The following is a 56,653-nucleotide window of genomic DNA, read 5'->3' on the forward strand; positions in this document are numbered from 1 at the left end:
CGCGGATCGAGACCATTGAGCGCCGACGACGAACCGGCGCTGCCGGTGTTCGCGGTGTTGTTGCTCAGGCCCGTACCCAGATCGAGCGGGTTGTCGAAGCCGTTGACGCCGGTCAGCGCGACCGCTTGCGAGTCGCTACCGTTGTTGTTGCTCGACAGCGTGTCGTCGCTGGACGCGCCGGTATGAGCGCCGGGCGGCGCGAACGACGGCAGCGGGTTGCCCTGCAGCAGACGCACCGGGCCGGCCTCAACCGCCTTCGACAGCACCGGCATCAGCTTCGCTGCGAGCGTGCCGCGCCACGTCGGCATCAGCCACAGCGCAAGCGCCAGTACGACGGCGATACCGCCCACCACGCTAAACAAATGATGACTCAGACGGGTCCCGCGACGTAAAACAGCGCGTACAGCTTGTGCGGCTCGTTCGTCGGGACGCCACGTTAACCAGGCGTTCATTCAGATCTCCCATGTTGCATGACTCCGCGCACCCCACCGATGAACCGGCTTCGGACACCTGTCCGCAGAATCAAGACGCCGCGCGCTCTGGTTAAGGCGGCTGCGACGTCGGGAAACAGCACAACGGCAAAAAATACCGTTCGGGGAGCCCAAATTCCGAAAACGGTCCGGCAGCATGCTGTAAAGCATGCACACGGCGGCTCCCACACGAAAAAACCAGCGGCGAATTGCGCTGGCGGAGACAACTAAACCGTCAATGCCGTGCAAGGGGCGGCAAAAGCGACGCGTTGCGTCTGAAGACCGGGGGACGGTGGTAAAAACTATCAAGCCTTGCAACCAATGCAGCGGATTCTAGAGCACCGTTTTATAGATCGTCAACACTATAAAAATCCAAAGTTATAACCAATTGTAATGATGAACGGCGTTCAGTCGGTCAAGAACCGCGCAGTAAGCGCCTTTCGGGCCATATGACTTTCTTCGCTTCAGCGTGCGCCAAGTAACGCATGTAAAATCGACAATCGAAAGGACGCCGCGTTCCAGCGTATTTGTTGCATTTTGTTGCTGTTTGCTTACGTCGCCGTCAGCCTCCGCCAGCCTTAGGGTTCCGCATACGGCGATGGACGTCTCCTGATCACGGCCGTGTCACCGCGCCACGGCCTTCGCACCGGACCCAATGAAATATAAAGACCTGCGCGACTTCGCCGGACGTCTCGAATCGTTAGGCGAACTGCGCCGCATCGCGCAACCCGTCTCCCCTGTTCTTGAAATGACCGAGCTGTGCGACCGCGTGTTGCGCGCCGGCGGCCCGGCGTTGCTGTTCGAATCGAAAGCGACGCACGCGTTTCCCGTGCTCGGCAACCTGTTCGGCACGCCGCGCCGCGTCGCGCTGGGCATGGGTATCGATACGGCGGACCAGAACGGCGCCGACGGCGAACGCGCGGCGCTGGAGTCGCTGCGCGACGTCGGACGGCTACTGTCCGCGCTGAAGGAGCCGGAGCCGCCGAAGGGTCTCAAGGACGCCGGCAAGCTGCTGTCGCTCGCGAAGGCGGTCTGGGACATGGCGCCGAAGACGGTCAGCGCGCCGCCGTGCCAGGAGATCGTCTGGGAAGGCAACGACGTCGATCTCGCGAAGCTGCCGATCCAGACCTGCTGGCCCGGCGACGCGGGCCCGCTCATTACCTGGGGGCTCACCGTCACGCGCGGGCCCAACAAGACACGGCAGAACCTCGGCATCTACCGGCAGCAGGTGATCGGCCGCAACAAGGTCATCATGCGCTGGCTCGCGCATCGCGGCGGCGCGCTCGATTTCCGCGAATTCGCGTTGCGCAACCCGGGGCAGCCGTACCCGGTCGCGGTCGTGCTCGGTGCGGATCCGGCGACGGCGCTCGGCGCCGTGACGCCGGTGCCCGACACGTTGTCCGAATATCAGTTTGCGGGACTTCTGCGCGGCGGGCGCACCGAGCTGGCGAAATGCCTGACGCCGGGCGTCGATACGCTGCAGGTGCCGGCGCGCGCGGAAATCGTGCTCGAGGGCTTTATCTATCCGCAGCAGGGCGAACCGGCGGCAGCGCCGGCCGGTGCGCCGCCGCGTCCGTCGAAAGGCGCGTCTGCCGCCTACGAACATGCGCTCGAGGGTCCGTATGGCGACCATACCGGCTACTACAACGAGCAGGAGTGGTTTCCGGTGTTTACGATCGAGCGGATCACGATGCGCCGCGATGCGATCTACCACTCGACCTATACCGGCAAACCGCCGGACGAGCCGGCCGTGCTCGGCGTCGCGCTCAACGAAGTGTTCGTGCCGCTCCTGCAGAAGCAGTTCAGCGAGATCACCGACTTCTATCTGCCGCCCGAAGGATGCAGCTACCGGATGGCCATCGTGCAGATGAAGAAGAGCTACCCGGGCCACGCGAAGCGGGTCATGTTCGGCGTCTGGAGTTTTTTGCGGCAGTTCATGTATACGAAGTTCATCGTCGTCGTCGACGAGGACGTGAATATCCGCGACTGGAAGGAAGTGATCTGGGCGATCACCACCCGCATCGATCCGTCGCGCGACACGGTGCTGGTGGACCGGACGCCGATCGATTACCTCGATTTCGCGTCGCCCGTGGCGGGGCTCGGTTCGAAGATGGGGCTCGACGCGACCAACAAGTGGCCCGGCGAAACCGATCGCGAATGGGGCCGCCCGATCACGATGGACAGCGCTGTCAAAGCGCGCGTCGATGAGCTGTGGAAGACGCTCGGTCTATAAGGTCTTGCCAGGCTTAAAAACATAACCTTCGCGTGATTGATCGCAGCATGCGCGCGCACGCATCGTTTCATCGATAAGAACTCAGACTCAGGGAAGTTGCGCGGATGCATTCGCTGTCGTTGTTGTCGGATGGATTTTTTCTGTCGCTGTCGTTGTGCCTCGATATCGGTCTCGTCAATGTCGCGATCATTTCGCTGACGCTGTCGCACGGATTCAAGCCCGGGTTCTGGCTTGGCCTCGGTTCGTGTTTCGGCGATCTCGTCTATGCGGCGCTCGCGATGGCGGGCATGGCCGCGTTGCTGCAATTCGACGCGGTGCGTTGGGTCGTCTGGATCGGCGGCGCGGCGCTTCTGCTTTATCTGACGTGGAAGATGGCGCGCGAAGCACTGTTCCCGGCGTCGGCGCCGCCTGTTGAAGGCAAGGAAGACGAGGGCCAGGCCGATGCAGCCGCACCGCATCTGAACCCCTGGCGCGGTTTTGCGCGCGGCGTGCTGCTCGCGGTGTCGTCGCCGAGCGCGATTCTGTGGTTCGCCGCGGTCGGCGGCGCGCTGATCGCAAAAGCCGGCGCGACTTCCGCGCGCACCGCGCCGGTGTTCCTCGGCGGCTTTTTTGCGGGCGGCCTCGTGTGGACGCTATTTATCTGCTCGCTTGCAAGCCACGGTCGCAAACGCGCGGGCACCGGATTGCTGCGCGTGTGCCATGTGTTGTCGGCACTGCTTTTTGCGTACTTTTCGTACAGCGTGATCGTGAACGGCTATCACGATCTGATCGTGCCGACAAAGCACGCGGCGAGTCAAACGAGCTACGCGAATCAGCGAGCCTAAGCGGATCAGGAGAGAAATTCCGCGAGGCGCGCCAGGTCGACGTTGCCGCCGCTAATCACCACACCCACGCGCTTGCCCTCCGCCGGCACGATGCCGTTCAGCACGGCCGCCGCTCCGAGACACCCGGTCGGCTCAACAACGATCTTCATGCGCTGCGCGAAGAAGCGCATCGTGTCGATCAGTTGCGGGTCGCTGACTGTGACGATCTGCGAAACGTGGCGCTGGATGATCGGGAAGTTGTAGTGGCCGACATGCGTCGGCGCCGCGCCGTCCGCGATCGTATGCGGCACGTCGATCGTGACAATCTCGCCGCGCGCGAGCGACTGCTGCGCGTCGTTGCCGGCCTCCGGTTCGACGCCGATCACGCGACACTCGGGGCTCAGCGCGGCCGCCGCCAATGCACTGCCGCCGATCAACCCGCCACCGCCCAGACACACGAACAGCAGATCGAGCGGGCCTGTCTCTTCGATCAGTTCCTTCGCCGCCGTGCCCTGCCCGGCGATCACATGCGGATGATCGTAAGGCGGGATCAGCGTCATGCCGCGCTCCTTCGCGAGCCGCGCGCCGATCTCTTCGCGGTTCTCCTTGTAGCGATCGTAGGTGATCACTTCGCCGCCGTAGCCTTTGGTCGCCGCGACTTTCGCGGCGGGCGCGTCGTGCGGCATGATGATCGTCGCGCGAATGCCGGCAAGCCGCGCGGACAGCGCGATGGCCTGCGCGTGATTGCCCGATGAAAACGTCAGCACGCCGGCTTTGCGCTGCTCGCTGTCGAAGTGCGAGATCGCGTTGAATGCGCCGCGAAACTTGAACGCGCCCATGCGCTGGAAGTTCTCGCACTTGAAGAAGATCGACGCGCCAGTGCGCTCGTTGGCCGTCGTCGACGTGAGAACCGGGGTGCGGTGGGCGAAGCCTTCGATGCGCTGGGCGGCATCGACGACGTCGTCATAGGTGGGAGCGGGCAGCGATGACATCGACAGGGAACTCCGGAACGGGGAAAGCCCGTATTTTCCCAGCTTCCGCGCACAAATAACAAACGGCGCAAGCGAGTGATGAAACTCGCATTGCGCCGTTCACGTGTTGCTGCCGCTTGCTGCCTGCCAGAAACCGTTAGAAAAAATTCGCAGTTTCCATGGCGAGAGCAGTGAGGCCGCTCGCGCTTCACTTCCGCTTTACTTCATTTGCCGGCTTCGATCAATGCCGGTAGTAACCGTGCCCGTAATAGCCGTGGCGATAGTACGGGCCGCCGCGGTAATAGCCGCGATACCCGTAGCCGTAGTAACCGCCGCCAACTACGACCGGCGGAGCATAGACGACCGGCGGCGGCGCATACACCACCGGAGGCGGCGGCGGATAGTAGGCGGGTGCAGCGTAGACCGGATATGCGGGTGCTACCGGCACACCGATGCCGATACCGACGGACACATGCGCTTGTGCTGCGGTGGTCAAGCCCACGCCGAGTGCAGCGGCGACGACAAACGGGACGATCTTCTTCATTTGTTTTCTCCAGAGCGGCACATCATGCCCGTGTGCCGCATAACGACATCCTTGATACCTAATCTAACGAAAAAGGCCCCAGGTCGCCGTGTGCATTTGTTGCAAATTGCAATTACTGCCGGCGCGGTGTTTCATGTAGCGCGCCATACATAGCTTTGAAGTTGGCGCCGGCCTTCGAAAATCAAGGGGTTGCGTGCGTCGTTTGGCGAGTGCGGCCGTCTTTACCGAACTGCAAACAAAGCGGCATCGCGTGCCGGTAATCTTTGATTACAAATTCGCTGCGGGCCGCACGATTGACGCGGCGTCGCGCGCATATGAACGCGTCGACGCCGGAAAAGAAAATGCCCGGCCGTAGCCGGGCATGGGTGTGATCCAGATACTGCGATACGCTGCGTGCGCGCGATCAGCCGACCTTCACATAGGTGAATTCGCGGCTGACGTTTGGCGGCACGTAGGCGCCACTGATCTTCACGCGAGGCGTTAGACGCTTTCTCTGATCCCACCAGCGGCGCCGCTGCGAATGGGTCAAGAACCGCAAGTGCTTTCGGTAAGAAAAGATGCTCATCGCGACCTCCGGAATCTGACTGCAAACCAGGGAACAGCTAACGGGACTGCCATTTCTTGCTACGTGGCCGTGAAGCAGGTTTCGCGCCTGCATCTTTCGCGCCACCATTACTCTGTACAAACGTCTTTTTAACCGGCCCGGTACGGGCTTTCGGTACGTCAGCGAACACAGCGCGCCGCACCTCGTTGATTCCGCCAGACCAATCCATCGTTGTCACGGTCGCGGCACTGCTCTACTGTTGCAATTCATCAGCTTTAATGCGCACTTTCTGCGGAATGAGCCCATTTAAAGCGGCATTTGAACCACTTTACCTGTTTGACGCTAAACCGGCAGATTCCGCGGGAAATGCCTGATAGATCAAAAGAAGCCACATAGCGGGTGTTGCGCGCCGTCCGCTTCTGTGGAGGCGCCGACGTTTGGTAACGCGATCGGCCGCTCGTGGCGGAAAAGCAACTACGATGATGAATGCGCGCTACGCCGTTCGCGGCCGGTCGGAAAATGACAGGTTGCCGAACCATGCGGCGCGCGCAGTATGCGATGCACGGGAAGGTGCCCGGGGCATATACCGGGCGGGGCGCCGCACAGTGCAGGCGTTCAGTAAGCCGTGATAATGTGACGACCGGCGCGCGGCGCAATCCGCCGCACCCGAGGCCGGGACCAACCGACGAGAACGCACAATGATCAACGTCTACCTGTTCTACGCGTATCGGCCAGACGGCCGTTTCGACATGGATTACTACTGCGGCACGCACATGCCGCTCGCCGCGACGCTGTTCGGCGCGGCGCTCAAGGGCTGGTCGGTCGACGTTGGCGTCACCGGCGGACAGCCCGGATCGCCGCCGCCGTACTTTGCGGTCGGGCATTTTCTGTTCGACACGGCCGAAGCGTTCTATGAGGCGTTTATGCCGGTAGCCGACCAGCTGCTGGGCGATGTGCCGAATTACTACGATGGCGGTCCTCCGCAGGTGATGATCAGCGAGGTCAAGGTTTCGAAGTGACCGCGCAGTGATAGCCGGACGGGGCGCACGGCGCGGCATGTCGTGCGCGGCTCGCTGTCGGCTACTTTTTGCCGCGGTATCGTGCTGAAGTTTTGGCTGGCGTTTTTGGGCGGCCACGTTCGGGTGCTGCGCGCGGGGTGTCGTTTGTCGTGGCTGGCGTTTGTTGCGGCGTTTGTCGCCACGCGTGCCACCGCGCTGGCCGCCGCGTTTGCCGCTTTCTGCTGTAGCTCGCGGCTGTTGTTCAAGCGCATCGGGGGCGCGAACGGCAGCCTCATGTGATCATGTGACGCAACCGCACGCCGGGCTCCGCATTCGGAACCGGCGCCGAGTCCGCGCTGTGCCGGACGCATTCTGAAGGAAAGGACAACAAGATGTTCGGCGATATCGCCCGTTTTCTGCTCAATACGATCTTCACGCTGTTCGGGGCCGCACTGCTGCTACGCGCCTGGCTGCTATTCGTCAAAATGCAGCCGTACAACCCGGTGTCGAGCGCCGTGTTTCAGGTAACCAACTGGCTCGTATTGCCGCTGCGCAAGATCTTGCCGAACGCGCGTCTCATCGACTGGGCAAGCATTGTCGCCACGCTGATCACGGCGATTGTCTACGTCGTGCTGATGGTGGTGATCGTCGGCGTGGATCCGATTGCGTTGATGCCGTCGCTGCTGATCGTCGCGGTGCTGACCGTCGTCAAATGGGCGCTTAACCTGCTGATCTGGCTGACCATCCTGATGGCGCTGCTGTCGTGGCTGAACCCGCGCTCGCCGGCGATGCCGATTCTCTTTCAGCTGACCGCGCCGTTTCTCGATCCGCTGCGCAAGATCATCCCGCGCCTGGGTGGCATCGATCTGTCGCCGATCCTGCTGTTCGTGATCGTGCAGGTGCTGCTGATGGTGGTGACGCGGGCCGCGGTGTCGTTGACGTTGTTTGGGATCTGATTGCGGGTGGGGTGACGTTCGCCTGGATTGGGTTGACCACGCCACCACCGCTTTCGCTCTCTACCTGTAACGCGCGGCGGCCACCCGGCTGCCGCACAGTTTGCCTAAATCGCTCGAATCCGCGTAAAATGGCGCGCTCCGCGGGCGTCGTATAATGGCTATTACCCTAGCTTCCCAAGCTAGAGACGTGGGTTCGATTCCCATCGCCCGCTCCACTGCCGCGTTCGTGGCGTGGCACATCGCGCCGGTCGCGCAAGTTAGCTGTGCAGTCTCGCCAGCAATCAGAACAGCGGGCCGATCGCGGTCCCGGCGTTGGTCTGCCACAGCGCTCGCAGCGGCAAACCGACGGCGCGCTCGACGCACATTCCAATACAGATTCACGATTAAAGGTGCGCGCTACCCGCCTCGCACCCACTGACGATGATCCACGACCCGAACGAAACCGACTTGCCGCACGACTCTTCTTCCTCGTCCGCGAGTCCGTCCGCAGATCCGTCCTCTAATGACAGCCGTGTCGGCGAGACTGCGCAAGACGCAACACAGGCGTCCCACAGCGCGGGAGCGGCGAACGACGAACAGCAGCAAGCGGCATCTCCAGATGCCCTGCACATGCGCCGCATCCGCAGCTTCGTCACGCGTGCGGGCCGCGTGTCGACGGGCCAGCGCCGCGCGCTCGACGAGCTCGGTCCGCGCTTCCTGCTGCCCTACGCGGAGCAGCAGCCCGACTGGAACGCCGTATTTGGCCGTGAGGCGCCGCGCGTGCTCGAGATCGGCTTCGGCATGGGTGCCACGACAGCCGAGATCGCGGCGCGCCGTCCGGACGACGATTTTCTCGGCGTCGAAGTCCATGAACCCGGTGTAGGCGCACTGCTAAAGCTGATCGACGAACAGAATCTGTCAAACATCCGCATCGTTCAGCACGACGCGGTCGAAGTGCTCGAGCAGATGATCGCGCCTGCGAGTCTCGATGGCGTGCACATTTTCTTTCCCGACCCATGGCACAAGGCGCGTCATCACAAGCGCCGGTTGATCCAGCCGAAGTTCGTCGCGCTGCTTGTGTCGCGCCTGAAGCCGGGCGCGTATCTGCACTGCGCAACCGACTGGCAGAATTACGCCGAACAGATGCTCGAGGTACTCGGCGCGGAACCGGCACTCGAAAACACGGCGGAAAACTACGCGCCGCGCCCTGACTATCGCCCGGTCACGAAGTTCGAGCGGCGCGGCCTGCGCCTCGGGCACGGCGTATGGGATCTGATCTTCAAGCGCCGTGCGACCGCTAGCTAAGCGACGGCAAGGCTGAATCAGTCGGCCCAGCTCAGCCCGCCGCTATACCCGACCACCAGCACCAGCAGGCCGAAGCCGATCCGGTACCACGCGAACGCAGTGAAGTCGTGCGTCGCGACATAGCGCAGCAACCAGCGTACGCAGGCGAATGCGCTGATAAACGCGGCGACGAAGCCGACCGCGAACATCCCCAGCGCGTCCGCCGACAGCGCATGCCAATCCTTGTAGACCTCGTAGAAGGTCGCGCCGAACATGATTGGAATCGCGAGGAAAAACGAGAATTCGGTCGCGACGCGCCGGTCGAGCCCGAACAGCATGCCGCCGATAATCGTCGAACCGGAGCGTGACATGCCCGGAATCAGCGCGAAGCATTGCGCGAGGCCGACTTTCAGCGCGTCGACCGGGCGCAGGTCGTCGATCGAATGAATGCGGGCCTGCACGCCGTTGCCGTTGCGCTGGCGCGATTCGACCCAAAGAATGATGATGCCGCCGATCGCCAGCGCGAGCGCAACCGGCACCGGCGCGAACAGCACCGCCTTGATCGCCTTCTCGAATAACAGCCCGAGCGCGATCGCGGGAATCGTCGCGATGATCACGTTGAATGCGAAGCGCCGTGCATCGGCCCGCACCGGCAGGCCCACCACGACATTGACAATGCGCTGCCGGAATTCCCAGCACACGGCGAGAATCGCGCCGAGCTGAATGACGACGTCGAAGGTTTTCGCCTGCGGCGCGTTGAATTTGAGCAGATGCCCGGCAATGATCAGATGTCCGGTGCTCGACACCGGCAAAAACTCCGTCAAGCCTTCGACGACGCCGAGAATCAGCGCCTTGCAGGTGAGAATCCAGTCCATCGGCGACCCTTGTTGCTGTTAATTTCCATTGAGCGCATCGGGTCGCCTGCGCATGGCAGATGCGGCCCTTCCGGCCGCGCGAGCGTCACCTTTCGACGACCTGCACGCGTATGCCGTTTGTAAGGACCGTGATTGTACCGGGTTCGTACGAGACACCGGCAAATTGCAGCTGCTCGGGCTTGAACGTGTACACCGGATAGTTGGCGAGCAGCTGGGTTGCAAGCAGCCCGGCCGCCGCGCTGATCTGCTGCGCGTAGGCCTGGGCATCGCCGCTCACGCTGACGTTGTCGACGCTCGGCTGCCTCAGCACGACCGAACGGCTCGTGGCGTCGTACTCGAGCGCGCTCGACAGCGTGAACACACCGCTCACCGGTTGCGCGAGAAACGGGCTCGTGAAACGTGCATCGAGCCGCACCGACACGCGATTGGTATCGGGCAGCAGGCCGACCACCGGGTTGCCCAGCGCGACGTCGAACACCTGCGAAACGGTCCGTTGATACGGAAACTTGCGCTGCACCGCGTCCTGCACCTGCTGTTGCGAGAATGTGTAGTGGTCCGGAATGAACGGAAAAATCGATGCCGCGCACGCGGACAGCGACAGCACGGCGGCCCCGGTCGCGACAGACGCGCACAGGAAGCGGCGCCTGGCCGGCGCAGCGGGTTGGGTCATTCTTGTTCTCCTCGCGGGGTCGCGGTAGGTGTCCTGGTCTTGGCAAGCGTGGTGGATGGCCGCGTATCGTTCTCGAGCCGCGCGAGCCAGACAAGCGCTTCGGTGCGCGACGCGCCGCACATTTCGGCCTGCGGCTGCAACCCCGAACAGCAGGCCGGCCGCTCGGGCTTGCCGAAAATCGCGCACCGTAGATCGTCGCCGAGTTGCACGCAACGCACACCGGCCGGCTTGCCATTTGGCATGCCCGGTATCGGGCTCGAAATGGACGGCGCGATACAGCACGCGCCGCAACCGGGGCGGCACGCGTGATCGGTCACATCGGCTGCTTCTAACAAGACATCGAGCGTCACTGCACTGTTCCTGATACTTCAATCAAATCTGCATGGGCACGCGCCACTCAACAATCGACGCGCGCGCCGGACCCCGCATTGTGCCATTGCGCCGCATGCGACCTAAGCCTCGGCGTGCAGGATTTCGATCCGGTCGTGCAGCGGGCGATCAATCGCATCCGGCCGCTCGAGATGATGCAGTCCGTGATGGACGCGGCGCGCGCCGACGGCTTTCATTCGATTAGCGTCGACCTGATTGACGGCTTCCTTTGCAACGACAGGCTGCGGCAAGGCCGTCGTGAGCGTGGCGGGACGGACGCCCAGCTTGCCCGCCGTGACGTTTTCAGCGATAATCAGCGTCTTCACTGCGCGCGGTTTCGTCTATTCGAAACGTTCTTTGCGCCGCACGGCCTGCCCAGGTGGTGAAACAGGTAGACGCAGGGGACTCAAAATCCCCCGCCGCAAGGCGTGCCGGTTCGAGTCCGGCCCTGGGCACCAGTTCTCCAAGTCCCTCCCGAATCTCTCCCCCAAGTTTCTCCCGATTCCCCCGGCCGATCGGGATATACGCGAACAGAACACTTCGCGCATCTCCTTTCGCGTCAGCGTAAAAACTTTGCGTAAGCGCGAAGCGAACTAAGCCCGCGACCGAGCCCGCACACCGTGCGCACGGGCTTCACAAATCAAACCGCAACCGACGCCCTCCGCCCCTTGAGCCTATAACCCACCCACATCACAAGAAGCCACACCGGCACAAGCATCACCGACACGTTCAAACCCGGCGTCATCGCAAGAATGACCATCACCATCGCCATGAACGCGAGGCAAATCCAGTTGCTGACCGGAAACCACAGTGACCGGAACACAAGCGTCTGCCCTTCTTCGAGCATCGCCTTGCGCGTTTTCAGATGCGTGAGACTGATCAACGCCCAGTTCAGCACGAGCGCGGCCACCACAAGCGCCATCAACACATCGAGCGCCTTCGCCGGAATCAGATAGTTGACGATCACGCATGAAAACGCGGCGGCCGCCGAGACGCCGATCGCCATATACGGCACACCGCGCGCATCGACCTTGAGCAGCGCGCGCGGCGCATTGCCCTGCTCCGCGAGACCGTAGAGCATGCGGCTATTCGCATACACGCAGCTGTTGTAAACCGAAAGCGCCGCGGTCAGCACAACGACGTTAAGCGCATTCGCAGTCAGGCTCGATCCAATCTGTGAAAAGATCATCACGAACGGACTGCCGCCCGCGGCGACCTGACTCCAGGGGTACAGCGAAAGCAGTACCGCAAGCGAGCAGATATAGAAAATCAGAATGCGATGGATCACCTGGTTGACGGCCTTCGGGATGCTCCTTTGCGGTTCCGCCGCTTCCGCCGCCGTGATGCCGATCAGTTCGAGTCCGCCGAACGAAAACATGATCACCGCGAGCGTCATGAAGAGCCCGTGAAAACCGTGCGGAAAAAATCCGCCGTCGCGCCACAAGTTCGTCACCGATGCCTGCGGCCCACCCTCGCCGCTCAGCAGCAGATAGCCGCCGAACACGATCATGCCGATCACCGCGGCCACCTTGACGATCGCGAACCAGAATTCGGTTTCGCCATAAGCCTTCACGTTCGCGAGATTGATCGCATTGATCGCGACAAAGCACACGAGCGCCGATAGCCATGCCGGCACTTCGGGCCACCAGAAATGCACGTAATGGCCGACCGCCGTCAGTTCCGCCATGCTCACGAGCACATACAGCACCCAGTAGTTCCAGCCCGACAGAAAGCCCGGAAAATCGCCCCAATACTTATATGCAAAATGGCTGAATGAGCCGGCCACCGGTTCCTGCGCGACCATCTCGCCGAGTTGGCGCATGATCAGAAACGCAATGAATCCGCCGATTGCGTAGCCGAGAATCATCGACGGTCCGGCTGCCTGCAGCACGCTCGACGAACCGAGAAAGAGCCCAGTGCCGATGGCGCCGCCCAGCGCGATCAGCTGGATGTGCCGGTTTTTCAAGCCGCGCTGGAGGCCGTCGTGATGAGGTGAACTATGCAAGATGCCTCGCTCCATTGTGTGGAATCAGATTTCCGCCGAACTTGTGGTTCGCCCGGAAAAAAGGCGCCATTGTAACGTTCGTGTGGGTTCCTACATGTTAGGGCGCGTATCAGAACCAGACACGAACTAGACCCGAACCAGACCGCGGCCGGACCGGAGCCCGGATCGCGACGCGTTCATCGCCGGCCGCGTGACCGACCGCACCGTCTTCGATGCATTAGCGGTTGCTACGCATACGCCGGTTAGGTATGTTGCCGTAATCCCGGTCCGGAAAAGGATGCAACATGTCGACGAAACGTCTGCTTTGTGCCGTCTTACTGTGCTTGTCGACGGCCGCCGCGATCGTGCAAAGCGCCCACGCGCAAACGGCGGCATCGGCTGAGCGGTCAACCGACGGGCCCGTGCGCAATATCGTGCTGGTGCACGGCGCGTTCGTCGACGGCTCGAGCTGGAACGGCGTCATCGCGCGCCTGCAGAAGAAGGGTTATCACGTCAGCTCCGTGCAAAACCCGCTGACGTCGCTGGCCGACGATGTCGCCGCGACGCAACGCGTGCTCGCGCAACAGGACGGACCGACCTTGCTCGTCGGTCATTCATGGGGCGGCGAAGTGATCACCGAAGCAGGCGCGGACGACCCGAAAGTGGTCGGCCTCGTCTACGTCTCGGCGATTGCGCCCGACGTCGGCGAATCGCCGATGGACATCCTGAAGCGCGGCCCGAAAATGCCCGCCGGCGACAGCATGATTCGCGACGAAAACGGCTTTCTGTGGCTCGATCGGGACGAGTATCGCGCGAGCATCGCGGCAGACGTGCCGCAAAACCTGACGCGTGTCCTGGCCGCCGCGCAGCAGCCGATCGCGTCGGCCGCGTTCGACGAAAAAGTCGATAAGGCAGCGTGGAAAACACGGCCTTCGTGGTACATCGTGACGACCAGGGACCGCGCGGTATCGCCCGATGTCCAGCGGTCGATGGCGAAACGTATCGGTGCGACGATCGTCGAGATTCCGTCGAGCCATCTCGTCACGGTCGCGCACGCCGGCGCGACCGCGGATGTAATCGACAAGGCCGCGCGCGCGATCAGCAAGCAGTAGTCGCGGCGCGATCGCGCTCCGACCGCGCGGTTGCCGGATCGGATCATGCGAGCCGCTGAAATGCCGCGGGCAAGCGCGCCCGCGCGCCATGCATGGTTAAAATGCACGCTTTCGCCGCGCAACGTGCGCGCCGGTGCGGCTCCGCACACCGTCCATCACCGGGTCATGGATCTCGAAAGCATTCTTTTCTCGCAGGGCTTCGGCTCGCGCCGGCAATGTCGCGCGCTGATCGCGGACGGCCGCTTCGCAGTCGAAGACGCCGTACTCACCGACCCCGACACGGACGTCGATGTCGACGGTCTCATGTTCAACGTCGACGGCATCGCGTGGCCCTATCGCGAGTTCGCTTACCTCGTGTTGAACAAGCCAGCCGGCTACGAGTGTTCACGCGAGCCGCAACATCATCTGAGCGTGTTCAGTCTGTTGCCTCCGCAGTTCGCCACGCGCGGCGTGCAAAGCGTCGGCCGCCTCGATCAGGACACCACCGGCTTGCTGCTGCTATCGGACGACGGCAAGTTCGTCCACGCCTTCACCTCGCCGAAACGAAAAGTGCCGAAGGTTTACGTCGTCACGACACGCCATCCGCTCGACGATCTACAACTCGACGCGTTGCGCGGCGGCGTGCTGTTACACGGCGAGACCCGACCGATCGCGGCGGTGGCGGCACACGCGCGCGACACGCACGCGCTCGAGCTGACAGTGCTCGAAGGCAAATACCATCAGGTCAAGCGCATGGTGGCGGCGGCGGGCAATCGCGTCGAAGCGTTGCATCGCGAGCGCGTCGGCGGCTTTGCATTACCTGCGGGTTTGCCCGAGGGTCAGTGGCAATGGCTCGACGACAACGAACTCGCATCGCTGCGCGGTAGCTGAACCGGCGCATGCCGCCGGCCGCCGTGCGGATCGTGCGTGCGCGGCTACGTTGGACTCCGTACGAAATCACCGCGAAATACTGCAATGGCGCTGCGACGCAGCATGCTCTTGCACGCCCCGCCTTCTATACTTAGTTCCACAAAGAGAATAGAAAGATGAGGGAGGGGTGCCATGATCCACCACGGCAATTTAGCGATTTCCTACGTGATGATTGGTTTCGTATGTCTCGCCACGCTAACGTTGATTGGCGTTGTCGTCGCGATGCACGTCCGGCACAAATACGACCCGAACCTCGTCGGCGCATTAGTCGGCGGCTTCTTGTGTTTTCTGCTTCTCGAGGCGCTGCCGGCGCTAATCTGAAATCACTTTGACGAGCGCGATGCATGGCATCCCATCGCACCGCGCGTCGCGGGCGTCACCTTGCGTGACGCCTCGCTCTATTCCCTTCTGTTCCTCACTGACGTCCGTCGATCATCAACGTCCACTCTGTCGCGAACGTTGCTCGCGCATCGAGCGCAAAAAATCGTCGACGTCCGGATAACGCAAGCGCACCTTCAGCTCGCGCTTGAGCCGCGCGTTCGACAGACGCCGCGATTCGCGCATGAACGACAACATCATCGGCTCGAGCTGCTGTTCCGCTTCGGCGCGCGACACGCGCGGCGCGCGAGGCAGCCCGTACGAATCCGCAACGCGGTCGAAGTATTCGCCCATCTTCAAGGTGCTGTCGTCGGACGCGTGAATCACGCGCGACGGCCGGCCATGCGTCGTCATGCGCAGCAGGATCGTGGCGAGATCGTCGGCGTGGATGTGATTCGTGTAGACATCGTCGGCGTCGACGAGCGCGGGCGTGTGCTTTTCGAGCCGCGCGAGCGGCAAGCGGTTCGCCGCGTAAATGCCCGGAATGCGCGCGATGCATGCGCTGATCGCGCCGCGCACCGCTGCCCGCCTCAATTGCCGCTCCGCCGATACGCGCCGCTTCGCGCGCGCGTTCTCCGGCGCCACCGCGCGCGTCTCGTCGATCAGCGCGCCGCCGCAGTCGCCGTAAACCCCGCTCGTGCTCGCGTAGACGATGCGCGGCGTCACGCGCAGGCGGCGAGCCGGCAATGGCCTGTCGGGTACAATATGCGTTTGTGCTGTCATGCGTGGCGCCCAGGCGGCGCGCAGGAACCGCTGCCTGCCGATCGGCGTGTGCGGCGTATGCGAGGCCAGATGTGCGCGCGCGCCACGAACACGCCGTGCAGCAAGCGTAGCGAGCAACGCGCGTGTGCGGGTGTCGACGTCGCCGGTTTTCGGAGGCGGCGCGAGATGCAACACGGTCGGCGCAAGTCCGGCAATGCGCGCGAGGCTGCGACGCACGTCGAGGTCGCCGACAAGCGGTATCGCGCCGGCCGCGCGCAGTTCGGCGCAACGCCCGGCATGGCTCGTCAGCGCGAAGACGCGCGTCGAGTGCTGCAAGTGCTGCAGTTGCCGCAATTGCTGTACGCAGCGCGTTCCGACATCGCCGCATCCGACGATCAGCACGCGCGGTCTGCGCAAGGTTCGTGTCGCATTCATCGTGCACGCATTGTAGCGGTCAATGGCTGCTTGCATCGGAGCATGAGGCGAGCCTGCCGATGCGCGCGGCGCAAACGCGGGTCTGCCGCGCGTCGCGCGAGTGTATGAGGCGCTGCCGGCCTGTGGCGGCCGCCAGGACTTACCGACTTTTCGAGTTCGATTGATCTATGGCTTTTAATGTAACGATCCGGCAAAGCGGCCGGCAGTTTCAGGTGGAACCGGATGAACCGGTACTGACCGCCGCGCTGCGCCAGGGCATCGGCCTGCCGTACGGCTGCAAGAACGGCGCGTGTGGCTCATGCAAGGGTGCGGTTCTCTCCGGTCAGGTCGAACAGCGCCCGCATTCTTCGTCAGCGCTGTCCAACGATGAAAAAACCCGCGGCATGGCGCTCTTCTGCTGCGCGACGGCCACCTCGGATCTCGAGATCGACGTGCGCGAAATCAGCGGCGTCGGTGACATGCAGGTCAAGAAGCTGCCGTGCCGCATCAACTCGATCGAGCGCAAGGCCGACGACGTCGTCGTGCTGAAACTGCAGTTGCCCGCCAACGAGCGGCTGCAATATCTGGCCGGCCAGTACCTCGAATTCATTCTGAAAGACGGCAAGCGCCGCAGCTATTCGATGGCCACGCCGCCGCACAGCGAAGGACCGGTCGAGCTGCATATCCGGCATATGCCGGGCGGCACGTTCACCGATCACGTCTTCAGCGCGATGAAGGAACGCGACATCCTGCGCTTCGAAGCGCCGCTCGGCACCTTCTTCCTGCGCGAGGATTCGGACAAGCCGATCGTCCTGCTCGCGTCGGGAACGGGCTTCGCGCCGATCAAGGCCATCATCGAGCATGCGGTGTTCAAGAATCTGCAGCGGCCGATGACGCTCTACTGGGGTGCGCGCCGCAAGAAAGACATCTACATGCTCGAGCTCGCCGAGCAATGGGCGAAGGACATTCCGAATTTCAAGTTCGTGCCGGTGCTGTCCGAGCCGGACGCAGGCGACGCGTGGACCGGCCGCACCGGCTTCGTTCATCGTGCGGTCATCGAAGATCTGCCAGACTTGTCCGGCTATCAGGTGTACGCCTGCGGCGCACCGGTGATGGTCGAATCGGCGCAGCGCGATTTCACGCAGCACCACAGCCTGCCCGAAGAGGAGTTCTACGCGGATTCGTTCACGAGCGCGGCCGATCTCGCTCACCCGGTCTGACCGGCTGTCTTGCAGAATGAAGGCCGGCGCAGCACCATTCCAGAAATTTGTGCACAAATTTCTGGTTTACAGCGCCGCCGGCCTTGTCGTATTCTTGCGCGCATGAACCGCATCCAGTCCGAACTCCGACGTCGCCGCTCACCGCTCCCTTAGGGGCGCGTGGCTTCGTTATGAATTCGCGTCGGTGCTTCACACATCACACGCGATTCGGATCATGAAAGCCACGGCCTGCCGTGGCTTTTTTGTTTGTTCGGTGGCTTTTTGTCTGGTCGGTAGCTTTCTGTTTGCGCCTCGTTTTCCTTACCGTCTCTTCCGTTCTTCTTTTCCTGCTGCCTGGAGCCTGTCGCCATGAATTTCAATGAGTACCCGATCGAGTCGCTGATGTACATCACGAACCGGCCCGAAATCGTCTTTACGCATGGCAAGGGTTCTTGGCTCTACGACAACACGGGCAAGCGCTACCTCGATTTCATTCAGGGCTGGGCCGTCAATAGCCTCGGGCACTGCAACGACGGCATGATCGAAGCGCTCGACAAGCAGGCGCGCCTCCTGATCAACCCGTCGCCCGCGTTCCACAACGAACCGATGGCGCAGCTCGCGGGCCTGCTCACGCAGCACAGCTGCTTCGACAAGGTGTTCTTCGCCAACAGCGGCGCCGAAGCGAACGAAGGCGCGATCAAGCTCGCGCGCAAGTGGGGCAAGAAACACAAGAACGGCGCGTACGAGATCATCACGTTCGACCACAGCTTTCACGGCCGCACGCTCGCGACGATGTCCGCCAGCGGCAAGGCCGGCTGGGACACGATCTACGCGCCGCAGGTGCCGGGCTTTCCGAAAGCCGATCTGAACGATATCGCCTCGGTCGAGAAGCTCATCAACGAGAAGACCGTCGGCGTGATGCTCGAGCCGATCCAGGGCGAAGGCGGCGTGATTCCGGCCACGCGCGAGTTCATGCAGCAACTGCGCGCGCTGACGAAAAAGCACAACATCCTGCTGATCGTCGATGAAGTGCAAAGCGGCTGCGGCCGCGCGGGCACCCTCTTCGCCTATGAACTGTCGGGCATCGAGCCCGATGTGATGACGCTCGGCAAGGGCATCGGCGGCGGCGTACCGCTCGCCGCGCTGCTCACGAAAAGCGAATTCGAAGTGTTCGAAGCCGGCGATCAGGGCGGCACGTACAACGGCAATCCGCTGATGACCGCGGTCGGCTATTCGGTCATCTCGCAGCTGACCGCGCCGGGCTTCCTCGAAGGCGTGCGCGCGCGCGGCGAATATCTGCGCGCGCAACTGCTCGATCTTTCGAAGGAACGCGGCTTCGAGGGCGAACGCGGCGATGGCTTGCTGCGCGCACTGCTGCTCGGCAAGGACATCGGCACGCAGATCGTCGAGAAGGCGCGCGTGATGCAGCCGGACGGTCTGCTGCTGAACGCGGCGCGGCCGAACCTGCTGCGCTTCATGCCGGCGCTGAACATCACGAACGACGAAATCGACCAGATGATGAAGATGCTGCGCACCGTACTCGATTCGCTTTGATCACCTGAAGACTGAGTGTGCCTATGAACACAACTGCGAACACAACTGCGCCGATGAGCCCGAACGGAATCTCGATCCGCTGTTTCGCCGAAAGCGACACTGATCAGGTGATCGCATTGTGGCGCGACGCGTTCCCCGAATACCGCGATCCGACTCGACCGCAGCGCAACCCGCAGCTGTCGATCGCGAACAAGCTCACGACGCAGCCGGAGCTGTTCTTCGTCGCGTTAGATGGCGAGCGCGTGGTCGGCACGGTGATGGCCGGCTACGACGGGCATCGCGGGTGGATGTACTCGCTCGCGGTCGAAACGGCACAGCGTCGGCGCGGCATCGGCACACAACTCGTGCGGCACGCGGAAGCGGCGCTCGCAGCGCGCGGCTGCCCGAAGGTGAATCTGCAGGTGTTGAGCGCGAAGGGCGAGATCCGCGCGTTCTACGAGCGGCTCGGATACAAGATGGATGAAGTGGTCAGTCTCGGCAAGCGGCTCGGCGAGCTCGCCGATAGTGTCACGGTGGGCGGCGTCAATTCGCCGCTACCGGCCTGACATCGCAAGCCAAAGCAAAGCTCCAGGCGCAAATTCGCCGGCGCAAAAACAAAAGGTCCGCGTGCATCGCCTGCACGCGGACCTTTTCTCATCGGCGCCCGGTGTTTAACACCGGGCAAGCAATGTCACTGCCTCATTCACCCAGGTAAGCCGCACGCACCTTGGGATCGTCAAGCATCTGCTTCGCGTCGCCGGACATCGTGACCGTGCCCGAGTCCATCACATAGCCGCGATTCGCAGCCTGCAGCGCCAGGCGCGCATTCTGTTCGACGAGCAGCACGGTCAGGCCTTCCTTCGAGATCTCACGCACCACCTCGAAGATCTTCTCGACCATGATCGGCGACAGACCCATCGACGGCTCATCGAGCAACAGCAGCTTCGGCTTGCTGATGATCGCACGCGCCATCGCGAGCATCTGCTGCTCGCCGCCCGACAGCGTGCCGGCCAGCTGCGTCGCGCGCTCCTTCAGACGCGGGAAGAAGCCGAACATGCGGTCGACGTCCTTCTTGATGCCGTCGTTGTCGTTGCGCAGATACGCGCCCATCTGCATGTTCTCGAGAATCGACATGCGCGCGAAGATGCCGCGGCCTTCCGGCACCATCGCGAGGCCGCGCTTGAGCAACTCGTGCGCCGGCAGGCCCTTGATCGACTGGCCCATGTACTCGATATCGCCGGCCGAATACGGCTTGAGGCCGGTGATCGCTTTCATCGTCGTGGTCTTGCCTGCGCCGTTCGCGCCGATCAGCGTGACGAGCTCGCCCTGCGCGACTTCCATGTCGACACCCTTGACCGCCTGGATGCCGCCGTAGTTGACCTGCAGGCCCTTGATTTTCAGCATTGCCGTAGCCATCAGTGGACCCCCGCGCCGAGATATGCCTCGATCACCTTCGGGTCCTTCTGCACGTCTTGCGGCAGACCCTCGGCGATCACCTTGCCGTAGTCGAGCACTGTCATGCGGTTGCACAGGCCCATCACCAGTTTCACGTCGTGCTCGATCAGCAGGATCGTCTTGCCGTCGCCGCGGATCTTGTCGAGCAGCTTCGTCAGTTCGACCTTCTCGGTCGCGTTCATGCCGGCGGCCGGCTCGTCGAGCGCGAGCAGCTTCGGATCGGTCGCGAGCGCACGGGCAATTTCCAGACGGCGCTGGTGACCGTACGACAGATTGCGCGACGTGTAGTCGGCGTACTGCAGCACGCCGACGTATTCGAGCAGCTCGAGCGCGCGTTCCTTGATCTCGCGCTCTTCCTTGCGCTCGGCCGGCGTCTGGAACACTGCGCCGAACAGGCCGTGCTTCGTGCGTACGTGACGGCCGACCATCACGTTCTCGAGCGCGGTCATGCCGCCGAACAGACGGATATTCTGGAACGTGCGCGCAATGCCTGCCTTCGCCACCTGGTACACCGCGGTCGGCGTGTAGTTCGTGCCGTCGAGCTTGAACTCGCCGGAGTCCGGCGTGTAGAGGCCCGTGATCACGTTGAAGAACGTGGTCTTGCCGGCGCCGTTCGGACCGATCAGGCCGTAGATCGAACCTTCCTCGATCTGCAGGCCGACGTCGGACAGCGCCTGCAGGCCGCCGAAGCGTTTGTTCACGCCCTTCACGGACAGTCGAATGTTTTTATCGCTCATATCGTTCTCCTGCCCTTAGGCGCGCACCGGCTTCTTGCCGTTGCGCTTCGCCAGTTTCGCCAGCTTGTCTTCATGCTTCGGCGAGGGCCACAGGCCTTCCGAGCGGTACAGCATGATCAGCACCATCGCGAGGCCGTACAACAGCTGACGGATCACTTCGGTATCGACGATTTCATGGCCGAACAGGAAGTGCTGCAGCGGACCCATCGTCGTACGCAGGAATTCCGGGAACACAGCGAGCAGCACCGCGCCGAGAATCACGCCCGGAATATGGCCCATGCCGCCCAGCACCACGCAGGCGAGCACGACGACCGATTCCCAGAAGGTGAACGACTCGGGCGACACGAAGCCCTGGAAGCCCGCGAACATCGCACCCGACAGGCCGCCGAACGATGCGCCCATCGCGAACGCGAGCAACTTCACGTTACGGGTGTTGATGCCCATCGCCTTGGCGGCGATTTCGTCTTCGCGAATCGCGGCCCACGCACGGCCGATACGCGAGTGCTGCAGACGCGTACAGGTCCAGATCACCAGCAGTGAGCACAGCACGAAGAGGTAGTAATACATGTACACCGACGGGAGCGTGAACCCGAAGAGCGTATGCGTTTGTGACAGATTGAAGCCGGCGACGTGCACCGGGTCGATGCCCGTGATCCCCTTCGGCCCGTTCGTGATGTTGACCGGACGGTCGAGGTTGTTCATGAAGATCCGCACGATTTCACCGAAGCCCAAGGTGACGATCGCGAGGTAGTCGCCGCGCAGCCGCAGCGTCGGCGAACCGAGCAGCACGCCGAACAGCGCCGCGAGCGCCATCGCGAGCGGCACGATGATCCAGATCGGCGCATGCAGGCCGTTCGGGGCCAGCGCGGCGATCCACGCGAATTGCGACGTGAGGTGCGGCGAAGTCAGCAATGCCGCGGTGTAGGCGCCGATCGCGTAGAACGCGATGTAGCCCAAGTCCAGCAGGCCGGCAAAGCCGACCACCACGTTAAGGCCGAGCGCGAGCATCACGTACAGCATTGCGAAGTCGAGCACGCGCACCCAGTAGTTGCCGCCGGCGGCGCCGATGACGAACGGCGCGGCGATCACGAAGACCGCCGTAACGATGCCGACCACCAGCGTCTTCGTAATGTTCTTCTCGGGGATCAGCGTCGTGGACGGCTCGATCGGTTGAATTGAGGTCATGGTTATCTACTCCTGTTGGCCCATATCGCCCGAGGTCAGGCACGATCCGCGACACGTTCGCCGAGCAGGCCCGACGGACGGAACACCAGCACGACGATCAGCACGATGAACGCGAACACGTCCTGGTAGTTACTGCCGAAGACGCCGCCGGTCAGGTTGCCGATGTAGCCGGCGCCCAGCTGTTCGATCAGGCCGAGCAGCACACCGCCGACCATCGCGCCGCCGAGGTTGCCGATCCCGCCCAGCACCGCCGCGGTAAACGCCTTCAGGCCAGGAATGAAGCCCATATAGAAGTGCACGTTGCCGTATTCGGAGGCGATCATCACACCGGCCAGCGCGGCAAGCGCGGAGCCGATCATGAAGGTCGCGGAAATCACGAAGTTCGGATTCACGCCCATCAGCGACGCGTTCGCCGGGTTCTCGGCGATCGCGCGCATCGCGCGGCCGAGCTTGGTCTTGTGCACGAGCAGCAGCAGGCCCGCCATCACGAGGAAGGCCACGACGATGATGACGATTTCGGTCATCGAGATCACGGCGCCGGGATTCGTATCGGTCGCCTTGATCACGTTGATCGGGTCGGTCGGCAACAGCTGCGGAAACGCGAGCGGATTGCGGCCCCAGATGATCATCGCGATCGTCTGCAGCAGGATCGACACGCCAATCGCAGTGATCAGCGGTGCGAGGCGCGGCGCGCGGCGCAGCGGCCGGTAAGCGACGCGCTCGATCGTGTAGCCGACCACCGCGCACACGCAGGCGGCGATGATCAGCGCAATACAGAGTGTCGGCACGCCGCCGAGACCCGGAAAGTGATTCTGTAACACGCCGATCGCCGACAAAGCGACCATTGCGCCGATCATCAATACGTCGCCGTGCGCGAAGTTGATGATGCCCAGAATGCCGTACACCATCGTATAGCCCAGTGCGATGATGGCGTAAACGCTACCAAGCACCAGTCCATTGATGATCTGCTGGATGAAAATATCCATTTAATGCTCCTTGGCCCGTGCGACTGGATTCGCGCTCCATGACCCGGCCGGGTTGGCGGTCATGCCAGACGGAATCGCAAACGGCACTACGGTACTGATATAAAAGACCGGTAAGGGTTATTCGTATCGAACCTGCGCGCGGCTGGGTCTCAACCACGCCCACGTTCGATGCGGATGCAAAAACGGCACCGATGGATGGTTCGGTGCCGCCACGCTTTATTCCCGTCATTACATCTTCACAACGTCCAGAACGGTCTTCTTGCCGTCCTTGAAGTCGTAAAGCGTAATGGCGCCTTCTTTCAAATCACCCTTGTCGTCGAATGCGATGTGGCCGATTACCCCGTTGTAATCGGTGGACGGCATCGCAGCCAGCACCTTGGGCGCGTCGATCGAATTGGCGCGCTTCATTGCGTCGACGATCACGTACACGGTGTCGTACGTGAACGGTGCGTAAATCTGCACCGGCGTGTGAAAGCGCGCGTCGTACTTCTTCTCGAAGTCCGCGCCACGCTCCATTTTCGAAAGCGCCAGTCCTGCTTCCGAACAGACGAGGTTCTGCACGGCTTGACCCGCGAGTTCCTCTACCTTGTCGGTGCACACGCCGTCGCCGCCAAGGATTTTTGCCCTGATGCCGAGCGCCGCCGCCTGTTTGGTGAACGGTCCGCCCGTTGCGTCCATGCCGCCGTACATGATCACGTCCGGCTGAACGCTTTTGATTTTCGTGAGAATGGCCCGGAAGTCGGTCGCCCGGTCATTCGTCGCCTCCCGCGCGACGATCGTCGCGCCGCTCGCCTGCGCAGTCTTCGCAAATTCGTCGGCAAGGCCCTTGCCGTAGGCAGTTGCATCGTCGACCACAGCAATCCGCTTCGCGTTGAGCGCCTTCGTCGCGTAGTTCGCGAGCGCCGGACCCTGCTGCGCATCGGTTGCAACCACGCGGTAGGTGGTCTTGAACCCCTGCTGCGTGTACGCCGGATTCGTCGACGACGGCGAAATCTGCACGATGCCCGCATCGCTATAGATCTTCGACGCGGGAATCGATACGCCCGAATTCAGATGCCCGACCACCGCGACCACATGATCGTCGACGAGCCGCTGCGCGACCTGCGCGCCGGTCTTCGGATCGCCGGCATCGTCCTGCGCATCGAGTTCGAGCTGGATCTTGCGACCGTCAATCGTGAGGCCTTGCGCGTTGATTTCCTCAACCGCGAGTCGCGCCCCGTTTTCGTTGTCCTTGCCAAGATGCGCGATGGGGCCTGTCAGCGGTGCTGCATGGCCGATTTTCACGATAGTCGCCGAATTTGTGTCGCCGCTTGCTCCGCTTGCCCCGCTCGCGCCCGCCGGCCCCGCCGACGCGGCCGCGGCCGTCGCCGCTGCCGATGCGGCCGTGCTCGCTTCACCGTCGTTCTTCTTGCTGCACCCGGTCGACATCACGACCGCGGCCGCGATAGACACGGCGAAAGCAAACTTGAAATGCATCAAATAGGTCTCCTGCGCCTTGCTAAATCCGATGTTCAGAAGCGCCTGAAGCCTTAAGAACGCGCGCATTGTAACTCCAATTATGGGATGGGCAATATTGTTGAATGCGCAGGGTTTTCCTGCATTGCAACCGCTTTTTGAGATCCGTATTGCGCATCTGGCGCAACCCGGTTGCAATCTATTTTCATGCCACAGTTGCACCATTTGAGACAACACCGCGTTTTGCTTGCAAGCCTTATGTTTAAAGGAGAAACGTGCTTTGCGGAAGCGCGCGATTCACGCGCTGCGCACTGTAATCGGGACATATCACTTGCACTATTTCGGTGCAGTTTTAACCGCCCCCAATCCTTCATCGAATGCTTAAAAAGGGGAACGATTGCGCTTCTGTGACCAAATTACGCCGCCAAATTGGCAAAAACTGTGCGCGCAGACACACCTGAAATGGCTTCGAGGTGTGATATGGAACTTATTTATTGCGCCAATGAATTGAAAAGCGGAGTTATCGGCGCCGTTGAAAAAAAAGCGCGCCGTCGATGCCGTCGAGGCGCGCTTTTTTTGGCGCGATCGGATCGGTCGTCCAATCGCTTGGTTACGGTCAGGCTGGCAAACCGAGCCCGCGCGGCAGCGGGAACGCGATGTTCTCCTCGATGCCGTCGAGCGCACGCACGTTGCGCACGCCCATCTCGCGCAGACGGCTGATCACGGCCTGCGCCAGCGCTTCCGGCGCCGAGGCGCCCGCCGTGACGCCGATCCGCTTCTTGTCGATCACCCAGTTCGGATCGATCTGGTCAGGCGAATCGACCATATACGCGGGCACGCCAAGCTTCTCCGCGAGTTCGCGCAAGCGGTTCGAATTCGAGCTGTTCGGGCTGCCGACGACGATCACGACGTCGCACTGCGGCGCCATGAATTTAACGGCGTCCTGACGGTTTTGCGTCGCATAGCAGATGTCCTGCTTCTTCGGCTCGCGAATTTGCGGGTATTTGGCCTTCAGCGCCGCGATGATTTCAGCGGCGTCGTCGACCGACAGCGTGGTCTGCGTGACGAAGGCGATCCGGTCGGGGTCGGCCAGTTCCAGCGCCTGTACGTCTTCGATATCTTCGACGAGGTACATGCCCTGCTCGGTCTGACCCATCGTGCCCTCGACTTCCGGGTGGCCCTTGTGGCCGATCATCACGATGTCAAAGCCTTCCGCGCGCATCTTCGCGACTTCGATGTGCACCTTCGTGACAAGCGGACAGGTCGCGTCGTAAACGCGCAACCCGCGCGACTCGGCCTCGACGCGCACCGCCTTCGACACGCCGTGCGCGCTGAAGATGACCGTGCTGCCCGACGGCACTTCGTCGAGCTGTTCGATGAAGATCGCCCCCTTTTTGCGCAGATCCTCGACGACATACGCGTTATGGACGATTTCATGGCGCACGTAGATAGGCGAGCCATACAGTTTGATCGCGCGCTCGACGATCTCGATGGCGCGATCGACGCCGGCACAGAACCCGCGCGGCTGCGCCAGCAGGATTTCCGTTTCGGCGAGAGTCGTATCCATGATGGTCATGTTTACAGGATTCCGATGATTTTCACTTCAAACGCCAGCGCCTGGCCGGCGAGCGGGTGATTGAAATCGAAAAGGGCCGAAGTTTCGCCGACCTCTTTCAGCACGCCCGCGTAGCGGCCGCCACCGGGCGCATTGAATTCGACGAGATCGCCGGGAGAAAAATCCTCACCGATCATGCTGTTTTCGCGCAATGTGGCCAGCGACACGCGCTGGATCAGTTCCGGGTTGCGCGGACCGAAGGCCTGTTCCGGCGTTAGCCGAAAGGTCGAATGGTGTCCGACCTTCAATCCCAGCAGAATATCTTCCAGCGACGGCGCCAGTTGGCCGGCCCCCAAAAGCAGCGTGGCCGGCTTGTCGGCGAAGGTGTTGACGATCTCGGCGCCATCGGCAAGAGAAAGCCGGTAATGAAGCGTGACGTGTGAACCCGGTTTCACTTCGGAGATGTCGATGATGCTCATGCAGTACTCGTTCGGTCGGAAGGCGCCGGGCGCCGCAGCGCGGGGTGGCCCGCCGCGGCGCGGCCCTCAGCAGTGCGCGTGCGCCGCGTTGCATCCGGCGCGCCCTGTGGCTGCGCGCGCAGCGCGGCGCCGGGGTGTCCCGCGCGAGCGTGCCCCGTGGGGCGTCCCGCGCAAAGGTTCTATTGTAAGCCACATATCCCTGACCGGTTCGCACCGCTCGCCTGCGGCGCGAAGCCGCGCGGTACTTTGCTGTGGAGGTTGCTGAGATGAACGACAGTATCTGCATTGCACGCGAACATGCGGCGCCATGCTTTTCGCCCGTATTAACGGTCCCGGTCGCGGTGTTCCGGGACTCCGCGTCGCCCGACGCCGCCTTGCCGGACTCCGCGTCGACGGACCTTGCGTTGATCGAACCCGCGCGCGTCGCCACCGCCGCACGGCCTGCCGCCCGCCGCAAAGACAAGCTGTCGAAAGAGGACTTGCCGCGCGAGCGGCTGCTCAAGCAGGGGCCCCACGTGCTATCCAATGCGGACCTGATCGCGGTGATGCTGTGCACCGGGCAGACCGGCCACAACGTGTTCGAGATGGCGCGCACGCTGGTCGACCGCTTCGGCTCGATGCGGTCGATCCTCACCGCGACAGAAAAAGACTTCGACGGCTTGCACGGCATTGGCCGCGCGAAAATCGCGCAGTTGCTCGCCGTGATCGAAATGGTCCGGCGCGCGCTCAACGAGGAACTGGAAACCCGGTCGCTGCTCGACTCGCCGCAGGCCGTGAACGACTACTTGCGCCTGACGATCGGCGGCCTGCCGCACGAAGTGTTCTACTGCCTCTATCTGGACGCGCGGCACCGGTTGATCCGGTCGGAAGAAGTCACGCGCGGTTCGCTGACGCAAATGGCGGTGTATCCGCGCGAAATCGTCCGGCGTGCATTGCAGCTGAACGCGGCCGGACTGATCGTCGCGCACAATCATCCGTCGGGCGCGGCCAAGCCCAGCGCCGCCGACCGTCAACTCACGCGCATGCTGCGCGATGCGCTCGCGCTCGTCGATGTGCGCCTGCTCGACCATGTCGTGGTCGGCGCGAAAGACGTATACTCGTTCGCCCTGAATGGCCTGCTTTGACCATCGCAGCGACCGCGCTTCACGCCATTTCACGCCGTTGCTTCGCGCCATTCCCGGCTGGCAAAAAGTTTGATTTTGCGGGTTTTTTTCTGCTAGAATCGCGGTTTGCCTCTTTCCAACCTGTAACCCTGTTCGAAGCAGCCTTCCAAGCTCTTCCGGAATGGACGGGAATCGACGGCAGAATCGCATGGCGGCGCGCGGAAGAATTTCTTCGCAGCGCAGTCAGCGCGAACAGTCGCCCCGGCGCCTCTTTCCAGAAGCTTAACCGGCGTTCGGGCTCAGAATTTAAAGCGTATTAGGAGTGCTCTCATGGCACGCGTATGCCAAGTAACTGGGAAAGCGCCGATGAGCGGCAACAACGTTTCCCACGCGAACAACAAGACCAAGCGTCGTTTTCTTCCGAACCTGCAAAGCCGCCGTTTCTGGGTTGAAAGCGAGAATCGTTGGGTGCGCCTGCGCGTTTCGACCGCCGGCCTGCGCCTGATCGACAAGAACGGTATCGACGTTGTGCTCGCCGACCTGCGCGCACGCGGCGAAGCCTAAGGAGTAAATCATGGCGAAAGGCGCACGCGACAAGATCAAGCTGGAATCCACCGCCGGCACCGGTCACTTCTATACGACCACCAAGAACAAGCGCAACATGCCCGAAAAGATGGAGATCAAGAAGTTCGATCCCGTCGTACGTAAGCATGTCGCGTACAAGGAAACCAAGATCAAGTAAGTCTGGTTCCTTCAACAAAAATGCCCCGCCGTGTGCGGGGCATTTTTGTTTCTGCGGCTTGGATTCACACCTCACGGCCCTTGCCTTGGCTTCTCGCCCCGGGTTCTTGCCAATTCTTGCTGGTTTTCCCCATCGGCCGTTCGGCCAGCTTTCCCTCGGGGTCAGTGACGCGTATGCTCTTTGATTTCCTACCGGCAAGCGGCATGCCAATCGCCGCGCCAGCGAAAACATGATGGAGATGCAGCAGATGAATTTCGATGTAGCGATTGTCGGCAGCGGTCTGGCCGGATTGAGCGTCGCGCTGAACCTCGCGCAGTCGCGGCGCGTGGCAGTCATCGCCAAGCGGTCGCTGACCGACGGCGCGAGCGATTGGGCGCAGGGCGGCATTGCCGCGGTGCTCGATTCCGCCGACAGCGTCGAAAACCATGTGCGCGACACGCTGGTGGCAGGCGGCGGGCTATGCGACGAAGCAGCTACGCGCTTTATCGTAGAGCATGGCCGCGAAGCAATCGAATGGCTGATCGCGCAAGGCGTGCCGTTCACCAAGGACGACGCGGCCGAGCTCGGCTTCCACCTGACGCGCGAAGGCGGCCACAGTCATCGGCGCATCATTCACGCGGCGGACGCGACCGGTCACGCGGTCGTTGCGACGCTCACCGAACGGGTCCGCACGCATCCGAACATCACGCTGCTCGAAGACCACTACGCGATCGACCTGATCACGTCCGACCGACTCGGCTTACCGGGCCGCCGCTGCCACGGCCTCTACGCGCTCGATCTCAACACCGGCCGCACCGTCACGATCGAGGCGCCGCATACGGTGCTCGCCACAGGCGGCGCGGGAAAGGTCTACCTGTACACGACCAACCCCGACACCGCGACCGGCGACGGCATCGCGATGGCATGGCGCGCCGGCTGCCGCGTCTCGAACATGGAGTTCATCCAGTTCCATCCGACGTGCCTGTTCCACCCGTACGCGAAGTCATTTCTGATTACCGAAGCCGTGCGCGGCGAGGGCGGCCTGCTGAAGCTGCCGGATGGCACGCGCTTCATGCCGGCGCACGACGAGCGTGCCGAACTGGCGCCGCGCGATATCGTCGCGCGAGCGATCGACTTCGAGATCAAGAAACGCGGTATCGATTGCGTGTATCTCGACATCAGCCATCAACCGGCGGCGTTCCTGCATGAGCATTTCCCGACCATCCTCGCGCGCTGCCTCGAGTTCGGCATCGACATCACGAAGCAGCCCATTCCGGTGGTGCCGGCCGCGCACTACACCTGCGGCGGCGTGGTGACGGATCTCGCGGGCCGTACCGATGTCGCCGGTCTCTATGCGGTCGGCGAAACGTCTTGCACCGGCCTGCACGGCGCAAACCGGCTCGCCAGCAACTCGCTGCTCGAGTGTCTCGTGATCGGCCGTTCGGCCGCGGAGGCGATCGAACAGGATGGTTTTCGCGCCGCCGTCCACGCGCCCTTGCCGGACTGGGACGAAAGCCGCGTATCCGATCCGGACGAAGAAGTTGTGGTCGCGCACAACTGGGACGAATTGCGACGGCTGATGTGGAACTACGTCGGCATTGTGCGTACCGACAAGCGTCTTGCGCGCGCCAAGCACCGTATCTCGCTGCTGCGCGACGAGATTCACGAGTTTTACGCGAACTTCAAGGTGAGTCGCGATCTGCTCGAGTTGCGCAATCTCGTCGACGTCGCGTCTCTGATCGTTGAAGGCGCGCGGTCGCGGCGTGAAAGCCGCGGCCTGCATTTCAGCCGCGACTGGCCGGACGCGTTGCCCAAAGCGCTGCCGTCTGTGCTCACGCCGAAACGCGTATCGAAGCGGACGCTGTAACGCGTCCATCAAAGTGAAAGGCCGTCGCGCACTGCACGTACGCGACGGCCTTTTTTTCGTTGCAGCGCTAGTACCTAGATAATCCGCATCGAGTAGTCGGTCGCCCGCACGTCCTTTGTCAGCGAGCCCACCGAAATGCGATCGACGCCGGTTTCGGCGATCGTACGAATCGTCTCGAGGTTCACGCCCCCCGACACTTCGAGCACCGCACGACCGGCGGTGATGCGCACCGCCTCGTGCATCGCTTCATAGGTGAAGTTGTCGAGCAGCACCGAACGCGCGCCGTGCGCGAGCGCCGTTTCGAGTTGCTCGAGCGTTTCCACTTCGATCTGAACCGACACCTTCGCGTCCAGCGCCAGCGCGGCATTCATCGCGGCGCCCACACCGCCTGCCGCCGCGATATGGTTTTCCTTGATCAGAATCCCGTCGTACAGCGCAAGCCGTTGATTCGCACCGCCTCCGACGCGTACCGCGTACTTCTCTGCAAGCCGCAACCCCGGCAGCGTCTTGCGCGTATCAAGCACCTTCGCGTGCGTATGGGCGATCGTGTCGGCGAAACGCCGCGTCGCCGTCGCGACGCCCGACAGCAGTTGCAGGAAGTTCAGCGCATTGCGCTCGGCCGTCAGCAGCGAACGCGCCGGGCCGCGCAGCGCGCATACCGTCGTGTCCGCCGTCATCCGGTCGCCCTCGCGATAGCGCCAGCGCACATCGATACGCGGATCGACGCGACGCATCACTTCGCCGAACCACATCACGCCGCACAGCACCGCCTCTTCGCGCACGATAATCCGCGCGTCGCGCATTTCGTCGGCGGGCACGAGATAGCCCGTGAGGTCGCCGCTGCCGACGTCTTCCGCAAGCGCGTCCGTGACGTTGCGCGCCAACGCCGCGTCGAGCGCATCGCCGTATTGCGCGCGAATCTCCGCGAAGAGCGGCGACACGACATCGCCGAGATAGTTAGGCTGCTCGCTGGCACCCATCAGGCCGCTCCCACGTTCGAATACAGCGCGCCGTCGCGCGCGAGATCACCGCTTGCCTGCACACGCTTCTTGTGACGCGCGGCGAAGTCCAGCATGCGGTCGATCGGCAGCTTCGCGCGCTCGCCGATGGCCGGATCGACGAAGATCTCGTTGTGGCCGCGCTCGAGCACGTCGGCAAGATTCGCGAGACCGTTCATCGCCATCCACGGGCAATGCGCGCAGCTCTTGCAGGTCGCGCTATTGCCGGCCGTCGGCGCTTCGATAAATGTTTTGCCCGGCGCCGCGAGCCGCATCTTGTGCAGAATGCCGAGATCCGTCGCAACAATAAAATGCGTCGCATCGAGCCGTTGCGCCGCGTCGATCAGTTGCGTCGTCGAGCCGACCACATCCGCCAGTGCGACCACGCTTTCCGGCGATTCCGGATGAACGAGCACCTTCGCATGCGGATACTCTGCGCGCAGCACCTCGAGTTCGATGCCTTTGAATTCGTCGTGAACGAGGCACGAGCCCTGCCACAGCAACATGTCCGCGCCGGTCTTCTTCTGGATGTAGCCGCCGAGATGCCGGTCCGGCGCCCAGATGATTTTTTCGCCGCGCGCATGCAGGTCGGCCACGATCTCGAGCCCGATCGACGACGTGACCATCCAGTCCGCGCGCGCTTTCACCGCGGCACTGGTGTTCGCATAAACGACCACCGTGCGGTCCGGATGCGCATCGCAAAACGCTGAGAATTCGTCTGCGGGACAGCCGAGATCGAGCGAACAGGTCGCGTCGAGATCGGGCATCAGAATGCGCTTACCGGGGCTCAGAATCTTCGCTGTTTCGCCCATAAACCGAACGCCGGCTACCACGAGCGTTTGCGCGTCGTTGTCGCGGCCGAAGCGCGCCATTTCGAGCGAATCCGCAACGCAGCCGCCGGTTTCATCGGCAAGTTCCTGTAGTTCCGCGTCGACATAGTAGTGCGCAACGAGCACCGCCTTTTCGCGCTTGAGCAGCCCGCGAATGCGCTCTTTCAGCGCACGTCTCTCTTCAGGCGACGGCGCCTGCGGCACCTTGGCCCACGCTTCGCCGACGCCGCACGTCAAGCCCTGCGCGAGCGGTCGATCGTATTCGACGGTCCTGATTACCTCATTCATCATTTCCTCAGTCCTGACTGGTGCACGTGAAATGCGGCCATCGACGTCATTCTTATGTATTTCGAGGCCCAGAATGCGAAAAACCCCGCCAACGCGGGGTTCTTCTGTGACGTGATCAGAGTTTAATGGATTTCGCCCTGTCAGGCGTAGCGCCGCAAGCGCAGTGCGAATTCCTGCAGCGCCTTGATGCCGCTCTGTTCAGCGCGATGACACCAGTCCTGCAATTGCGCGAGCAGCTGTTCGCGCGATGCGTTCGAACGCTCCCACATCGCGGCCAGTTCGTTGCGCAGTTCGATATAGGTGCGCAGCTTCTGGCTGTTCGCGAAGATCTGCGGCAACTGACGCTTCTGCGGCTCGTCGAGCCCTGCCTCTTCCTTGTGGAACCAGTTGCGCGCGCCGCGCATCAGCTGGTACTTCTCGCGCGCGCCGACTTCCTTCAGGTGCGCAAGCTCCTGACGATACGCGCGCTTGAGCGCCTTGCCGTAACTCGCCATCACTTCATAGCGGTTTGCGAGCACGGCCTGCAGCGTGTCCTGATCGAGCACGAGCTTGCCGGAGCCCAAACGCGGCGTCGGCGCGACCTTCTTGACCGTGGCGAGCCGGCATGCCGACAGGATGCGGATGTACATCCAGCCGATATCGATCTCGAACCACTTGTTCGACAGCTTCGCCGAGGTTGCGTACGTGTGGTGATTGTTATGCAGCTCTTCGCCGCCGATCAAAATGCCCCACGGGAAGATGTTCGTGCTGGCGTCCGCCGAGTTGAAGTTGCGATAGCCCCAGAAGTGCGCCAGACCGTTGACGACACCGGCCGCCCAGAACGGAATCCAGACCATCTGCACGGCCCACACCGTGAGACCGACCGCGCCGAACAGCGCGACGTTGAGCACCATCATCAGGCTCACGCCGAGAATCGGGTACTTCGTGTAGACGTTGCGCTCCATCCAGTCGTTCGGCGTGCCGTGGCTGAACTTGCGCATCGTCTCTTCGTTCTTCGCTTCCGCGCGATAGAGCTCGGCGCCTTCGAGCAGCACCTTCCAGATGCCGCGCGTTTGCGGGCTGTGCGGATCTTCTTCGGTCTCGCACTTCGCGTGATGCTTGCGGTGGATCGCGGCCCACTGGCCCGTCAGCATGCCCGTGGTCATCCACAGCCAGAACCGGAAGAAATGACTGACCGCGGGGTGGAGATCGAGCGCGCGATGCGCCTGGCAGCGGTGCAGATAAACCGTCACGCCGATGATCGTGACGTGCGTGACCGCGAGGGTATAGAGCACCAGCTGCCACCACGAAAAGCGCAGCAGCCCATGAGCGAGGAAATCAAGCAGCGAGTTGAACAAGGCTATTTACCTGTGAGACAGATGACACGGCGGAACGGCACCGGAAGAAGCATACAACGACGCGTGTCAAGAAAGTGAAAGCATGCGGCCAAATTGGACGACATTCTACTTGAAGGGTTCCAAGTCGTTGTAAAAAATAAGAAAATTGTTGTGCCGCATCAATCGGGATCATCACCATGCACGCGCGCAGACGCCCCGGCGCTGGCGTTGCACTTCGCATCGAGAGAAGCCCGGCAGGATCGCCGCGCGTCAAAGCGTCACGCATCGATCGATACGTCAGTTGGCGCCTCGGGCGACCATTCGGGCGACCCATTTCAAGCAGCCGTTCCCGGCTCGTTCGCCGCGGGCGCGGCCACGGTAACTGTCTGCGCATCCGCGGTGCCTGATCCGACGATCCGTATGTCGCGTTGCGCATACGGAATTGCAATGCCGTTCGCGGCAAACAGCCGCCAGATATTGCGATTGACCGTCGAGCGCACGCCCGTCGTGCCGGTCGCCGCGTCCGCGACCCAGAAGCCGAGTTCGAGATTGACGCCGTCCGGCCCGAAGCCGACCAGATTCGCCGACGGCGCCGGATCGTCGAGCACACGCTCGACGCCGGTCGCGGCCTGCGCGAGCAGCGCCATCGCTTTCTCGACGTCGGTCGCGTAGGCAACGTGCACGGCCGTCTTCTGGAAGCCGCGCGTCAGATACGACGACTGGTTCTGCACGACGTCGGTGATCAGCCGCTCGTTCGGGATCAGCGTTTCGATGCCGTCGAGACCGCGCACGACCGTATAACGCGTGCGGATCTGCGTGACCTGCCCTTGCAGCCCGCCGACGTTGATCGTGTCGCCGATGCGCAGCGACCGGTCGAGCAGAATGATGAAGCCGGACACATAGTTGCTCGCAATCTTCTGCAGCCCGAAGCCGAGCCCGACGCCGAGCGCCCCGCCGAAGACGCCGAGCACCGTGATATCGATGCCGACCAGCGACAGGCTGATCAGCACCGCCGCCAGCACGAAGAGCGCACGGCCGACGCGCGCGAGCACCACCTTCAGGTTCGCATCGAGCGTACCCGAGCGCATCACGCGGTCTTCGAACGCGGCGCCGAGCCACATCGCGACCACCATTGTCACGCATACCCAGAGCAGCCCGGACAGCAGCGACAGCAGCGTGATCTGCGTATTCGCGATGCGAAAGCTCACGCCCGCCATCCACGTCAGCACGTTGCCCTGAATGCCCATCACGGTCAGCGCCATGCCGATCCAGACGACGAGCGACACGATCCGTTCGACGAGCGCGAGCCACGTGTGCGTCTGTCCGTCGCGGCCAAACACGCGCCGCGCAAAGAAGAACACGATGTAGATGAGCCCGATGCCGACCAGCGGCACCAGCGCGAGATCGAGCAGCGCCGTATGGATGAAGCGTCCGGCAATCGCGCGCGCGATCCAGACGAACAGCGCGCCGATCAGCGGAAAGAACGCACGATTGAGCGCCTCGGCGCCGAAGCGCAACGCCTGATAGCTCATCTCGCGCCGCGCGTTCAAGGTACGGCGCAACAGCCGCGCGACGAGCCACGCCAGCACGAGCGCGCCGACCAGCACGGCGACCTGCCACAGCGTCGCGCGCTCGCCGAAATCGCGCAGCAGGTCAGTGAGCGGTTCGAAGAACGGCGTGTTCTGCATGGTCGTGTCGTGTGCGGTTCCGTTCGGTCAGTGCAGCAGCGCTTCGCTCAACTGCGCGGCACAACTGCGCGGCACAGCTGCTTCCGATAGCTTCGGTCAACTTCAATCGTGCCGCTCGAGCACCGCGGCGAAAAAGCCGTCGGTCGCATGCCGATGCGGCCACAGCGACAGATAGTCGCCCATCTCCAGCTCGATGCGCTGTTCGGCCAGCACGTCGCGCGCGGGAACGAGCGCGAATTCCGGATGGTCGGCGAGAAACTGCGCGACCACCGCTTCGTTCTCCGCTTCGAGAATGCTGCACGTCGCGTAGACGAGCCGGCCGCCCTTCTTCACGAGCCGCGCCGCGCTCGCGAGAATCGACGTCTGCTTCGGCGTCAGTTCGCCGATCGACTCGGGCGACTGCCGCCACTTCAGGTCCGGGTTGCGGCGCAGCGTGCCGAGCCCGCTGCACGGCGCATCGACGAGCACGCGGTCGATCTTGCCCGCGAGGCGCTTGATCTTCGCATCGTGCTCGCTGTCGATCAGCACCGGGTTCACGTTCGACAGACCGCTGCGCGCGAGGCGCGGCTTCAGCTTCGCCAGACGCCGCTCGGAAATATCGAACGCATAGAGACGCCCGGTCGAACGCATCATCGCACCGAGTGCGAGCGTCTTGCCGCCCGCGCCCGCACAGAAGTCGACGATCATCTCGCCGCGCCTCGGCGCAACCAGCGAGCACAGCAGCTGACTGCCCTCGTCCTGCACTTCGATCCAGCCGTTCTGGAACGCATCGAGCTTCGTGAGCGGCGGTTTGTCGGCCACGCGCACGCCGAACGGCGCAAACGGCATCGCGCCGGCATCGATGCCGGCCTTCTCGAGTGCCTGCAACACGTCGTCGCGGGTCGCTTTTATCGGATTGGCGCGCAAATCGAGCGGCGCCGGATAGTTGAGCGACGCCGCCAGCTGAACCAGTTCCTCGGCCTCGAAGCGCTTCGCGAGCGCCTCGTAGATCCAGTCCGGCAGATTCATGCGAATGCGCTGCGGCAGGCTCGCGGGGTCGATCTTCGACACGCGCTCGAGCCATTCGCCTTCCGCTTCGGACACAAACGGCTTCACCGCCGTGCGGCCCGCCGTCTGCATCAGACCGAGCAGCGCCAGACGCCGCGCCGGGCTGCCGCTGCCGCTTTCGGCCAGATGCGCGAATTCCATGCGCCGGCGCAGCACCGCGAACACCGCTTCGGCAATCACGCCGCGCTCGCTGTGGCCGAGCTTCGGATGCGCGCGGAAAAAACGGCTCGTCGTCGCGTCGGCGGGGCCGGTGAACTTCAGTACTTCGGCGAGCAGCGCCTCAGTCTGGCCAATCAGAAAACCATGCAGCCTCATGCACCCTCCGCCGTAGCGTTATTGTCGGCCGCTGCGTTCGCGCGACCCGTATTGTCGAAGAAAAACGCCTGCGGTTCGGGCGGCGTCAGGACGACGCGCTCGCCGTCGAGCCCGAGCCGCCCTTCGACGAACCAGCGCACCGCGCGCGGGTAAATCACATGTTCGGTGTCGAGCACGCGCGCGGCGAGCGCCGCGGCGTCGTCGCCGGCGCGCACCGGCACCACCGACTGCGCGACAATCGGCCCGTGATCGAGCCGCGGCGTGACGAAATGCACGGACGCGCCGTGCACGCGAACGCCGGCGTCGAGCGCCTGCTGATGCGTTTTCAGGCCTGGAAAGCTTGGCAACAGCGAAGGATGGACATTCAGCATGCGGCCCGCGTAACGTTCGACGAAACCATCGGTCAACACACGCATGAAGCCGGCCAGCACCAGCAGATCGGGCGCATAGGCGTCGATCATATTGGCGAGCGCGATGTCGAACGACTGCCGGTCGGGAAACTGGCGATGGTCGACCACCGCGGTGGGAATACCTTGCGACGCCGCGAAGTGCAGCCCGGCGGCGTCTGGGCGGTTGGCAATCACAGCGGCGACTTGCGCCGGCCAGCGCTCGCGCGCGCAGGCGTTCACCATTGCCTGCATGTTGCTGCCCCGTCCGGAAATCAGAATGACGAGTTTTTTCATCCGCGGATTTTATCATCCGGCACCGCGCGAACCGCGACGCGAAGCCGTCGGCGGCCTTGAGCGTTTATAATCGTGTGTTTTGCGGGGATCTGGCCCGCCTCGTTTATCGCGTCACCCGTCTTATCAACCCGGTAGGAATCCGGTACCAGCGACCGGGACCCACCTCAGGTACTAACCTCAGCCCGCTATCGTGAGAGTTTTTCGGGGTCTTCCCAATGCCGAAAGCCGCGCGCCCTGCGCGCTCACCATCGGCAATTTCGACGGTGTCCACCGCGGCCATCAGGCATTGCTCGCGCACGTGCGCGCGGCCGCCGATGCGCGCGGGCTGCCCGTCTGCGTGATGACCTTCGAACCGCACCCGCGCGAATTCTTCAACCCGGCCGGCGCGCCGCCGCGTATCGCGATGCTGCGCGACAAGCTCGAGGCGCTGCGCATGAACGGCGTCGATCGCGTCGTGGTCGAGCATTTCAATCAACGGTTCGCGAGCCAGTCCCCCGATGCGTTCGTCGAGCGGATCATCGTCAACGGGCTGCACACGCGCTGGGTCATGATCGGCGACGATTTCCGCTACGGCGCGAAGCGCGCCGGCGACTTCGCTTCGCTCAAAGCGGCGGGCCAGCGCTTCGGTTTCGAAGTTGAGCAGATGGAAACGGTCGCCGATCCGTCCGGCGCGCGTATTTCGAGTTCGGGCGTGCGCGCGGCGCTCGTGGCCGGCGACCTCGATGCGGCGCGCGCCGCGCTCGGCCGCGATTATGTGATCAGCGGGCACGTCGTGCATGGGCTCAAGCTCGGCCGCGACCTCGGCTTCCCGACCCTGAACCTGCCGATCGCCCATAAGCGGCCCGCGCTGTCGGGCATTTTCGTGGTGCGCGTGCATGGCATTGAGGACAAGCCGCTGCCGGGCGTCGCGAGCCTCGGGCTGCGTCCGACCGTCGACGATTCCGGCCGCGTCCTGCTCGAAGTGCATCTGCTCGACTGGCATGGCGACGCCTATGGCAAACTCGTGCGCGTCGAGTTTCTGAAGAAACTGCGCGACGAGGAAAAGTTTGTCGACCTCGAAACGCTGTCCGCGGCGATCGCTCGCGATGTGACGAGCGCGCGCGCGTGGTTCGAAGCGCTCGAGCCGGGTCACGCGCCGGGCAGCCGGTCGACGGGCTTCTCGACCTCGGCGACCGACCGAATTAGATAAACGGCCGCGGTGCGCGCGGAACGGAACCGTGCACACTGAAGCGTCCTGAACCGATGGGCGTGATCCGAAGCCGGCGCAGTCCGCCGCGCAGTCGGCCGGATCGGCACCAAGGTTCGCAAGCCGCGCCACCTCGTACCGGCCGTACCGGTCGCGCAATCCCCGGCAAATCCGCGCCGACCGCCGACACGGGCGCCAACACCGTATTCACCGCTACGTCACCATGAGCAACAAGAAAGCCGATTCGAAACCGCAAGCCAAGTATCCGGTCAATTTGCTGGACACGCCGTTCCCGATGCGCGGCGACCTGCCCAAGCGCGAGCCGCAATGGGTCAAGGACTGGCAGGAGCGCAAGATCTACGAAAAAATCCGCGCCGCTTCGAAGGGCCGCGCGAAGTTCATCCTGCACGACGGCCCGCCGTACGCGAACGGCGACATCCACCTTGGCCACGCGGTGAACAAGATCCTGAAGGACATGATCGTCAAGGCGCGCAATATGGCGGGCTTCGACGCGGTCTATGTGCCGGGCTGGGACTGCCACGGCATGCCGATCGAAATCCAGATCGAAAAGCAGTTCGGCAAGTCGCTGCCGGCCGCCGAAGTGATGCAGAAGGCGCGCGCGTACGCGACCGAGCAGATCGAGAAGCAGAAAGTGGGCTTCCGGCGCCTAGGCGTACTCGGCGAATGGGACAACCCGTACAAGACGATGAACTTCACGAACGAAGCCGGCGAAATCCGCGCGCTCGCGAAGATCATGGAAAAGGGCTACGTGTTTCGCGGCCTGAAGCCGGTGAACTGGTGCTTCGACTGCGGCTCGGCGCTGGCCGAAGCGGAAGTCGAGTACAAGGACAAAACCGACCCGACGATCGACGTGCTCTTCACGTTCGCGGAACCGGAGAAAACCGCGCAGGCGTTTGGTCTGGCGGCGCTGCCGCGTGCCGAAGGCGGCATCGTGATCTGGACCACGACGCCGTGGACGATCCCCGCGAACCAGGCGCTGAACGTGCACCCCGAAGTGGTCTACGCGCTTGTCGATACGCAGCGCGGCCTGCTGATCCTCGCGCAGGAGCGCGTCGAAGCGTGCATGAAGGATTTCAACCTGCAAGGCCGCGTGCTCGCGACCGCGCCCGGCGCCGCGCTGGCGAATTTGCGCTTTCATCATCCGCTGTCGTCGGCGCATCCGGCCTACAAACGCACGTCGCCCATCTATCTCGGCGACTACGTGACGACCGATACCGGCACCGGCATCGTGCACTCGTCGCCGGCCTATGGCGTCGAAGACTTCGTGTCGTGCAAGGCGCACGGCATGGCCGACTCCGACATCATCAGTCCGGTGATGGGCGACGGCCGCTATATCGAGTCGCTCGCGCTGTTCGGCGGCCTGTCGATCTGGGTTGCAAACCCGAAGATCGTCGACGCGCTGCGCGAGGCCGGCACGCTGCTGCGCAGCGAGAAGTACACGCACAGCTATATGCACTGCTGGCGCCACAAGACGCCGATCATCTACCGCGCGACGTCGCAGTGGTTCGCCGGCATGGACGTGAAGCCGCGCGACGGCGGCAAGACGCTGCGCGAAACCGCGCTCGAAGGCATCGAGGCGACCGCGTTCTATCCGTCGTGGGGTAAGCAGCGCCTGTTCGCGATGATCGCGAATCGCCCGGACTGGACGCTGTCGCGCCAGCGCCAATGGGGCGTGCCGATGGCATTCTTCGTGCACAAGGAAACGGGCGAATTGCATCCGCGCACGCCCGAACTGCTCGAAGAAGTCGCGAAGCGCGTCGAAGTGTCCGGCATCGAAGCATGGCAGACGCTCGATCCGCGCGAACTGATCGGCGACGATGCGAACATGTACGAAAAGAACCGCGATACGCTCGACGTCTGGTTCGATTCGGGCACAACGCACTGGCACGTGCTGCGCGGCTCGCACAAGGACGAACTGCAATTCCCGGCCGACCTGTACCTCGAAGGTTCGGATCAGCACCGCGGCTGGTTCCATTCGTCGTTGCTGACCGCGTCGATGCTCGACGGCCGGCCGCCGTACAACGCGCTGCTGACGCACGGCTTCACGGTCGACGGCGAAGGCCGCAAGATGAGCAAGTCGCTCGGCAACGGCGTCGATCCGCATGAAGTATCGAACCGCCTTGGCGCGGAAATCATCCGTCTGTGGATTGCGTCGACCGATTACTCGGGCGAGCTCGCGATTTCCGAGGAAATTCTGAAGCGCGTGACGGAAAGCTATCGGCGTATCCGCAATACGTTGCGCTTCCTGCTCGCCAATCTGTCGGACTTCGATTTCGCGCAACACGCGCAACCGGTTAGCGAATGGCTCGAGATCGACCGCTATGCGGTCGCACTGACGGCGAACCTGCAGACCGAGATCCTTGCGCACTACGACAAGTACGAGTTCCACCCGGTCGTCGCGAAAGTGCAGACGTTCTGCTCCGAAGACCTCGGCGGCTTCTACCTCGATGTGCTGAAGGATCGCCTGTACACGACGGCGCCCGACTCGGCCGCGCGCCGTTCGGCGCAAACCGCGCTCTATCACATCGCGAACGGGCTGCTGCGTCTGATGGCGCCGTTCCTGTCGTTCACGGCCGAAGAAGCGTGGAAGGTGTTCCAGCCGCACAGCGAAACGATCTTCACCGAGCTGTATCACACGTATCCCGAGGTCTCGGACGGCGCCGCGCTGCTCGACAAATGGACACTGCTGCGCGCGGCGCGCGGCGATGTGACCAAGGCGCTCGAAGAGGCACGCGTGGCGAACCTGATCGGCTCGTCGCTGCAGGCCGAAGTGGAAGTCCGTGCGAGTGGCGCACGCTACGACGCGCTCGCGAGCCTTAACGACGACCTGAAATTCGTGCTGATCACGTCGGCGGCCAACGTCGTCAAGGTGGAAAGCGAAGCGGACGAAGGCGTCGAAGTGATCGCGTCGAAGTATCTGAAATGCGAGCGCTGCTGGCACTATCGTGCGGACGTCGGCGCCGATGCCGGGCATCCGACGCTATGCGGCCGCTGCGTCAGCAACCTGTTCGGCAACGGCGAAGCAAGGAGCGCGGCATAATGTCCAGAAGCCTGTCGAAATCGGCGAGCGGGTCGCTCGCGCCGTGGCTCGGCGTCGCTCTGATCGTGATCCTCGCCGACCAGCTGACGAAAATCGCGGTCGCGAAGGTGTTCGCGTACGGCGAATCGCACGTGATTACGCCGTTCTTCAACCTCGTGCTCGTGTTCAACCGCGGCGCGGCGTTCAGCTTTCTCGCGATGGCGGGCGGGTGGCAGCGCTGGGCCTTTACGCTGCTCGGCATCGTCGCGGCGCTTGTGATCTGCTATCTGCTCAAGCGCCACGGCACGCAGAAAATGTTCTGCACCGCACTTGCGCTGATTCTCGGCGGTGCGCTCGGCAATGTGATCGACCGGCTGATGTACGGCCACGTGATCGACTTTCTCGATTTCCACGTCGGCGGCTGGCATTGGCCCGCGTTCAATCTTGCCGACAGCGCGATTACGGTCGGTGCCGTGCTGCTCGTGATCGACGAATTGCGGCGCGTGCGCGGGGCGCGATGACGCGAGCCGATGCGCGATAACTCGCGCTAACTCGCGTTAAAACATGCGGTAAGGTCGACGTTTAGTCGGAGACTTCAGTGGCAAACAAGCTGACCAACGACGCGCTTGCCGCGTCGACCGAACGACTCGACGACGCGCGCGAAGTGAGCGACGCGCCGGACGTGCCCGACATGCCCTTCACTGGCGAACTCGCCGGCAAGCACCTCGTGCTCGGCATGACGGGCGGCATCGCGTGCTACAAGATCGCCGAACTCACGCGCCTGCTCGTCAAAGCCGGCGCCACTGTGCAGATCGCGATGACCGAAGCGGCGACGCAATTCATCACGCCGGTCACGATGCAGGCGCTGTCCGGGCGCCCCGTCTACACGAGCCAGTGGGATGCGCGCATTGCGAACAACATGCCGCATATCGATCTGTCGCGCGAAGCGGACGCGATCGTGATCGCGCCCGCCTCCACCGACTTTCTCGCGAAGCTCGCGCACGGCATGGCCGACGATCTGCTGTCCACGTTGTGCATTGCGCGCGACTGTCCGCTGCTCGTGGTGCCGGCCATGAACCGTCAGATGTGGACGAACCCGGCGACGCAGCGCAATGTCGCGATGCTGCGCGGCGACGGCGTTGAGGTGCTCGGCCCCGACTCCGGCGCGCAAGCGTGCGGCGAGGTTGGCGACGGCCGCATGCTCGAACCCGAAGCCACCTACGAAGCGATCGTTTCGTTCTTCCAGCCGAAAGTGCTGGCCGGCCGCCGCGTGCTGCTCACTGCCGGCCCGACTTTCGAGCCGCTCGACCCCGTGCGCGGTATCACGAACCGCTCGAGCGGCAAGATGGGCTTCGCGCTTGCGCGCGCCGCGCAGCAGGCCGGCGCGGACGTGCATCTGGTGGCGGGCCCGGTCGCGCTAGATACGCCGTGGGGCGTCTACCGCGAAGACGTGCAGACCGCGCAGCAGATGTACGAAGCGGTGATGCGCGCGGTGCCCGACTATGACATCTTTATCGGCGTCGCCGCAGTCGCCGACTGGCGCGCGGAACATACGAGCGAGCACAAGATCAAGAAGACCGCGGACCGCGCCGTCCCCGCGTTCAAGTTCGTCGAAAATCCGGACATTCTGTCCGCGGTCGCCCATCTGACGCATCCGCCGTATTGCGTCGGCTTTGCCGCGGAAAGCGGCAACCTCGACGTGCACGGCGAACAAAAACGCGTACGCAAGAACGTGCCGCTGCTGATCGGCAACCTCGGTCCGCTGACCTTCGGCCGCGACGACAATGAAGTCGCACTGTTCGAGGCAAGCGGCATTACGCGGCTGCCGCGCGCCGGCAAACAGGCGCTCGCGCGTGCGCTGATCGCCGAAATCGCACAGCGTCTGCCGGACGCGAGCCTGATCGGCTAACGGTAAGCCGTGATCTTCGCGTTCGCCTTCGCGTGCCTCACGCACCCTAGTTATTCAGGAGCGCTGCTGTCATGACGCTACTCTCCGTGCTCGATCAGACGCCCGTGATCGACGGGCACTCGGTGGCCGATGCGATCGCCGCAACGGTCGAACTCGCGCAACTCGCCGACGATCTTGGCTACACGCGCTACTGGTGCGCCGAGCACCACGGCCTGCGCGGCGTATCAAACCCTAGCCCTGAAGTGATGCTCGCGCGCCTCGGCAGCGTGACGAAACGGATTCGCCTCGGCTCCGGTGGCGTGATGCTGCCGTACTACAGTCCGTTCAAGATCGCCGAGCAGTTTTTGATGCTCGAGGCACTGTTTCCGAATCGCATCGATCTCGGCGTCGGCCGCGCGCCGGGCGGCGATATGCGCACCGCGCAGGCGGTCGCGGCCGGCGCGTATAACCGCGGCGATATTTTTCCGCAGCAGGTCGCCGACCTCGTCGGCTTGATGAACGGCACGCTGCCGTCGGATCACCTCGCGTACGGCGTGCTGCTGCAGCCGCAAATCGACACGCGTCCGCAATTGTGGATGCTCGGTTCGAGCGACTTCGGCGGGATGCTCGCCGCGCAACTCGGCATCCGCTTTTCATTCGCGCATTTCATCAATGCGCACTTCGGCCATGCCGTCGCGCAGGCGTATCGCGAGCGCTTTCAGGCGGGCCATGAAACGAAGCCTTATCTCGCTGCCGCCGTCTTCGTGATTTGCGCCGATACCGAGCGCGAAGCCGCCGACCTCGAGAAAGCCGTCGATCTGCGCCGCGTGCAAATGGCCTATGGGCTGAACGCGCCGATTCCGTCGATTGCGCAGGGTCTCGCGCAAGAGTACGGCGCACGCGAACAACTGATTATCGATCGCGAGAAGCCGCGCAGCATTATCGGCACGCCGGAAACGGTAACCGAGCGCTTGCATGCGCTGCAGGAACAATTCGATGCCGACGAACTGATCGTGCTGACCGTTGCCGGCAGTTATCAGGCCCGCTTGCGTTCGTATGAACTGCTTGCAAAGGCGTTCGAGCTGGGTCGCTGATCGGCTCGGATCCGGCGGCGCTCCTTCGCTCTCGCACCCCAACCCCAAACCCGAAGAACAGAACCCTGACCTGCATGAAACTCGACCTGAAGATTCTCGATGCGCGCATGCGCGACTATCTGCCCGCCTACGCCACGCCGGGCAGCGCAGGCCTCGACCTGCGCGCCTGCCTCGATGAACCGTTGACGCTCGAGCCCGGCGCCACGGCACTCGTGCCGACCGGCCTCGCCGTGCATGTCGGCGACCCCGGCTACGCGGCGCTGATCCTGCCGCGTTCGGGTCTCGGCCATAAACACGGCATCGTGCTCGGCAACCTCGTCGGCCTGATCGACTCGGATTACCAGGGCCAGCTGATGATCTCGACGTGGAACCGCGGGCAGACCACGTTCACGCTGAATCCGATGGAGCGGCTCGCGCAGCTCGTGATCGTGCCGGTCGTGCAGGCGCAGTTCAATATCGTCGATGAATTTGCCGCGAGCGAGCGCGGTGAGGGCGGGTTTGGCAGCACGGGCAAGCACTGAAGCGTGACTTGACGCGATGTGATGTGACGCGTCGCCACGCCACGCGAAAGCGTTGACGCTTCATTCGACGTCGCCATAACGTAAGGCAAAAAAAGCGCGGGCCAATTGGCCCGCGCTTTTTTCCTGAGGACGACAGACGGCTTAGTCTACTTCCACCGCTTCCGGATTCGGATTGCGCGGCGGCAGCGACTGCTCGTCGAAGGTCAGCTGCACCTTATCTTCCTGATCGACATCGACCGTCACACGGCCGCCGTTCATCAGCTTGCCGAACAGCAGTTCGTCGGCCAGCGCGCGGCGGATCGTATCCTGAATCAGGCGCTGCATCGGACGCGCACCCATCAGCGGATCGAAACCGTGCTTCGCGAGATGCTTGCGCAGGTTGTCGGTGAAGAGCGCATCGACCTTCTTCTCGTGCAGCTGGTCTTCGAGCTGCATGAGGAACTTGTCGACCACGCGCATGATGATTTCTTCATCGAGCGAGCGGAAGCTGATCGTCGAGTCGAGACGGTTGCGGAACTCCGGCGTGAACATGCGCTTGATGTCGGCCATCTCGTCGCCGGTTTCGCGGCGATTCGTAAAGCCCATCGACGACTTCTGCATCGCCTCGGCGCCCGCGTTCGTCGTCATGATGATGATCACGTTGCGGAAGTCCGCCTTGCGACCGTTGTTGTCGGTCAGCGTGCCGTGGTCCATCACCTGCAGCAGCACGTTGAAGATGTCCGGATGCGCCTTCTCGATTTCGTCGAGCAGCAGCACGCAGTGCGGCTTCTTCGTCACGGCTTCCGTCAGCAGGCCACCCTGGTCGAAACCGACATATCCCGGCGGCGCGCCGATCAGACGGCTCACCGCGTGACGCTCCATATACTCCGACATATCGAAGCGGATCAGCTCGATACCGAGCGTGAACGCGAGCTGCCGCGCCACTTCGGTCTTGCCGACGCCGGTCGGGCCCGAGAACAGGAACGCGCCGATCGGCTTGTCGGTCTTGCCGAGGCCCGCGCGCGCCATCTTGATCGACGCCGACAGCGCATCGATAGCCGGATCCTGGCCAAACACGACCGCTTTCAGGTCACGATCCAAAGTTTGCAGCTTGCTGCGATCGTCCTGCGACACGCTTTGCGCCGGGACACGTGCGATCTTCGAGATGATTTCCTCGATCTCGTTCTTGCCGATCGTGCGCTTCTGCTTCGACTTCGGCAGGATGCGTTGCGCCGCGCCCGCTTCGTCGATCACGTCGATCGCCTTGTCCGGCAGATGACGATCCGTAATGAAGCGTGCCGACAGCTCAGCCGCGGCCGACAGCGCACCCGACGAGTACTTCACGCCGTGGTGCTCTTCGAAGCGCGACTTCAGACCACGCAGAATCGCCACCGTCTGCTCGACCGTCGGTTCCGTGACGTCGATCTTCTGGAAGCGGCGCGACAGCGCTGCGTCTTTCTCGAAGATGCCGCGGAATTCGGTGAACGTCGTCGCGCCGATGCACTTGAGCGTGCCCGACGACAACGCCGGCTTCAGCAGGTTCGACGCGTCGAGCGTGCCGCCCGATGCGGCACCCGCGCCGATCAGCGTATGAATTTCGTCGATGAACAGAATGGCGTGCGGGCGCTCTTTCAGTTCCTTCAGCACCGTCTTCAGACGCTGCTCGAAGTCGCCGCGATACTTCGTGCCGGCGAGCAGCGCACCCATATCGAGCGAATACACCTGTGCGTCCGCCAGAATATCGGGCACTTCGCCGCGCATGATGCGCCATGCAAGGCCTTCCGCGATCGCGGTCTTGCCGACACCGGCCTCGCCCACCAGCAGCGGATTGTTCTTGCGCCGGCGGCACAGCACCTGCACCACGCGCTCGACTTCCGCTTCGCGTCCGATCAGCGGATCGATGCGGCCGTCCTTCGCCATCTGGTTCAGATTCTGCGTGAACTGCGCGAGCGGGGTTTCCTTCTGCGCAGCGGCTTCGTCCGATTCGGTGTTCGAATCGCTCGCCTTCGCCGCGTCCGTGCTATTCGTCTTCGCGATGCCATGCGAGATGAAATTCACCACGTCGAGGCGCGTGACGCCCTGCTGCTGCAGGTAGTACACCGCGTGCGAGTCCTTCTCGCCGAAGATCGCGACAAGCACGTTCGCGCCCGTCACTTCCTTCTTGCCGTTCGACGTGGACTGCACGTGCATGATCGCGCGCTGGATCACACGCTGGAAACCTAGCGTGGGCTGCGTGTCGACGTCGTCCGTGCCTGGCACGGTCGGCGTGTTGTCATGAATGAAGTTGCGCAGGTTCTGACGCAGGTCTTCGATGTTGGCCGCGCAAGCGCGCAGCACTTCGGCAGCTGTCGGGTTGTCCAACAGCGCCAGCAAAAGATGTTCGACCGTGATGAACTCATGCCGCGCCTGGCGTGCTTCCATAAACGCCATGTGCAGGCTGACTTCCAGTTCCTGGGCAATCATGCTTCCTCCATCACACACTGCAGCGGATGCCCGGCCTGCCGTGCGTGGGTAACGACTTGCTCGACTTTGGTCGACGCGATGTCCCGCGTGTAGACCCCACAAACTCCCCTGCCTTCGCGATGCACCTTTAGCATTATCTGCGTAGCGGTCTCACGATCTTTATTGAAATATTCCTGCACGACCATCACGACGAATTCCATCGGCGTGAAGTCGTCATTCAACAGCACTACCTTGTACATGGCCGGCGGTTTCAGCTTTTGTTCCTGCCGCTCCAGTACCGTGTTGTCCTGCTTGTCCGGGATAATCGCCATACACCCATTCTAAACAACTCGGACAGGCCCGCAATCCTGTCAAAACCCAACCGGCCGACCAGCCGGCCACTGCCGGCGATCACGTCGGCCGCGGCCCGCGGGCGTTGGCCCGTCGCGCTTGCGCAATGCGCGGGGCCGATCGCGGAACCAGCCCTCCGGTATGTCCTCATTCGTTCCAGTTCGCGGCGCAAGGCCGCTGTCCGAAACGAGTATCGCACAACCTGCGCCAGCGGACGTTAAGCTCGCCGTACATGCAGACACTCCCGGCGCGAAGCGTGCTGCGATGCTTCGCCATAGGCGGCATGTGAGTCGATTATGCGACTTTTCAAGATGGCCCGCTTGGGTGACCGCACATAAGAAAAGAAGGAAAAACCCTGGAAATTGGTTCTTTACAACGGCGCACATAGCGTCTCAAAATTTTCTTGACACTCGAATAAAGAGACTCAACAATCAAGCTGGCACTTTTTTCAATGTGCGGTCTATAGAAAAAATGCCGTTGGTGAGCTTGTGAGGAGGGACGGCTGCATTCCGCGGTCGTTGGGCTTTTCGAGGGCTCGTGTGATTGAGATACAGGGGAAGTTGGTATGGCAACCGGTACGGTCAAATGGTTCAATGACGCGAAAGGTTTCGGATTCATTACGCCCGACGAAGGCGGTGAGGATCTGTTTGCACACTTTTCGGCTATCCAGATGAACGGGTTCAAGACCCTCAAGGAAGGCCAGAAGGTGAGCTTCGAGGTCGTGCAAGGCCCCAAAGGCAAACAGGCATCGAACATCCAGGCTGCAGCCTGAATCTGTTCGATTCCCGTACCCTTTAAAGAACCCGGCTTCATGCCGGGTTCCTCATTTATAAAGCATGGCGGCTTTTGAAACACGTCACGTTTCAAAGCCCAGTTATTGAGACCCGGCCTTGCGCCGGGTTTTTTCTTGTTTGTTTTTATCCGCCATTATCGGCGCGCCATTGAGCGCCGCCGTCTAGACGACTTTCAGTGTCGCCATCATTCCAAGATCTTCGTGTTCGAGAATATGGCAGTGAAACATCCGCTCTCCCGGCATTCTCTGCACGGTGGCAATGCGCACTGTTTCGCCCGGCTGAACATTCACTGTGTCGCGCCATGCGAGATACGGCTCCGGCGTTCTTTTCCCGTTTCGCTGCCGGTCAATAATTTGAAATTGCGTGCCGTGCAGATGGAACGGATGGTCCATATCGGTACGATTTTCAATCGACCAGTGCTCGACCTCGCCGCTGCGGCTCGTTAGCGCAATGCGCGATGCATCGAATGTCTCGCCGTTGATGAGAAATTTCATCCCGGCCGGCATCTCGTGCATCGTCGCTCCCGGGCGATGCATCGCTGCCATATCCATTTCTTCGGAAAAGACGACGGATTTTTGCGGCGCCGTGGCGCCCGCCGGCGGAGCCAGCGCTTCAATCGTACGAAGCGGCGAAGGAAGCGGATGCGGCGCCGGCTGGGCCGCGGCGCCCGCGCCCGAGCCGCCGGCGGAGGCCGGCGCGAAACGCACGTCGGCAAGCGCGCGCGCCGGATCGGGCGGCAGGCCGCCCGGGCCCATCGCCATTTTGCGGCGGTCGTAGACGGCAGCCGTCAACGCCGTCTGCGACGGCCATTGGCCCGCGCGCACGATCAGCTCGGCGCGCTCGCCAGGTGCGAGCAGCAGTTCGGTCAGGCCGTCGCGCGCGTCGCCGAGCAGGCCGCCGTCGGTGCCAACCTGCGCGAACGGGTAATTGACGCCGAGCGACAGCCTCAAATAGCGCGCATTGCATGCATTCCAGACGCGCCATCGCTCGTCGCGCGCCACCACGATGCGCGGCCGCCGCGCGCCATTGACGAGCACGAACTGACCCTCTCGGCCGTTCATCCAGTCCATCATGTCGTTTGGCGCGATCGAGCCGTCGGCGGCGAGCTTGAGGTCGGTCAGAAACAGATAGCGCTCGGGCAGCGCGGCAAGCGGGTCGTCGGCTGCGCGCACGACGATCGGCCCGGCAAGGCCGCGGTACACCTGCCCCGCCGACAACATATGCGGATGCGGGTGATACCAGTACGTGCCGGCGCTGCCGCGCGGCAACGTAAACCGATAGACGCGCGATTCGCCCGGCGCGACCGGATCGGACGGATTGCCGTCCTGATCGGGCGGCACCGGCAAGCCGTGCCAGTGCACGGTCGACGGCTGCGGCAGACGGTTCACGAAGCGGATTTCGACGGTGTCTTCTTCGTGCACTTCGATCAGCGGACCCGCGACCGGACCTTGCGCCGCATCGCCGTACAGCCAGAACTGCGTCTGTTTGCCCGGCATCAGTTGCCGGCGTACCGGCTGCGCGACGAGCGTCGCGCGAAACGTGCCGGGATCGCTGCTTTCGTTGGCGAGGCGGCGCAGCGTCGCGAGCGGCGCGCCCGATGGCAACGCATCCGGCGATGCAAGCGCGACGCCCGCGTCGCTCGCGCCTGCCGCGTGCGACGTCATGCCACGCATGCCGGCCATATCGTGCATTCCGTGCATGTCGCCCATGCCTTCCATGTCCGACATGTCGGACATGCCGCTCATGTCATGCATATCGTGCCCGGCATGCTGCGCGAACGCGCTGCGCACGCCTAACGACCCCACTGCGGACGCAACGGCCGCGCTGAGCGCGCGAGCTAGAAATTCCCTGCGAATCATCGGTTGTTTCCCTGGTTCACACCGGCATACTGCGTCTCGCGTCACGCAAGTGACAGCACAATGACGATGCGCAACAACGTATTTATTTCCCGCAAATCGGACGATCAGGCGTTCATTCGCGGCGAGCGGCAAGCATAACGCAGCCGGTTTATTCGCGCGCCCGAGCCAGGACGCATGGTGCGAAATGGATGCGCACGCAACGAAAACGAAAAAAGCGCATTCGCCGGCCCTGCGTACATTAAAAAACCCCGGCGATCGCAAACACGACCCACCGGGGTTTGACCGTTCGCGTCAGGCCTCGTGCAACCGTGCTTCGAGGCCCGAACCAGCGATCACATATTCTCGATCATCACCTGACCGAAGCCAGAACACGACACTTGCGTCGCGCCTTCCATCAGACGCGCGAAGTCGTACGTCACGCGCTTCTGCAGGATCGATTTCTCCATCGACGAAATGATCACGTCAGCGGCTTCGGTCCAGCCGAGGTGACGCAGCATCATTTCGGCCGAGAGGATTTCCGAGCCCGGATTCACATAGTCCTTGCCCGCGTACTTCGGCGCGGTGCCATGCGTCGCTTCGAACATCGCAACCGAATCCGACATGTTCGCGCCCGGCGCGATGCCGATACCGCCGACTTGCGCGGCAAGCGCGTCCGACACGTAGTCGCCATTCAGGTTCAGCGTCGCGATCACGTCGTATTCGGCCGGACGCAGCAGGATCTGCTGCAGGAACGCGTCGGCGATCACGTCCTTCACGACGATCTCGTTGCCCGACTTCGGGTTCTTGATCTTCATCCACGGGCCGCCGTCCACCAGTTCAGCGCCGAATTCCTTCTGCGCGAGCGCATAGCCGTAGTCACGGAACGCGCCCTCGGTGAACTTCATGATGTTGCCCTTATGCACGAGCGTGACCGAACGACGGTCGTTGTCGATCGCGTACTGGATCGCCTTGCGCACAAGACGCTCGGTGCCTTCCTTCGACACCGGCTTCACGCCAATCGCCGAGGTATCCGGGAAGCGGATTTTCTTCACGCCCATTTCGTCGCGCAGGAATTTGATGACCTTCTTCGCCTGCTCCGATTCCGCGGCCCATTCGATGCCCGCGTAGATGTCTTCCGAGTTCTCGCGGAAGATCACCATGTTGGTTTTCTCCGGCTCGCGCACCGGCGACGGCACGCCCTTGAAGTACTGCACGGGGCGCAGACACACGTACAGGTCCAGTTCCTGGCGCAGCGCGACGTTCAGCGAGCGGATGCCGCCGCCGACCGGCGTCGTCAGCGGGCCCTTGATCGACACCACGTATTCCTTGACCACGGCAAGCGTTTCTTCCGGCAGCCACACATCGGGCCCGTACACCTTGGTCGCCTTCTCGCCGGCAAAAACTTCCATCCAGTGGATTTTTTTCTTGCCGCCGTACGCCTTCTCGACCGCCGCATCGACGACCTTGATCATCACCGGCGTGATATCGACACCGGTACCGTCGCCTTCGATATACGGAATGATCGGCTGGTCGGAAACGTTGAGCGAGAAATTCGCATTGACGGTGATCTTGTCACCGCCCGTCGGAACCTTGATGTGCTGATACGCCATGATCGGACTCCAGTAATGGATGGCTGTGCCGGGGAAACCAGATTGGGGACCTGCGAAACTGGGCGCTCCTCTTTACGCGCATGCCTGACGCCCGTGAGCGTCCAGGCCGTTTATTCTAGCCCACCGACCACGGCTGGAAGGCGAAGGGCATCGGCCGGCAGGCTGAAGCCAGGCTGACAAACGAGGCTGACAAACGAGGCTGACAGGCTGACGGGCCGACAAACGGGACTGACCAGCGAGACTGGACAAGCGCGATGTCTTAAGTCTTATATAAGACATAAGACTGAGCACGTCGTATTATGCATTAATATCCCGCCATTTACCACGGGTCGCGGTCCGCGATCCACGGTCCGTGCATACGGCCCGGCGCGACGCGTTCCCGCGCATTCGCGCGCTTACCTCGCCACAAATGCCGCGACTCACCATTCAACACCACGCCCACCGATTCTACGCATGACGCTGCTCGCCCTGAACAAGCCCTACGGTACGATCTGCCAGTTCTCGCCGCACGACACGCGCGCGTCGCTCGCGGACTGGGTGCGCGTGCCCGGCGTCTATCCGGCGGGCCGGCTCGATTCCGACAGCGAAGGCTTGCTGCTGCTCACCGACGACGGCGCGCTGCAAACACGCATCGCCGAGCCGCGTCACAAACTTGTCAAACGCTACTGGGCGCAAGTCGAAGGCACGCCGCGCGACGCGGACCTGAAAGCGCTCGCACGCGGCGTCGATCTCGGCGACTATATGACGCGCCCCTGCCGCGCCGAATTCGTCGAGCCGCCCGCCACGCTGTGGCCGCGCAATCCGCCGATCCGCTATCGCGCGGCCATTCCGACCACGTGGATCGAACTGTCGATCACCGAAGGCAAGAACCGGCAAGTGCGCCGAATGACGGCCGCAGTCGGGTACCCGACCTTGCGTCTTGTGCGCGTCGGCATCGGCGCGCTCGATATCTTCGCGCTCGGCCTTGAACCTGGCGACTCCACCGAACTGCCCGCGCGCGCGCCATGGGACGGGGTCGCCTAGATGGGCGCGCCGAGACGCGGTCACCTGGATCCAGCCGCATAGAACGGTCGCCTCAGCGGCATCGCTCAAACCTCCACCGCAAAAAATTCACAAGCTTTCGCAGCACCTTTCGTCAACCGCGCGCCGACATCACGCGTTACACGACCCAGATGCCGCGAGCTATCCGGCATTCAGCCTCGCGAGCCGTTCGCACCGCCCGGCACATCGCTGCCCGCGTCGCGCGCGTCTCGCAAGCTCGCAACCGGCTCGTGAAAATTTCCGCGGAAATTTGATGACCCGGCTGTCAACCGAAAGGTGGATGGCACGTTGAACGACATGACTCGACCCACGGGTCATCTGGTTAATTAACTAAAGCTGAGGATTTCACAAAATGAACAAGCTCATCGCCGCTCTGGTCGCTGGCCTCTTCGCAACGGCTGCTTTCGCACAAGCTTCGGCTCCGGCTGCTGACGCAATGGCGCCGGCTTCGTCGGCTCACAAGGCAGCGAAGAAGCACACCAAGCACGCTTCGAAGAAGAAGGCTGCTCCGGCAGCTGCTGCTTCGGCTGCTTCGGAATAAGTTCGAAGAAATAACGCAGTCAAGAACAAGCAGCACCTGCCGTTCTTACGGCGTTGAAAGGCAGATCGCCGCAAGGCCGTCTGCCTTTTTCTTTTTCGACGCGCTCGCGTAACATCGCGGTTCATCTTTGGAGAAGGAGCACCGTCGTGCGATTCAACCCGCGCTCGCTATGGGCGAATTTTGCGGCGCGCCTCGCGCTTGCCGTTGCGTTGTCGGTCGTCGCGTTGTCGTTTGCCGCCCTGCCGGCGCGCGACGCGTTTGCGCAAATTCCGCCCGGCGCGAAACAGCCCGGCGACTTCCCGCGCGTGAAGCTGACGGCCGGCATGTTCGTGATCGACGCCGCCGTGGCCGCGAACGATCCGGACCGCGAGCAAGGTCTCATGTATCGCACCGAGCTGAAGCCGAACGAAGGCATGCTGTTCGTGTTCAACGAGAACGCGGTGCACTGCTTCTGGATGAAGAACACGCTGATCCCGCTGTCGATCGCGTTTATCCGCGCCGACGGCACGATCACCGATATCGACGAGATGCAGGCGGAAACCGAGAACAACCATTGCCCGCGCAACAACGGCGTCTACGCGCTCGAAATGAGCAAGGGCTGGTTCGCGTCGAAGGGCATCAAGCCCGGCATGAAGCTTCAGGGATTGCCGCAGCCGCAGTAACCCGGGTTGTTGCAACAGACACAGCCAACGCGCGCCGCGCCGCGCCGCGCCGAGCCGGCGCGCGGCCAATGCACCTAATGCGGCTAATGCCGCAAATGACGGTCATGTGACCAACGCGGTCGCATGTTGCTCAATCCGCCGCACACCAGCCACGGCATAAAGCCGGTTCGCACACGCGCGTGCGAACCGGCTTTTTCGCTTCCGCATGCTTCCCCATGAACATCGCCGCAACGCGATGCCACGGAATCCGCGCGATGCGCCGCGCGCCCCTCCCGCTTGCCGCAACGCGGAAGATTCAAGCAAAAGGGGACCCGACACGCTATCCTTATAGTCTCTGCCAGTCGCGCCGCAGCCGACCGGGCGGGTTAGGTCACCCACCGGCGGAAAAGGGGCGGCGCGCTATTTCATGGAGGTTCACGTGCCCCGCAAGACTCCCATCGAGCGCTATCGCAATATCGGGATCAGCGCTCACATCGATGCCGGCAAAACTACCACCACCGAGCGCATCCTTTTTTACACTGGCGTGACCCACAAGATCGGCGAGGTTCACGACGGCGCGGCGACGATGGACTGGATGGAGCAGGAACAGGAGCGCGGCATCACGATCACGTCGGCTGCCACGACGGCATTCTGGAAGGGCATGGCCGGCAATTATCCGGAGCACCGGATCAACATCATCGACACCCCCGGGCACGTCGACTTCACCATCGAAGTCGAGCGCTCGATGCGCGTGCTCGACGGCGCGTGCATGGTGTACGACTCGGTCGGCGGCGTGCAGCCCCAGTCGGAAACCGTGTGGCGCCAGGCAAACAAGTACAAGGTGCCGCGCATTGCGTTCGTCAACAAGATGGATCGCGTCGGCGCCGACTTCTTCCGCGTGCAGAAGCAGATCGGCGAGCGCCTCAAAGGCGTCGCGGTGCCGATCCAGATTCCGATCGGCGCCGAAGAGCATTTCGAAGGCGTGGTCGACCTCGTCAAGATGAAGGCGATTGTCTGGGACGACGAAAGCCAGGGCATCAAGTTCGAGTACAAGGAAATCCCGGCGAATCTCGTCGAGCTTGCGCACGAGTGGCGCGAGAAGATGGTCGAGGCGGCCGCCGAAGCCGACGAAGCGCTGCTCGAAAAGTACCTCGAAGACCACGAGAGCCTGACCGAAGACGAGATCAAGGGCGCGCTCAGAAAGCGCACGATCGCCAATGAGATCGTGCCGATGCTGTGCGGCAGCGCGTTCAAGAACAAGGGCGTGCAGGCGATGCTCGACGCGGTGATCGACTATCTGCCGTCGCCGGTCGACGTGCCCGCGATTCTCGGCCACGACGAAAACGACAACGAAGCGGAGCGCCATCCGAGCGACGACGAGCCGTTCTCCGCGCTCGCGTTCAAGATCATGACGGACCCGTTCGTCGGCCAGCTGATCTTCTTCCGCGTGTACTCGGGTGTGGTCGAATCGGGCGATACGGTCTACAACGCGGTGAAGGAAAAGAAGGAGCGCCTCGGCCGGATCCTTCAGATGCACGCGAACGAGCGCAAGGAAATCAAGGAAGTGCGCGCAGGCGACATCGCGGCGGCAGTGGGCCTCAAGGAAGCGACCACCGGCGACACGCTGTGCGACCCTAGCAAGATCATCATCCTCGAGCGGATGATTTTCCCGGAGCCGGTCATTTCGCAGGCCGTCGAACCGAAGACGAAGGCCGACCAGGAAAAGATGGGCATTGCGCTGAACCGTCTCGCGCAGGAAGACCCGTCATTCCGCGTCGCCACCGACGAGGAGTCGGGCCAGACGATCATCTCCGGCATGGGCGAGCTGCACCTTGAAATTCTGGTCGACCGGATGAAGCGCGAGTTCGGCGTCGAAGCGACGGTCGGCAAGCCTCAGGTTGCGTATCGCGAGACGGTGCGCACGAAGGTCGAAGACGTCGAAGGCAAATTCGTCAAGCAGTCGGGCGGCCGCGGCCAGTACGGCCACGCGGTGATCACGCTCGAACCGAATCCGACGAAGGGCCACGAATTCGTCGACGCGATCAAGGGCGG

At 62.8% G+C, this 56,653-nt stretch carries 52 protein-coding genes, 2 tRNA genes and 1 pseudogene (2 of these 55 cut by a window edge); 30 read left to right on the top strand and 25 right to left on the bottom strand.

Going from position 1 to position 56,653, the window contains the following annotated elements; translation table 11 throughout:
* Window positions 1-452, bottom strand: partial view of a transglycosylase SLT domain-containing protein gene (locus KZJ38_RS19390; RefSeq protein ID WP_219797786.1) — the start only. The gene continues 757 nt to the left of window position 1, outside the view; only the first 452 of its 1,209 coding nucleotides appear in the window; its start codon is at window positions 450-452; the stop codon falls past the left edge of the window.
* 673 nt (window positions 453-1,125) lie between these two features.
* Here KZJ38_RS19390 and KZJ38_RS19395 point away from each other — a divergent pair.
* Together KZJ38_RS19395 and KZJ38_RS19400 are read left to right on the top strand one after the other, a co-directional pair.
* Window positions 1,126-2,703: a UbiD family decarboxylase gene (locus KZJ38_RS19395; protein ID WP_219797787.1), complete on the top strand. Its 1,578-nt coding sequence runs from the start codon at window positions 1,126-1,128 to the stop codon at window positions 2,701-2,703.
* 104 nt (window positions 2,704-2,807) lie between these two features.
* On the top strand, window positions 2,808-3,527 hold the full coding sequence (locus KZJ38_RS19400) for a LysE family translocator (protein ID WP_219797788.1): 720 nt from the start codon (window positions 2,808-2,810) through the stop codon (window positions 3,525-3,527).
* Window positions 3,528-3,532: 5 nt separating this feature from the next.
* On the opposite strand, the gene KZJ38_RS19405 is transcribed toward KZJ38_RS19400, so the two are convergent.
* Together KZJ38_RS19405 and KZJ38_RS19410 are read right to left on the bottom strand one after the other, a co-directional pair.
* Complete coding sequence (locus KZJ38_RS19405; protein WP_219797789.1) at window positions 3,533-4,498, bottom strand: threo-3-hydroxy-L-aspartate ammonia-lyase; 966 nt, start codon at window positions 4,496-4,498, stop codon at window positions 3,533-3,535.
* A 220-nt stretch (window positions 4,499-4,718) separates the two neighbouring features.
* The gene (locus tag KZJ38_RS19410) at window positions 4,719-5,021 is read right to left on the bottom strand and encodes a hypothetical protein (protein WP_219797790.1); all 303 of its coding nucleotides are present in this window, start codon (window positions 5,019-5,021) and stop codon (window positions 4,719-4,721) included.
* 1,242 nt (window positions 5,022-6,263) lie between these two features.
* On the opposite strand from KZJ38_RS19410, the gene KZJ38_RS19415 reads away from it, so the two are divergent.
* The 5 genes from KZJ38_RS19415 to trmB all read left to right on the top strand — a co-directional run bounded on the left by KZJ38_RS19415 (window position 6,264) and on the right by trmB (window position 8,803).
* The gene (locus tag KZJ38_RS19415) at window positions 6,264-6,584 is read left to right on the top strand and encodes an EthD family reductase (RefSeq protein ID WP_219797791.1); all 321 of its coding nucleotides are present in this window, start codon (window positions 6,264-6,266) and stop codon (window positions 6,582-6,584) included.
* Window positions 6,585-6,626: 42 nt separating this feature from the next.
* Window positions 6,627-6,863, top strand: a complete 237-nt coding sequence (locus KZJ38_RS19420) for a hypothetical protein (protein WP_219797792.1) — start codon at window positions 6,627-6,629, stop codon at window positions 6,861-6,863.
* 92 nt (window positions 6,864-6,955) lie between these two features.
* On the top strand, window positions 6,956-7,519 hold the full coding sequence (locus KZJ38_RS19425) for a YggT family protein (RefSeq protein WP_219797793.1): 564 nt from the start codon (window positions 6,956-6,958) through the stop codon (window positions 7,517-7,519).
* Between the two features lie 140 nt (window positions 7,520-7,659).
* Window positions 7,660-7,734 (top strand) — tRNA-Gly (locus KZJ38_RS19430).
* Between the two features lie 205 nt (window positions 7,735-7,939).
* A complete protein-coding gene (trmB, locus tag KZJ38_RS19435; protein WP_219797794.1) occupies window positions 7,940-8,803 on the top strand; it encodes a tRNA (guanosine(46)-N7)-methyltransferase TrmB in 864 nt (287 codons plus the stop codon).
* Between the two features lie 17 nt (window positions 8,804-8,820).
* Here trmB and KZJ38_RS19440 read toward each other — a convergent pair whose 3' ends face one another.
* From KZJ38_RS19440 to KZJ38_RS19450, 3 genes are all read right to left on the bottom strand, one after another.
* Window positions 8,821-9,657 (bottom strand): undecaprenyl-diphosphate phosphatase, encoded by an 837-nt coding sequence (locus KZJ38_RS19440; protein ID WP_219797795.1) that lies wholly within the window; start codon window positions 9,655-9,657, stop codon window positions 8,821-8,823.
* 85 nt (window positions 9,658-9,742) lie between these two features.
* Window positions 9,743-10,327 carry a DUF1439 domain-containing protein gene (locus KZJ38_RS19445; RefSeq protein WP_219797796.1) on the bottom strand — a complete coding sequence of 195 codons (585 nt, stop codon included), beginning with the start codon at window positions 10,325-10,327 and terminating at the stop codon, window positions 9,743-9,745.
* Window positions 10,324-10,644 carry a YkgJ family cysteine cluster protein gene (locus KZJ38_RS19450; RefSeq protein WP_219800478.1) on the bottom strand — a complete coding sequence of 107 codons (321 nt, stop codon included), beginning with the start codon at window positions 10,642-10,644 and terminating at the stop codon, window positions 10,324-10,326. Before KZJ38_RS19450 ends, KZJ38_RS19445 begins: the two co-directional genes overlap by 4 nt.
* A 135-nt stretch (window positions 10,645-10,779) precedes the next feature.
* Between KZJ38_RS19450 and KZJ38_RS19455 the strand changes: the two are divergent.
* Together KZJ38_RS19455 and KZJ38_RS19460 are read left to right on the top strand one after the other, a co-directional pair.
* Window positions 10,780-10,920 (top strand): annotated as a pseudogene (locus KZJ38_RS19455) (oxygen-independent coproporphyrinogen III oxidase); the annotation flags it as partial.
* A 149-nt stretch (window positions 10,921-11,069) separates the two neighbouring features.
* Window positions 11,070-11,154 (top strand) — tRNA-Leu (locus KZJ38_RS19460).
* 182 nt (window positions 11,155-11,336) lie between these two features.
* Here the strand turns inward: KZJ38_RS19460 and KZJ38_RS19465 are convergent.
* A complete protein-coding gene (locus KZJ38_RS19465; protein ID WP_425518260.1) occupies window positions 11,337-12,716 on the bottom strand; it encodes an amino acid permease in 1,380 nt (459 codons plus the stop codon).
* 269 nt (window positions 12,717-12,985) lie between these two features.
* On the opposite strand from KZJ38_RS19465, the gene KZJ38_RS19470 reads away from it, so the two are divergent.
* The 3 genes from KZJ38_RS19470 (at window position 12,986) to KZJ38_RS19480 (ending at window position 15,022) form a co-directional block, all read left to right on the top strand.
* The gene (locus KZJ38_RS19470) at window positions 12,986-13,792 is read left to right on the top strand and encodes an alpha/beta fold hydrolase (RefSeq protein ID WP_219797798.1); all 807 of its coding nucleotides are present in this window, start codon (window positions 12,986-12,988) and stop codon (window positions 13,790-13,792) included.
* Window positions 13,793-13,957: 165 nt separating this feature from the next.
* Window positions 13,958-14,662: a 16S rRNA pseudouridine(516) synthase gene (locus KZJ38_RS19475; protein ID WP_219800479.1), complete on the top strand. Its 705-nt coding sequence runs from the start codon at window positions 13,958-13,960 to the stop codon at window positions 14,660-14,662.
* A gap of 171 nt (window positions 14,663-14,833) precedes the next feature.
* A complete protein-coding gene (locus tag KZJ38_RS19480) occupies window positions 14,834-15,022 on the top strand; it encodes a hypothetical protein (protein WP_219797799.1) in 189 nt (62 codons plus the stop codon).
* Between the two features lie 114 nt (window positions 15,023-15,136).
* Here KZJ38_RS19480 and KZJ38_RS19485 read toward each other — a convergent pair whose 3' ends face one another.
* Window positions 15,137-16,216 (bottom strand): NAD-dependent epimerase/dehydratase family protein, encoded by a 1,080-nt coding sequence (locus KZJ38_RS19485; RefSeq protein WP_219797800.1) that lies wholly within the window; start codon window positions 16,214-16,216, stop codon window positions 15,137-15,139.
* Between the two features lie 167 nt (window positions 16,217-16,383).
* On the opposite strand from KZJ38_RS19485, the gene KZJ38_RS19490 reads away from it, so the two are divergent.
* The 3 genes from KZJ38_RS19490 (at window position 16,384) to KZJ38_RS19500 (ending at window position 19,493) form a co-directional block, all read left to right on the top strand.
* A complete protein-coding gene (locus tag KZJ38_RS19490; protein WP_219797801.1) occupies window positions 16,384-17,415 on the top strand; it encodes a CDP-6-deoxy-delta-3,4-glucoseen reductase in 1,032 nt (343 codons plus the stop codon).
* Window positions 17,416-17,763: 348 nt separating this feature from the next.
* A complete protein-coding gene (locus KZJ38_RS19495; RefSeq protein WP_219797802.1) occupies window positions 17,764-18,948 on the top strand; it encodes an acetylornithine transaminase in 1,185 nt (394 codons plus the stop codon).
* Between the two features lie 23 nt (window positions 18,949-18,971).
* Window positions 18,972-19,493 (top strand): GNAT family acetyltransferase, encoded by a 522-nt coding sequence (locus tag KZJ38_RS19500; protein ID WP_246641559.1) that lies wholly within the window; start codon window positions 18,972-18,974, stop codon window positions 19,491-19,493.
* Between the two features lie 133 nt (window positions 19,494-19,626).
* Here KZJ38_RS19500 and KZJ38_RS19505 read toward each other — a convergent pair whose 3' ends face one another.
* The 7 genes from KZJ38_RS19505 to KZJ38_RS19535 all read right to left on the bottom strand — a co-directional run bounded on the left by KZJ38_RS19505 (window position 19,627) and on the right by KZJ38_RS19535 (window position 26,779).
* Window positions 19,627-20,343, bottom strand: a complete 717-nt coding sequence (locus KZJ38_RS19505; RefSeq protein WP_219797803.1) for an ABC transporter ATP-binding protein — start codon at window positions 20,341-20,343, stop codon at window positions 19,627-19,629.
* Window positions 20,343-21,119, bottom strand: coding sequence for an ABC transporter ATP-binding protein (locus KZJ38_RS19510; RefSeq protein WP_219797804.1), 777 nt, complete (start codon window positions 21,117-21,119; stop codon window positions 20,343-20,345). The genes KZJ38_RS19505 and KZJ38_RS19510 overlap by 1 nt, the downstream gene beginning before the upstream one ends.
* A 15-nt stretch (window positions 21,120-21,134) precedes the next feature.
* Window positions 21,135-22,304 (bottom strand): ABC transporter permease subunit, encoded by a 1,170-nt coding sequence (locus KZJ38_RS19515; RefSeq protein ID WP_219797805.1) that lies wholly within the window; start codon window positions 22,302-22,304, stop codon window positions 21,135-21,137.
* A 35-nt stretch (window positions 22,305-22,339) separates the two neighbouring features.
* Complete coding sequence (locus KZJ38_RS19520; protein ID WP_219797806.1) at window positions 22,340-23,290, bottom strand: branched-chain amino acid ABC transporter permease; 951 nt, start codon at window positions 23,288-23,290, stop codon at window positions 22,340-22,342.
* A gap of 228 nt (window positions 23,291-23,518) precedes the next feature.
* Window positions 23,519-24,766 carry a branched-chain amino acid ABC transporter substrate-binding protein gene (locus KZJ38_RS19525; RefSeq protein WP_219797807.1) on the bottom strand — a complete coding sequence of 416 codons (1,248 nt, stop codon included), beginning with the start codon at window positions 24,764-24,766 and terminating at the stop codon, window positions 23,519-23,521.
* A gap of 595 nt (window positions 24,767-25,361) precedes the next feature.
* On the bottom strand, window positions 25,362-26,321 hold the full coding sequence (ispH, locus tag KZJ38_RS19530) for a 4-hydroxy-3-methylbut-2-enyl diphosphate reductase (RefSeq protein ID WP_219797808.1): 960 nt from the start codon (window positions 26,319-26,321) through the stop codon (window positions 25,362-25,364).
* Between the two features lie 2 nt (window positions 26,322-26,323).
* The gene (locus KZJ38_RS19535) at window positions 26,324-26,779 is read right to left on the bottom strand and encodes an FKBP-type peptidyl-prolyl cis-trans isomerase (protein WP_219797809.1); all 456 of its coding nucleotides are present in this window, start codon (window positions 26,777-26,779) and stop codon (window positions 26,324-26,326) included.
* 266 nt (window positions 26,780-27,045) lie between these two features.
* Between KZJ38_RS19535 and radC the strand changes: the two genes are divergently transcribed.
* The 4 genes from radC to nadB all read left to right on the top strand — a co-directional run bounded on the left by radC (window position 27,046) and on the right by nadB (window position 30,470).
* Entirely contained in the window at window positions 27,046-27,903 is an 858-nt protein-coding gene (radC, locus tag KZJ38_RS19540; RefSeq protein ID WP_219797810.1) for a RadC family protein, read from the top strand.
* 309 nt (window positions 27,904-28,212) lie between these two features.
* Window positions 28,213-28,446: a 50S ribosomal protein L28 gene (gene rpmB, locus KZJ38_RS19545; RefSeq protein WP_219797811.1), complete on the top strand. Its 234-nt coding sequence runs from the start codon at window positions 28,213-28,215 to the stop codon at window positions 28,444-28,446.
* Between the two features lie 10 nt (window positions 28,447-28,456).
* Window positions 28,457-28,624, top strand: a complete 168-nt coding sequence (gene rpmG / locus KZJ38_RS19550) for a 50S ribosomal protein L33 (RefSeq protein ID WP_087733803.1) — start codon at window positions 28,457-28,459, stop codon at window positions 28,622-28,624.
* Between the two features lie 247 nt (window positions 28,625-28,871).
* Window positions 28,872-30,470, top strand: coding sequence for an L-aspartate oxidase (gene nadB, locus KZJ38_RS19555; protein WP_219797812.1), 1,599 nt, complete (start codon window positions 28,872-28,874; stop codon window positions 30,468-30,470).
* Window positions 30,471-30,544: 74 nt separating this feature from the next.
* Here the strand turns inward: nadB and nadC are convergent, their stop codons facing one another.
* From nadC to purN, 6 genes are all read right to left on the bottom strand, one after another.
* Window positions 30,545-31,450, bottom strand: coding sequence for a carboxylating nicotinate-nucleotide diphosphorylase (nadC, locus tag KZJ38_RS19560; protein ID WP_219797813.1), 906 nt, complete (start codon window positions 31,448-31,450; stop codon window positions 30,545-30,547).
* Window positions 31,450-32,586, bottom strand: coding sequence for a quinolinate synthase NadA (gene nadA / locus KZJ38_RS19565; RefSeq protein ID WP_425518370.1), 1,137 nt, complete (start codon window positions 32,584-32,586; stop codon window positions 31,450-31,452). Before nadA ends, nadC begins: the two co-directional genes overlap by 1 nt.
* 140 nt (window positions 32,587-32,726) lie before the next feature.
* On the bottom strand, window positions 32,727-33,923 hold the full coding sequence (locus tag KZJ38_RS19570; RefSeq protein ID WP_219797815.1) for a DesA family fatty acid desaturase: 1,197 nt from the start codon (window positions 33,921-33,923) through the stop codon (window positions 32,727-32,729).
* A 314-nt stretch (window positions 33,924-34,237) separates the two neighbouring features.
* The gene (locus KZJ38_RS19575) at window positions 34,238-35,590 is read right to left on the bottom strand and encodes a mechanosensitive ion channel family protein (protein WP_219797816.1); all 1,353 of its coding nucleotides are present in this window, start codon (window positions 35,588-35,590) and stop codon (window positions 34,238-34,240) included.
* Window positions 35,591-35,692: 102 nt separating this feature from the next.
* Entirely contained in the window at window positions 35,693-36,952 is a 1,260-nt protein-coding gene (locus KZJ38_RS19580; protein ID WP_219797817.1) for an RsmB/NOP family class I SAM-dependent RNA methyltransferase, read from the bottom strand.
* Window positions 36,949-37,635 carry a phosphoribosylglycinamide formyltransferase gene (purN, locus tag KZJ38_RS19585; protein WP_219797818.1) on the bottom strand — a complete coding sequence of 229 codons (687 nt, stop codon included), beginning with the start codon at window positions 37,633-37,635 and terminating at the stop codon, window positions 36,949-36,951. The genes KZJ38_RS19580 and purN overlap by 4 nt, the downstream gene beginning before the upstream one ends.
* Window positions 37,636-37,825: 190 nt before the next feature.
* Here purN and KZJ38_RS19590 point away from each other — a divergent pair, with 190 nt between their 5' ends.
* The 6 genes from KZJ38_RS19590 (at window position 37,826) to dut (ending at window position 45,364) form a co-directional block, all read left to right on the top strand.
* The gene (locus KZJ38_RS19590; protein WP_219797819.1) at window positions 37,826-38,824 is read left to right on the top strand and encodes a bifunctional riboflavin kinase/FAD synthetase; all 999 of its coding nucleotides are present in this window, start codon (window positions 37,826-37,828) and stop codon (window positions 38,822-38,824) included.
* A gap of 220 nt (window positions 38,825-39,044) precedes the next feature.
* A complete protein-coding gene (gene ileS, locus KZJ38_RS19595; protein WP_219797820.1) occupies window positions 39,045-41,882 on the top strand; it encodes an isoleucine--tRNA ligase in 2,838 nt (945 codons plus the stop codon).
* Window positions 41,882-42,382, top strand: a complete 501-nt coding sequence (lspA, locus tag KZJ38_RS19600; RefSeq protein ID WP_219797821.1) for a signal peptidase II — start codon at window positions 41,882-41,884, stop codon at window positions 42,380-42,382. The genes ileS and lspA overlap by 1 nt, the downstream gene beginning before the upstream one ends.
* Before the next feature lie 170 nt (window positions 42,383-42,552).
* Window positions 42,553-43,770, top strand: coding sequence for a bifunctional phosphopantothenoylcysteine decarboxylase/phosphopantothenate--cysteine ligase CoaBC (gene coaBC, locus KZJ38_RS19605; RefSeq protein WP_219800482.1), 1,218 nt, complete (start codon window positions 42,553-42,555; stop codon window positions 43,768-43,770).
* Between the two features lie 71 nt (window positions 43,771-43,841).
* On the top strand, window positions 43,842-44,843 hold the full coding sequence (locus KZJ38_RS19610; protein ID WP_219797822.1) for an LLM class flavin-dependent oxidoreductase: 1,002 nt from the start codon (window positions 43,842-43,844) through the stop codon (window positions 44,841-44,843).
* A gap of 74 nt (window positions 44,844-44,917) precedes the next feature.
* On the top strand, window positions 44,918-45,364 hold the full coding sequence (gene dut / locus KZJ38_RS19615; protein WP_219797823.1) for a dUTP diphosphatase: 447 nt from the start codon (window positions 44,918-44,920) through the stop codon (window positions 45,362-45,364).
* Window positions 45,365-45,505: 141 nt separating this feature from the next.
* Here dut and clpA read toward each other — a convergent pair whose 3' ends face one another.
* Together clpA and clpS are read right to left on the bottom strand one after the other, a co-directional pair.
* Window positions 45,506-47,806: an ATP-dependent Clp protease ATP-binding subunit ClpA gene (gene clpA, locus KZJ38_RS19620; RefSeq protein ID WP_219797824.1), complete on the bottom strand. Its 2,301-nt coding sequence runs from the start codon at window positions 47,804-47,806 to the stop codon at window positions 45,506-45,508.
* Window positions 47,803-48,117 carry an ATP-dependent Clp protease adapter ClpS gene (clpS, locus tag KZJ38_RS19625; protein ID WP_175113634.1) on the bottom strand — a complete coding sequence of 105 codons (315 nt, stop codon included), beginning with the start codon at window positions 48,115-48,117 and terminating at the stop codon, window positions 47,803-47,805. The genes clpA and clpS overlap by 4 nt, the downstream gene beginning before the upstream one ends.
* A 584-nt stretch (window positions 48,118-48,701) precedes the next feature.
* Between clpS and cspD the strand changes: the two genes are divergently transcribed.
* A complete protein-coding gene (gene cspD / locus KZJ38_RS19630) occupies window positions 48,702-48,908 on the top strand; it encodes a cold shock domain-containing protein CspD (RefSeq protein ID WP_017776809.1) in 207 nt (68 codons plus the stop codon).
* 183 nt (window positions 48,909-49,091) lie between these two features.
* Here cspD and KZJ38_RS19635 read toward each other — a convergent pair whose 3' ends face one another.
* Together KZJ38_RS19635 and icd are read right to left on the bottom strand one after the other, a co-directional pair.
* Window positions 49,092-50,789: a multicopper oxidase family protein gene (locus KZJ38_RS19635; RefSeq protein ID WP_219797825.1), complete on the bottom strand. Its 1,698-nt coding sequence runs from the start codon at window positions 50,787-50,789 to the stop codon at window positions 49,092-49,094.
* Window positions 50,790-51,121: 332 nt separating this feature from the next.
* Window positions 51,122-52,378 carry an NADP-dependent isocitrate dehydrogenase gene (gene icd, locus KZJ38_RS19640; RefSeq protein WP_219797826.1) on the bottom strand — a complete coding sequence of 419 codons (1,257 nt, stop codon included), beginning with the start codon at window positions 52,376-52,378 and terminating at the stop codon, window positions 51,122-51,124.
* A 453-nt stretch (window positions 52,379-52,831) separates the two neighbouring features.
* Here icd and KZJ38_RS19645 point away from each other — a divergent pair, with 453 nt between their 5' ends.
* The 4 genes from KZJ38_RS19645 to fusA form a co-directional block, all read left to right on the top strand.
* Window positions 52,832-53,401, top strand: a complete 570-nt coding sequence (locus KZJ38_RS19645; RefSeq protein ID WP_219797827.1) for a pseudouridine synthase — start codon at window positions 52,832-52,834, stop codon at window positions 53,399-53,401.
* Between the two features lie 370 nt (window positions 53,402-53,771).
* On the top strand, window positions 53,772-53,960 hold the full coding sequence (locus KZJ38_RS36665; protein WP_246641560.1) for a hypothetical protein: 189 nt from the start codon (window positions 53,772-53,774) through the stop codon (window positions 53,958-53,960).
* 146 nt (window positions 53,961-54,106) lie between these two features.
* Window positions 54,107-54,622, top strand: coding sequence for a DUF192 domain-containing protein (locus KZJ38_RS19650; RefSeq protein WP_219797828.1), 516 nt, complete (start codon window positions 54,107-54,109; stop codon window positions 54,620-54,622).
* 418 nt (window positions 54,623-55,040) lie between these two features.
* Window positions 55,041-56,653, top strand: partial view of an elongation factor G gene (fusA, locus tag KZJ38_RS19655; RefSeq protein WP_281425792.1) — the 5' portion only. Its footprint extends 493 nt past the window's final position; only the first 1,613 of its 2,106 coding nucleotides appear in the window; the start codon lies at window positions 55,041-55,043; its stop codon lies beyond the right edge, outside the window.

It is taken from the genome of Paraburkholderia edwinii (genome assembly GCF_019428685.1).
Taxonomy (GTDB): Bacteria; Pseudomonadota; Gammaproteobacteria; order Burkholderiales; family Burkholderiaceae; genus Paraburkholderia; species Paraburkholderia edwinii.

Excerpts from the sequence above, each read along its gene's own strand:
- KZJ38_RS19395 (WP_219797787.1), top strand. The coding sequence starts at position 1,126 with ATGAAATATAAAGACCTGCGCGACTTCGCCGGACGTCTCGAATCGTTA.
- KZJ38_RS19400 (WP_219797788.1), top strand. The coding sequence starts at position 2,808 with ATGCATTCGCTGTCGTTGTTGTCGGATGGATTTTTTCTGTCGCTGTCG.
- KZJ38_RS19405 (WP_219797789.1), bottom strand. The coding sequence starts at position 4,498 with ATGTCATCGCTGCCCGCTCCCACCTATGACGACGTCGTCGATGCCGCC.
- KZJ38_RS19410 (WP_219797790.1), bottom strand. The coding sequence starts at position 5,021 with ATGAAGAAGATCGTCCCGTTTGTCGTCGCCGCTGCACTCGGCGTGGGC.
- KZJ38_RS19415 (WP_219797791.1), top strand. The coding sequence starts at position 6,264 with ATGATCAACGTCTACCTGTTCTACGCGTATCGGCCAGACGGCCGTTTC.
- KZJ38_RS19425 (WP_219797793.1), top strand. The coding sequence starts at position 6,956 with ATGTTCGGCGATATCGCCCGTTTTCTGCTCAATACGATCTTCACGCTG.
- trmB (WP_219797794.1), top strand. The coding sequence starts at position 7,940 with ATGATCCACGACCCGAACGAAACCGACTTGCCGCACGACTCTTCTTCC.
- KZJ38_RS19440 (WP_219797795.1), bottom strand. The coding sequence starts at position 9,657 with ATGGACTGGATTCTCACCTGCAAGGCGCTGATTCTCGGCGTCGTCGAA.
- KZJ38_RS19445 (WP_219797796.1), bottom strand. The coding sequence starts at position 10,327 with ATGACCCAACCCGCTGCGCCGGCCAGGCGCCGCTTCCTGTGCGCGTCT.
- KZJ38_RS19465 (WP_425518260.1), bottom strand. The coding sequence starts at position 12,716 with ATGGAGCGAGGCATCTTGCATAGTTCACCTCATCACGACGGCCTCCAG.
- KZJ38_RS19470 (WP_219797798.1), top strand. The coding sequence starts at position 12,986 with ATGTCGACGAAACGTCTGCTTTGTGCCGTCTTACTGTGCTTGTCGACG.
- KZJ38_RS19475 (WP_219800479.1), top strand. The coding sequence starts at position 13,958 with ATGGATCTCGAAAGCATTCTTTTCTCGCAGGGCTTCGGCTCGCGCCGG.
- KZJ38_RS19480 (WP_219797799.1), top strand. The coding sequence starts at position 14,834 with ATGATCCACCACGGCAATTTAGCGATTTCCTACGTGATGATTGGTTTC.
- KZJ38_RS19485 (WP_219797800.1), bottom strand. The coding sequence starts at position 16,216 with ATGAATGCGACACGAACCTTGCGCAGACCGCGCGTGCTGATCGTCGGA.
- KZJ38_RS19490 (WP_219797801.1), top strand. The coding sequence starts at position 16,384 with ATGGCTTTTAATGTAACGATCCGGCAAAGCGGCCGGCAGTTTCAGGTG.
- KZJ38_RS19495 (WP_219797802.1), top strand. The coding sequence starts at position 17,764 with ATGAATTTCAATGAGTACCCGATCGAGTCGCTGATGTACATCACGAAC.
- KZJ38_RS19500 (WP_246641559.1), top strand. The coding sequence starts at position 18,972 with ATGAACACAACTGCGAACACAACTGCGCCGATGAGCCCGAACGGAATC.
- KZJ38_RS19505 (WP_219797803.1), bottom strand. The coding sequence starts at position 20,343 with ATGGCTACGGCAATGCTGAAAATCAAGGGCCTGCAGGTCAACTACGGC.
- KZJ38_RS19510 (WP_219797804.1), bottom strand. The coding sequence starts at position 21,119 with ATGAGCGATAAAAACATTCGACTGTCCGTGAAGGGCGTGAACAAACGC.
- KZJ38_RS19515 (WP_219797805.1), bottom strand. The coding sequence starts at position 22,304 with ATGACCTCAATTCAACCGATCGAGCCGTCCACGACGCTGATCCCCGAG.
- KZJ38_RS19520 (WP_219797806.1), bottom strand. The coding sequence starts at position 23,290 with ATGGATATTTTCATCCAGCAGATCATCAATGGACTGGTGCTTGGTAGC.
- KZJ38_RS19525 (WP_219797807.1), bottom strand. The coding sequence starts at position 24,766 with ATGCATTTCAAGTTTGCTTTCGCCGTGTCTATCGCGGCCGCGGTCGTG.
- ispH (WP_219797808.1), bottom strand. The coding sequence starts at position 26,321 with ATGACCATCATGGATACGACTCTCGCCGAAACGGAAATCCTGCTGGCG.
- KZJ38_RS19535 (WP_219797809.1), bottom strand. The coding sequence starts at position 26,779 with ATGAGCATCATCGACATCTCCGAAGTGAAACCGGGTTCACACGTCACG.
- radC (WP_219797810.1), top strand. The coding sequence starts at position 27,046 with ATGAACGACAGTATCTGCATTGCACGCGAACATGCGGCGCCATGCTTT.
- rpmB (WP_219797811.1), top strand. The coding sequence starts at position 28,213 with ATGGCACGCGTATGCCAAGTAACTGGGAAAGCGCCGATGAGCGGCAAC.
- rpmG (WP_087733803.1), top strand. The coding sequence starts at position 28,457 with ATGGCGAAAGGCGCACGCGACAAGATCAAGCTGGAATCCACCGCCGGC.
- nadB (WP_219797812.1), top strand. The coding sequence starts at position 28,872 with ATGAATTTCGATGTAGCGATTGTCGGCAGCGGTCTGGCCGGATTGAGC.
- nadC (WP_219797813.1), bottom strand. The coding sequence starts at position 31,450 with ATGGGTGCCAGCGAGCAGCCTAACTATCTCGGCGATGTCGTGTCGCCG.
- nadA (WP_425518370.1), bottom strand. The coding sequence starts at position 32,586 with ATGAATGAGGTAATCAGGACCGTCGAATACGATCGACCGCTCGCGCAG.
- KZJ38_RS19575 (WP_219797816.1), bottom strand. The coding sequence starts at position 35,590 with ATGCAGAACACGCCGTTCTTCGAACCGCTCACTGACCTGCTGCGCGAT.
- KZJ38_RS19580 (WP_219797817.1), bottom strand. The coding sequence starts at position 36,952 with ATGAGGCTGCATGGTTTTCTGATTGGCCAGACTGAGGCGCTGCTCGCC.
- purN (WP_219797818.1), bottom strand. The coding sequence starts at position 37,635 with ATGAAAAAACTCGTCATTCTGATTTCCGGACGGGGCAGCAACATGCAG.
- ileS (WP_219797820.1), top strand. The coding sequence starts at position 39,045 with ATGAGCAACAAGAAAGCCGATTCGAAACCGCAAGCCAAGTATCCGGTC.
- lspA (WP_219797821.1), top strand. The coding sequence starts at position 41,882 with ATGTCCAGAAGCCTGTCGAAATCGGCGAGCGGGTCGCTCGCGCCGTGG.
- coaBC (WP_219800482.1), top strand. The coding sequence starts at position 42,553 with ATGCCCTTCACTGGCGAACTCGCCGGCAAGCACCTCGTGCTCGGCATG.
- KZJ38_RS19610 (WP_219797822.1), top strand. The coding sequence starts at position 43,842 with ATGACGCTACTCTCCGTGCTCGATCAGACGCCCGTGATCGACGGGCAC.
- dut (WP_219797823.1), top strand. The coding sequence starts at position 44,918 with ATGAAACTCGACCTGAAGATTCTCGATGCGCGCATGCGCGACTATCTG.
- clpA (WP_219797824.1), bottom strand. The coding sequence starts at position 47,806 with ATGATTGCCCAGGAACTGGAAGTCAGCCTGCACATGGCGTTTATGGAA.
- clpS (WP_175113634.1), bottom strand. The coding sequence starts at position 48,117 with ATGGCGATTATCCCGGACAAGCAGGACAACACGGTACTGGAGCGGCAG.
- cspD (WP_017776809.1), top strand. The coding sequence starts at position 48,702 with ATGGCAACCGGTACGGTCAAATGGTTCAATGACGCGAAAGGTTTCGGA.
- KZJ38_RS19635 (WP_219797825.1), bottom strand. The coding sequence starts at position 50,789 with ATGATTCGCAGGGAATTTCTAGCTCGCGCGCTCAGCGCGGCCGTTGCG.
- icd (WP_219797826.1), bottom strand. The coding sequence starts at position 52,378 with ATGGCGTATCAGCACATCAAGGTTCCGACGGGCGGTGACAAGATCACC.
- KZJ38_RS19645 (WP_219797827.1), top strand. The coding sequence starts at position 52,832 with ATGACGCTGCTCGCCCTGAACAAGCCCTACGGTACGATCTGCCAGTTC.
- KZJ38_RS36665 (WP_246641560.1), top strand. The coding sequence starts at position 53,772 with ATGAACAAGCTCATCGCCGCTCTGGTCGCTGGCCTCTTCGCAACGGCT.